Here is a 50,302-nt window from a genome sequence, read left to right as displayed (position 1 = left end):
CAAGCGGCAGGGGGCTTTTTTTTGTATATAAAGGTAAACGCCGCCGCAATTGTGTGTACAGGATGGAAGGAGGAGCGGGTACAATTTGCCTTCTAAAGCCTGCAGCCTTGACTTTTAGATAAAGGCGTCATACAATATTGAAAGACTAACTAACGTTCGTTAGGTAAAAAGAATGATTGCCGAAAGGTGAATGAGGCTATGAAAAAGGACACCATACAAGTGCCAGCATCAAAAGCAACGGCAGAGCGTCTTAAGCATGCCGCCTTGACGATCTTTACCGAATTTGGCTACGAAGGAACGTCGATGTCCGATATCGCCAAGGCGGTTCAGATTAAGACGCCATCTATCTATGCTCATTTTAAGTCGAAGGAGCAGCTTTTTTTAGAGCTTTGCGCGGATGTTATTGCCGAAGAGGGCATGAAATTTGAGGAGCTTATGCAGCAATCGCAAGGCAGGCCTGTTTTAGAGCGGCTGCGCGAGGTGTACGATTTTTTCACGGACTTTCCGCATTTGACGGTCGGCCAATGGTTTCTGAAACGGATGATGCTAATGCCGCCCAAGCATTTGCAGCAGCAGTTCCGCGTCGATTTTTTGGAGCATGAGCAGCGGGTGGACGCTATTGTGGGCGCATTATTTTTGGAGGGGCAGCAGGCAGGCATTTTTCCTCAGCGGGATGTGGAGAATATGATTGCGGTGTTTTATACGCTGCTGGATGGTTTGCTCGTGGCAAATCAGATTTATGAACAGTCGGTATTCAGCTCGCGCAAGCAGACCGTATGGGAAATGCTAGAGAAAGACTGGACGACAGCTTAGTCATCTTGGCTTCATTGCAAGTTAACAGGGGGAGATTAATATGAAAGCTTGGCTTTATGTCATACTCGGTGGCATATTTGAAGTATTCTGGACCTTCGGTCTTAAATATTCGAAAGGATTTACAGACCCGCTAATAAGCGTCATTACAGTCATTTTAATTATTATTAGCTTTGTGCTGTTCGCCCGTTCCATGCAATTGTTGGAAATTGGCACGGCTTATGCGGTATTTACCGGAATTGGTACGGCGGGTACGGTCGTGTTCGGCATTTTGGTATTAGGCGAGTCCGCGGATATTAAACGCCTGCTGTTGGTCGGCACGCTGATCATCGGCATTATCGGACTTAAGCTCGTATCCAGCGAAAAGCCGAAGCAGGAGCAGGCATCTGATGGATCGGCGCCGGAAGCGCTGAAATCAGCACCGCTCGTGCAGGGAAGGGGCGGAAAATAAAATGGCATGGATTTTTCTTATTATTTCCGGCCTTGGCGAGGTCGGCGGCGTCACATTCATGAAGCTGTCGGATGGCTTTAAACGGTGGAGAGGGACGGTTGGAGCGATTATTTTCGGCTTCATCAGCTTCTACTTCCTGTCGCGGTCGCTTCAGGACATTCCGATCAGTACCGCATACGGTATTTGGACGGGAATCGGCTCGGTCGGCAGCGTCATTCTGGGGATGATTTTTTTCGGAGAATCACGCGATTGGCGTAAAATCTTCTTCGTCCTCATGATTATTGGCAGCGTCATTGGCCTCAAGCTGGTAGGTTAATATTTGCGATATGGATAATAGTAGACCATAAACCTAAAGAAGGAGAGCGATCCTATGTCGCTCTTCTTTTCTTTTCGCCGTTTCCGATTTAAAATAATAGAATAGAGTATAGACATGGTGAGAGAGGCAGGCACAAGGTATGGAAGAGAAACGGCTGGAGAAATGGATTGAGATGACCGAACGGACGCTGCTTGCAGGCGTGAAGCTCCAAAGCATTAACCATGGCGAGCCCGTTCAAGTGAATGTATTGCCGGAAGGCTGGGAGCTGCTTGGGGCGGGAAATTATGCTGGTGTATTCGTTCATCGGGATGCGCAGGATATAGCCGTGAAGGTGTATGCGCCGCGCAGGGAAGGCTGGGAAGCGGAAAGGGAAGTTTATCGCCGTTTGGGCAATCATCCTGCATATTCCACCTGCTACCATGCATCCAAAAGCAATGATCTGGAATATTTAATGCTGCGCAGGCTTGAAGGGAAAACGTTATACAAGTGTGTGCTTGAGGGTGTGATCATAGAGGACCGCATTATTGCGGAAATTGATGCAGCTTTGGATTACGCTCGTGAGCAGGGACTGTTTCCACATGATGTTCATGGCAAAAATGTAATGGTATCGAGCGATGACCGTGGCCTTGTCGTGGATGTATCCGATTTTCTTAAAGAAGAGCCTTGCATGATGTGGGATGACTTGAAAAAAGCGTACAACCGGATTTACATGCCGTTTCTATCCAAACATTCCATGCCTGTGCCTGAGTGGGTCATGAATGGTGTCCGCAAAGGCTATCGCTGGGTGCGTTCTTCATCCAGATAGCTCTGCGCGGCCGGGCAGCCGCATCCATCGATGCGTGCCCGGCCCGCGCCTGTGCTTAAGGTTCGGCGTCGAAAGCGTCCAGCTGGTGCTGAGCGGCTTCAACGTCCTTTTTAAGCACGTGAAGCCGTTTTAAATTGCCTTCAAGAGTAACTTTTGCCTTAATGCCGCTTGCCTTCAAATGAGCCTCCAATCGGTCAATGATATCCGCCCTAGAACCGCTTTCGGTTCTGATGGCAACCCACCGCCGCCACAGCAGCCCCATCCTATGCACCTCCGAGTTCTGCACAGATTATCCGTTCAAGCTATATATATTCCGGGTCCTCCCGCTGCCATGACAGATTTATTCAAAGGGCTGAAGGATAAGCTTGCATTTGCCAGAAGCGGCATTATAAGCTTTCCAGAAATGACATGACATAGTATACTAGGTGGATATGTATAATTACGACATCGTCCCAGTACGACCAAATAGATGCTGAAGGTGAATGTATAATGGAAGGCATGAACGCTTTAAAGCCTAGATATGAACAAATGTATCTGATGCTGCGCGAAAAGATTCAAATCGGAGATTATACGGTCGGTGACCGCATCCCTTCGGAGAAGGAGCTGATGGAGGAATTTTCAGTCAGCCGGATTACCTCCAAGAAAGCACTGGATATGCTCGTTCAGGACGGCTATATTATGCGTCAGCCGGGCCGCGGCTCTTTCGTTATCGAGCATGCCATTCAGGAACAGGTGGAAGCTCCTCCTGCTCAAGATCCAGTGGCTGCTGCTGCTCGTACACAGCAAGTTGTATTAGGGCTCATTATGGAGGATTTTAGCGACAGCTATGGCAAGGAAATGCTGTCGGAGATGGAACGGACGGCACAGGCGCTCGGCGTTTATTTGATGCTGCGCATCTCTTTTTCCCAGCCCGATGTGGAGGAGAAAGCGATTCAGATGCTTCGCCAATACGGGGTAGATGGCCTGATTATTTATCCGACGCGCGGGCAAAACTTCAGCCCGGAAATTTTGAAGCTGGTCATTGATAAATTCCCGCATGTGCTGGTTGACCGTTATTTGAAATGGACGGACACAACGGCAATCAGCTCAGACAATGTGGAAGCGACGAAAATGGGTGTACAGCATTTGTTTAATCACGGGCATCGCCATATTGGGCTGCTTGCTTCGCGGGTGACGGATAATGTAGCGATTGAGGAACGAATTGAGGGGTTTGTGCAGGCGCATGCCGAAGGCGGTATTTTGCTGGACCGCTCGTCCTGGCTGACCGATATGAACTGGACGTCCAATGACAATTCCAGCAGCCACCTCATCGATAAATATGTGAAAATCATTCAGCAGATGCTGCGCGAGCATCCGAGGATTACCGCATTGTTTGCGATGGAATATGAGCTGGCGCTCATCGCGAAGGAAGCGGTAGAAAAGATGGGCCTGCAAATTCCACAGCAAATTTCGATTATTTGCTTTGATAGCCCGCAGAGCACGTCGGCGCTGTATCCGTTCACGCACTTGGAGCAGAATGAGAAGGAAATTGGCCGCCTCGCCGTCAATAATGTTCTGGAACTCATTCAAGGCGCCACGCTCCCAAGCAAAATATCGCTGCAAGTAAAGCTTGTCCCTGGCAAATCGACAGGGCCAGCACCCCAATAGAAAAACGGGCTGCTGGGCAGGTTGTATATGCTTTGCATATTTTCTGGCTTATTAGAGAAACTAAATACCAGCATATAGATGGACAAAGCCCTTCTGTCAACCGAGACAGCAAGGGTTTTCTGCTATATATCGTTATGCCTTATGGGCTCAAATTGGAGCTGCGTCTAGCAGAATGATTAGTATGCTATTTGTTTATAAATAATATAACATAGTATATTGACATACCATGAAATATAGATTAATATCGGTACATAAACCTCTTGAAAGCGCTTAATAGAAAGGGATGTATGAAATGACTGAAGTAATGGAAACGCTGCCGACATCGGTGCAGTCGTTAATCCAGGAAGTAGAAGGAAAGCTGGGTTCCCGTACGAAGCTGGCCCGCATGTTTGCAAATTGTTTCTCCAATACGTTAACAACGACGCTGAAGCCTCAGCCTGACGGTGCTATTTTCGTCATTACGGGTGATATTCCAGCGATGTGGCTCCGGGATTCCGCGGCGCAGGTTCGTCCGTACTTAATTTTAGCGAATGAAGATGCCGAGATGGCCCGTTTAATTGAAGGCGTTGTCAAACGGCAAATTCAACATATATTGCAGGACCCTTATGCGAATGCGTTTAATGAGCACGCCAACAGCAAGGGGCATCAGAAGGATCTAACGGAAATGTCTCCTTGGCTATGGGAGCGCAAATATGAAATTGATTCGCTCTGCTATCCGATTCAGCTTGCTTATCTTCTTTGGAAGACGACTGGAACTACCGCGCATTTGGACGAGGCATTTAAAGAAGCCTGCTCCAGCATTTTGCGGGTGTGGAGAACAGAGCAGAACCATGATCAGCAATCGAGCTACCGTTTCCAAAGAACGGATTGCCCGCCGTCGGACACGCTGCTTAATGATGGCAAAGGCACGCCAAGCGCAGTAACGGGAATGACCTGGTCGGGCTTCCGACCAAGCGACGATGCTTGTGACTACGGCTACCTCATTCCTTCGAACATGTTTGCAGTCGTAGTGCTGGATTATATGGCGGAAATGGCGGTTGAAGTGCTTGGCAATCAAGTGCTGGCGAAGCAGGCGGTTGCTCTCCGTCAGGAAATTCAATCCGGTATCGAAGAGTATGCAACGGTCGAGCATGAGCAGTTCGGGAAAATTTTCGCTTACGAAACAGATGGTCTTGGCGGCTACAATCTGATGGATGATGCGAATGTGCCAAGCTTGCTGTCCCTGCCTTACCTCGGCTGCTGCAAGCTGGATGATCCGATATACTTGAATACAAGACGCTTCGTGCTGAGCGAGGATAATCCTTATTATTTCAAAGGTACGGCGGCGCAAGGAATTGGCAGCCCTCATACCCCGGAAAACTATATATGGCACATTTCGCTGGCTATGCAAGCGCTGACTTCACAAGATGAGGCAGAGGTTGAACGGCTGCTGAACGTGCTGGAAAGCACGGATGCTGGAACTGATTTTCTGCATGAAGGCTTTCATAAAGATGATCCAAGCGAGTATACGCGCGAATGGTTCTCTTGGGCCAATGCCTTGTTTAGCGAATTGATTTTGACGTATTGCGGCTTTAAGGTTCCATCGAGCATGAATGCTCGTTCAATATAGGAACAAATAATAAGCGTAACAGACGGACAATAAGGGGAGCGATCAAGATGGCAGGTAAAAAAACAATTCTGGCAGGTACGGTTGCAGCTTTAACTGTATTCACTGCAGCATGTTCAGGAAATGCAGGTACAAATAGCACGGAGGGCGCAGAAGCAACTTCCGCAGCCGGAGCAACAAAGACGGTTAAAGTTGCTTATGGCAAATGGAATGAGACGGATAACTGGGGCAAGTGGCTGACTAGCGTGAAGGCTGATTTTGAAAAAGCGAACCCTGGCGTTACCGTTGAGCTGCAGCCGATTGAAGGCTCGCAATATGCAACGAAAATTCCACTGCTCATGATGGATGGAAAAACGGCGCCTGAGGTGCTTGCTGAAGATTCCTTCATGATTAATGCCGACAGCGAAGCCGGCTACCTTGAGCCGCTTGCTGTGGATGCATGGGAAGATTGGAGCAAATTCAACGAAGGTATTAAAGCGGCTGTAACAGGCACGGACAGCAAAATTTATGGTGTGCCTTTCTCTACTGACGTTCGCGGCTTGTACTACAACAAAGAGCTGTTCAAGCAAGCAGGTCTGCCTGTGCCTTGGGAGCCTAAGAGCTGGGATGAAGTGCTGAGCGCTTCCCGCACCATTAAATCCAAGCTGCCAGACATTATTCCTTTCTGGATGAACTCTGGTAAAGCAGGCCAAGAAGCAACAACGATGCAAACGTTCGAAATGCTGCTTTACGGAACAGACGATACACTTTATGAAGATGGTAAATGGGTTACACAAAGCCCAGGCATTTTGAGCTCGCTGAACTTCATTCACTCCATCTACTCCGAGGGCATGGGTCCAAAAATGTCGCAAGTACTGACTGCACAAGCAGGTCAAGTATTGGAGACAGATCTGATGCCGAATCAAAAGGTAGCAATCGTCCTGAACGGTAACTGGCTGACAGGCAACTGGTCGGCAAGCGGCGGCAAGCCTTGGCCAGAAGCGCTTGATGTATATGACTTCGTGAAAATGCCGACAGAAAAAGGCCAAGAACCTGGCTTCACATCGATGTCTGGCGGCTGGACGCTTAGCGTTGGCGCGAAATCCGCTGAGAAAGAGCTGGGCTTCGAATTTATTAAAATGGCAACTAATGAACAGCACAACAAAGAGTTCGCTATGCTGGACGGCGCTTTAACGCCTCGTACCGACGTTGCGGCTGACACAGAATACACGGGCCAGCCTGGCACGCTGTATGGCGTAGCTGCTGAATTTATTACGTACACGCACGTTCGTCCTACTAATGCGAATTATCCAGCAGTATCGACTTCCATTCAAGAAATGGTTGAAAAAGTGGCATCGGGCTCACTTGCTCCTGAAGCCGCCATGCAAGAATATGCAAAAAGCGTAGAAAGAACAGTCGGCGCTGATAAAGTAGCGGCGAAGTAGCACACAGCTGGGAAGCCGATTGTTGCTTAACAACAATCGGCTTGTCTTTTTCAAATTCAGTCAGGAGGATACCAGATGGAAGCGATAAACTCGCGATTTCCCAAAGCGAAAAGGAAAGGGAACAGCGGTGAAAAGTGGAGGGCGGCGCTATTCTTATCGCCTAGCTGGCTGCTGCTTTTACTCTTTTTCTTCGTGCCGGCAGTTTTAACTTTTTATTTCGCATTTACAAATATGGCTTTGACCGGAGCGGCAGCAGCGAATACGCAGTTTGTTGGATTCCAAAACTTCACGAATATGTTTCAGGATGCGACATTCCGCACTTCTGTAGGCAACACCATCCTATTCCTCATTTTCTCGGCCGTTATTGGCCAGCAAGTTATGGGCTTTCTTATTGCGTTTCTAATGAATGGCAGAAACCGCGTATTCCGCAGTGTTGTCGGCTCCATCGTTATTTCTGGCTGGGTAGCGCCGGAAGTGGTATGCGCATTTGTTTGGTTCGCTTTTCTGAATGATACGGGAACGGCTAATGCATTCATTCAAGGCATCGGCTTTGAACCTATAGCTTGGCTGTACACATTCCCGATGGTATCCGTTATTATTGCAAACGTATGGCATGGAACAGCCTTCTCGATGATGGTATTCCAGGCTGCACTGGGCGACGTGCCTAAAGAGGTTGAGGAAGCGGCAATGATTGATGGCGCTTCGGCTTGGCAAAGACTTATCCGCATTACCATTCCAATGATCAGCGGTTCTGTTGTAACGAATATGGTACTCGTAACGCTTCAAACATTAGGCTCCTTCACGCTTATTTATGCGTTGACAGGTGGCGGTCCGGGAAATGCAACGGAGACGCTGCCAATCTATATGTATCATCAGGCCTTCGTCAACTATCAGCTTGGCTACGGCACAGCTATTTCGCTTGTTCTGCTGTTGATCGGTATTGTTGCCAGTCTGTTGTATATGAAGCTTCTAAAAGTGAAGCTGTAAGCCATGCGCAAAGCTTGGATAATGGTTTATTAAAAGGAGGACGCGAGAATGAGCAGCAACGTACGCAAGCGCCCCAGAATGAATCGGTTTATGGTCGGCCGGGTGCTTCCTTATATTATTTTGAGTTTTATCGCTTTATTGTTCCTGCTTCCTATGTTGTGGCTCGTATTGGCTTCATTCGATGGAGCCGCAACCCTTGCTTTGAAGGTGCCTGATGAGGTAACGCTAAGCAATTATACGTCTACGCTAGCGAGCTCTGATAATCAGCGCTCCTTCGGCAATGGCTTACTGCTGGCGCTTGGACAAGCACTGCTTGTCGTCACTGCGGCGGGGCTTGCTTCCTATCCGCTGTCACGTTATCAGCTGAGGTATAAACGCCCGTTTATGTATGTAATCCTGTTCGCAACAGGCTTGCCGATTACGGCGGTTATGGTTCCGGTGTATCAGTTTTTCCTGTTTATGGAAATTCAGGATTCCTTGTTTTTCACCATTTTGTTCTTGGCCGCATCCGCACTGCCATATTCCATCTGGATGATGAAAAACTTCATGGATTCCGTGCCGTTGGAGCTGGAGGAGGCTGCTTGGGTGGATGGCGCGTCCATCTGGACGACGCTTCGCCTAGTCGTTGCGCCACTGATGCTGCCAGGTATTTTCACAGTAGGCATTTTCGCTTTTGCTGGCAGCTGGGGGAACTTCCTCGTTCCGTTTATTTTGCTGCAAAGCCCACAGAAGCTTCCTGCTGCCGTGACCATTTACCAGTATTTTGGGCAAAATGGCATCGTGCAATACGGAAAGCTGGCCGCCTTCTCGATCATTTACACGATCCCTGCGGTCGCGCTTTATGTGTTCGGCCAACGCTTTATGTCCCAAGGCTTTAGCTTTGGCGGGGCGAATAAAGGTTAAGCTGAAAGAGAATTGTAACATTTGAGAAAAGAATAGCAGATAGAGAACGATCATGTTTGCAGCATATGCTGTAAACATGATCGTTTTTTATATAAGCGTTTATACGTATCACAATTATAATTGGCGGATATTTCAATTAGAAACGGTATCTGAATTGTTTAATGGCATAGCTGATATCCACGAAATATTGGACGTATATATAACTGTTTGTTAGTATATGCTTATTAGGTGTAAAAAAATTACGGGAGTGAGTGGAATGCTGAAAAAGTTTACTGTTTCAGATTATAGAATCTTTGGCGATCCAATAACTATAGATTTCTCAAATGTTCGTGACTATAAGTTTAATGAAGAATGCATTAGTAATAATTTGATTACTAAAGCTATTTTATATGGTAAAAATGCAACTGGGAAAACGAACCTAGGGTATGCATTGCTAGATATTCGATCTATGGTACTTGCAAATAATTATCCAATGGGTGATGATGCAGGATACATAAACGCCATTTCCCATGAAAGTATAGCAAAATTCATGTATTGTTTTGTGATACAGGGTAAAGAAATTATTTATAAATATGAGAAATCTTCAGCGAAAATAATTAAATATGAAGAACTTATTATAGAAGGCAAATCGTTGTATAGTTACGATTTTTCAGAAGAGAAGGGCGATTTTACTCATTTAATTGAGTATGAGGAATTGAAGCATTTGAATCTAAGTGAATGGGATAATGAAATGCCCGTATATAGATACATTATTACAAATGCAAAACTAAACAAGCTACGAATACTCAAGGAGTTAAGTGCTTTTGTAGAAGGCATGTCCTACATGAGACCATTAGAACATACAATGCGCTTCTATGGCCCCAAAATTGTTAATGATGGTTTGGTAAGCTCTATTATCGAGAACGATTTAATTGATGATTTTACTTCCTTCCTTTATCAAGCGGGAATCCGCGTTAAACTGAAAAAAGATGTGAATCCAGATGGTAAAGTTATATTGTATTTTGATTTTGGAAAACCTATCAAATTTGTTGATAATATGTCTAGTGGTACAAAGGCGTTAACAGCACTATACGTCATCATGAAAAATTTGGATAAAATAACATTTTTGTTTATAGATGAATTAGATGCAAATTTACATTTCTCGCTATCAGAAAGTATTGTGGAGAACCTTAAAAAGAAGGGGAACAGCCAGATACTCATAACTACGCATAACACCGATTTAATGAGCAACAAAATCATGAGGCCGGATTGTTATCTCATTTTGACACAAAACAAGATCGTTTCTCTTACGGATGCGACTACAAGGGAGTTACGGGAAGGTCACAATCTTGAAAAACTTTACCAAAGTGGAGAGTTTGACGAGGTGGTGAGTAACTAATATGTCGAATAAGCAAGTATTGATGTTGGTTGAAGGGGAGAAAATAGAACCACGGCTATTTGAACATTTTTATCAATTATATCAGAAAAGCAATGTGAAAATCGTTCCGTATAAGACTAACTTATATGCATTATTTCATAAACTAAAGAACGCCTATGCTGATAGTTCAGGTAATATAGACTTTGAATCCATTGATCTGCCATTGTTTTTGAACGATTATTTTGGATTTAAAGATGAGGAAAGACTGTACAAAAATGATTTTCAGGATATTTTGTTAATTTTTGATTTCGATCCTCAGGACCCTAGATTTTCCCGTGATAAATTAATGGAATTGCTGAACGGCTTCTCCGACTCTACGGAAATCGGAAAATTATATATTAATTACCCGATGGTCGAATCTTTTAAGGATATAACTAGTTTTGTGGATGGAAGCTTTATGGATTCAACGGTTGCCTGGTCGGAAATTCAAACAAACAATGGCAGTAACATGTATAAGAGTATTGTTCATCGGAGAACTTGCATCCCTCAATTAGCGCATATAGATAGAGCAATGGGAAAGAAGATAATAGACCTGCATCATAAAAAGGTAGAAAGCAAACTTCCAGTTGAAACGATACCGGAACAAAAATATAAAAAGTTATGTGAGATGCAATGTGACAAATTAGGATCAGAGCAACAAGTATGGATTATTAATACCAGCTTAATTTATCTTTTTGAGGAATATGGAGCAATAGAATGAAACAAATAGGAACAGCAATAGGTTGACCCACCCGCTTTTTGTTGTTACTATTTTGTGGAAAATAGTTTTAAAGCTATCGTTCATCACTTTTCTCAAGGTGAAAAGGCTGTCGCCGTCCTTTGGCGGCGCGTTTCATTCCGAGAAATATAAGCCTAATGATAAGTGTGAAACTTATACAAGCTTATATTTTAAAAAAGAACAGGAGGAACAAAAATGACTAAGGCTGCAATTAGCACGGAAGTAACAACGCTGCATAATGGGGTGCAAATGCCGCGGCTGGGGCTTGGCGTATACTTGTCAAAAGAAGGCGATGAGGTAGAGCACGCTGTGCGTTACGCCATAGAGGCAGGGTATCGCAGTATTGATACGGCAAGCGCTTACAACAATGAAACGGGTGTGGGGCGTGCAATTGCCGATAGTGGTATTGCAAGGGACGAGCTGTTCATTACGACAAAAGTATGGAACCGGGACCAAGGCTATGAAACGACACTGCAAGCATTCGAAGCAAGCCGTAAGCGTCTAGGCCTGGATGTGATAGATTTGTATTTAGTTCATTGGCCAGTAGCCGGAAAATTTACGGAAACGTATCGCGCGCTGGAAAAGCTCTATAAGGATGGCTACGTTCGGGCAATTGGCGTGAGCAATTTTCTGCTGCCGCATTTCGACGAGCTGCTGCCAGGCTGCGAAATTAAGCCGATGGTCAATCAGGTGGAATTCCATCCGCTGCTGACACAACCCGAGCTGCAGAGCTTCTGCCGCGAGCAAGGCATCCAGCTTGAGGCTTGGAGCCCGCTCATGCAAGGAAATTTAGATGTGCCGCTGCTTCAGGAGCTGGCTGGCAAATACGGCAAAAGCCCGGCGCAGGTTGTCATTCGCTGGGATCTGCAGAAGGGCGTCATTACGATTCCTAAATCCGTTCGAAAAGAGCGCATTATCGAAAATGGCGACGTTTTTGATTTTGAGCTGACGGAAGCAGAGATTGCGGCCATTGATGGGTTGAACGAAGGCCGCCGTTATGGCTCCAACCCGATGACTTTTAATTTTTAAAGCCGGCATAAACGGCCAATGCATAATAGATCGAGCGTCATCGCATCCTAATCATGAATTTTAGCGGAACGGACTATTGACAGTTTGAACTGTAATTGATAAAATTACAGTACTAAACAGGGAGGCCGTTCACATTGAACAGCGAATTTACAATTGCCGTACACAGTCTTGTATATTTAGCTCATTTGCCGGAAAACATGGCAAGCAGCGAAATGATTGCCGTCAACGTTGGGACTCATTCGGCCCGCGTTCGCAAGGTGATGAGCGGCTTGCGCCGCAGCGGCTATGTGGATACGCGCGAAGGATCGGGCGGCGGCTATCGGCTGACGATTGATCCGAGTGTAGTAACGCTTGCCGATGTTTACCGAGTGATGGCGCAAGGTTCGCTTATTCCAAGCTGGTGCTCGGGCGATCCGGGCATGGAGTGCGTCGTTGGCTCCAATATGAACCAAGTGATGTTCCGGATTTTTTGTGAGGCGGAGAAGCAGCTTGAAGCGCATTTCAGTCACACGACCATTCAGGATGTGCTAGGCCAGATTCATGCATGTGAATAGGCAACTGATTATAAAGACGGTGTGAGGGGTATTCCCTTATCATACAACACAGCTGGAGAGGATGATTGAAATGGCAGTAGCATTAACGAAAGACAACTTTTCATCTAACGTAGAGAGCGGCGTATCTCTAGTAGATTTCTGGGCACCTTGGTGCGGACCTTGCAAAATGCAGCTTCCAATCGTTGAAGAATTGGCAACTGAGCTTGCAGGCCAAGCTACAATTGCAAAAATCAATGTCGATGAAGAGCCTGAACTGGCTTCGCAATTCGGCGTAATGAGCATTCCAACGCTTATTTTGTTCAAAGACGGACAGCCCGTTGACAAAATGGTAGGTCTGCAAAGCAAAGATGCGTTGAAAACAAAAATCAACAATCAACTGTAAGACCTTTGGTCGGACATGGATTAAATGAAGGGAAGCTGCATTGCCGGTGATTCATCGGTGTGCGGCTTCTTTTTTTGTATAAGGAAACTAAAGGATGACAACTCCGTTTACGCTTGGGCAAATTATTCTTCAAAAAGACGCAACTTCCCACAAAGCTCGGGCGTCTATAGGATATTCAGGAATGTATTGGAGGGGGAAGCAGGAGATGGGAAGCAAACAACGGTTGATTGCATTTGTTGCGCTAGTTGCGATAACAAGCAGTGTACCTACCGCCGCTTTTGCAAATGGAGCGAAGGTGACGATTGATCGCCAGACTACTCTGGCAGACAATATTTCCGGGGAGGGTTCGATGGATTCTGCGGCGAATGTATCGGTTTCGAAGGATAAGGCAGAGAAGCTGGCGCGCGAGCTTGTGAGCATTCCGAAGGAATACACGCTGCAGGGCGCTTCTTTGGCGGTCAGCGTGCTGGCACAGGGCAAACGTAATGTTTGGGGTCTTGATTTCGTCAAGAAAGTAAGCGGCAAGCATAAGGGCAGCATTTATGTTCAAATTGATGCTGACGGCGGCCAGTTGCTGTCCTTTAATTCCTATATAGACAATCCTAGCTCCAAGCCGACGTATCCGCTCAAGGTAGAGCGTGCGGCTGCCCAGGATATTGCTGCTTCCTTCATGAAGCAAATTGCAGCAGATTACGTAGGACAGGTGCGCTACAATCCCGAATACGGGGCGCAGGTGCTTCCCCCGCTGACAGGCGAGGTTGTTCATAATATTCGTTATGACCGAATGGTTAACGACATTCCTTATGTAGACAACTATATTGAACTCGATGTGGACAGTGAAGGCCATATTACCAATTATAAATTGCAATGGGACGATACGCTGCAGTTCCCAAAAGCAGACTCGCGCATTACGCTAGCGCAGGCAAATGCGAAGCTTCGCGAGCTTGCCCAGCCAGAGCTGCAATATATTGTGCCTTATAGTCCAGAAGGCCAGCACACCCCTCTGCTTAGCTACGAGATGGGCGGCTTGGCGGTAAATGCACTAGACGGCTCGCTTATTAAGAAGCTATATGATCAGACAAGCAGCGTATCTGCAACGCCAATTGCCCCAGCAGCACTCGGCGAAGCGCCAAAAGCGGGCAATTTGACCGATAAACAAGCGGTTGCACTCGTAGAGTCGACTTTCAAGCTGCCAACAGGCGCTGTGCTGTCAAATACGAGCTACAATGAGTACAGCGACGATACAACAGGCCATAACGAATCGTATTGGAACCTCAATTGGACGACGAAAAGCGGAGCCAGAGAGACGGGCTCTGTATCGGCCACCGTAGATAGCAAGACGGGGATTATTCGCAGCTATTACGCCTATGCCTATGATGGCGGGGATACGTCGGTGAAGCCTTCCCTGTCCTACGAGCAGGCGGAGAAAATCGCAATAGATACGGTTAAAAAGCAGCTTCCATGGGCGGCAGCCCAGCTGTACGTTGTAAAGCCTGATCGGGCGAAGTACAGCGAGGCGCCTGCCGGAACGATTACTTCCTACTACATTTCTTTTGTTCGTAAAATTCAGGGAGCGACGGTGTCCTATGATCGGGTCAATGTTAATGTGGATGCCCGGACGAACGAAGTGACGATGTATGATGCTCAGTTCGCTTCCTTCGACTACCCGGCGCAAGCGCCAAAGGTCATCGAGAAAACGGAAGCGATTGAAAAGTGGCTCACCTACTATCGCACAGAACTGACGTATTATGTAGAGCGGGAATATTCCCTGCAAGGCCAGCCGATCCCTATCGAAAAATACAACCTGATGCTGGCTGCCGGTGAACTAGATTCCGAACAGGTGGAAAGCAAGACAGATGTAAAGCTTGTTTACCGCCTTGTGCCCGCTGCCATTGATGAATCCGTATTTTTGGATGCCCAAAGCGGGCAATGGCGGAATCGCGAAAGTGGAGAGGTTACGGCGCTCGAGAAGCCTAAGGCGCTTGATGTGGAGGGCCACTGGGCGCAGCGCCAGCTTGAGCTAATGGTTGCTTACAAGGCGCTGGATGTGAAGGATGGCAAGGTCCGTCCAAATGCAATTGTGACACGCGGCGAATTGATTAAAATGCTCGTGCTTGCCATGAACAGCGGCCGCGGCCCGATTGTAATGGCGAACGCGGAGGCGGGCAGTGTGGCGTTTAACGATGTGGCGAAAGGATCAGGCTATTATGTGTATGTTCAAAGCGCTCTTGAGCAAAACCTGATTGATATTGGCGATGGCACCTTTAATCCGGCGGGTGAGGTAGACCGTGAGGAAATGGCCGAGCTGATCGTGCGGGCATTGGGCTACAATACGCTGGCGAATTATGACCAGCTGTTTAATATTAATTTTAAGGATGCGGACAAAACAGAGAAAAAAGGCCAGGCGGCAATCGTGGTCGGCCTGAATATTATGTCGCTGTCGGACGGGAGCTTCCTTCCGGAGCGTAAAGTGACGCGAGCAGAGGCAGCAACGGCATTTTTCCGTTACCTGCAAACGCGAGCGGATTTGAAGGAAGCGCCGATTCGGAATTAACCTGCAGCTAAGCTGCACAAAGGCGCAGCATTTATTAGAAACGGTCTTAAAAACGGAAGAGCTTAGGGGCAGACGAGGAAGTGTCTGACCGCTCTTCCGTTTTCTTTTTTTACTGGATGCGTGGAACGTTAATCCGTTTTTTGCTTTTTGTCGGAGAAGTTGGAGACGGATTTCGTGTCTTTGATATTGTCGTTTACGAAGGCCATATCCTGATTTTTTGCGTGTGTTTTGGTCGTGCCTTTGTAGTTGCCTTTATGGGTGTTGTTTTCCATTGTGCCGCACCTCCTTTGTGGGTCTATCCCTGCATTAGTATGACCGATGCGTCTGGAAGCATGCGCTGAAATCGGCAGAGCGCCTTCCGCCTATACTGATCGCCTGCTGCGCACATATGCTGAAGGAATGAGCAAAAGGCTATTGAGTATATGAAGGAGAGGGATCAGTGGAGGGGCAGACGAAGGAAATAACGAGCATTATTTTGGTTACCCGCAACCAGTTGGATTATACAAAACAATGTGTGGACAGCATACGCAAGCATACGGAAGCAGGAAGCTATGAAATACTGTTAATCGATAATGGCTCCGACGATGGAACGGTTCAATGGGCGTTGGATCAGCCTGATATGCGAGTGACCACCAATGCGGAAAATGAAGGCTTTCCAAGGGGCTGCAATCAGGGGCTGGAGCAAGCGATAGGGAGCCATCTGCTGCTGCTTAACAACGACACCGTTGTGACGCCCGGCTGGCTCGAAGGGTTGAGGCAGGCGCTGCTTAGCGATAGCAAAGTCGGTGCAGTAGGTCCAGTTACGAATTCGGCCTCCTATTGGAGCGAGGTTTCGGCGGAGTATGCGTCCTTGGAGGAGCTGGATGCTTTCGCCCAATTGCGGCGGAACGATCACGGACCACATAGATGGGAGGAGCGTGCCAAGCTGGTAGGCTTCTGCCTGTTATTGCGCCGCTCGGCGTATGAGGCAGCTGGTAGGCTGGATGAAAGCTTTGGTATCGGAAATTTTGAGGATGACGATTATTCGCTGCGGCTGCGGCTCGCTGGCTATAAGCTCCTGCTCTGCGACGATACGTTCATCCATCATCGGGGAGGCGCGAGCTTCAAGGCGGAGCCTGCCTTGTATCAAGCGGCCTATGAAAGCAACCGCAGACGTTTTGTGGAAAAATGGGGCTTTCAGCCGACGGAGGCGCTCGTCATTCGCTCGGATATGGTGTCGCTGATTGAGCCCCAGCTCGAGCCTTATGAAGGGGCGGCGCCCGCGAGGCTGCTGGAGATTGGCTGTGGCTGCGGGGCAACCCTGCTGCGCTTGAAGAAACGGCTGCCGCGGGCAGAGCTGCTCGGGGTGGAGAAAAACCCTGGTGCCGCAAAGGTTGCTGCCGCCATCGGAGTGAAAGTGTATGATACGGAGCGGCCGGAGGATTGGGGCCTCGAGGCAGACAGTATGGATGGCATTATTGTTGGCGATGCCCATCAATATGGAAATTTGGAGCAGTTGAAGCAGCTCGCGGCTCTTCTAAAGCCGGGAGGTTGGCTGATCGGATCGTTTGCTAATCGCCACTATTACCGCTATATACGTCATTATTTGTCACCAAGCAATCACGGTGCGCAGCAGCAGGCAGCCTGCCTATATGGCGCAGAGCAGCTGGGGGAATTGTATGGGCAGGCTGGATTAGTTCGGACAGCGATTGCGCTTGTGCAGGACGGTCAAGAGCTGGCTGAGCAGGAGCGTCGTGTGGTGGAGGGGCTGGAGCAGGTAATTGCGCTGACTAATGAGGAGTTGAAAGGCAGGCTGACAGCGAGCGAGCTGCTTGCTTTCGGCCGCCGCGCCAAGCCAATTACAGCGCCAAACGGCTGGGCTGTGCAGGATAGGCCGTCGATTGAGCCGACTGCGAGTTATGTAAGCGATGAAGCTGCGATAGAGGAACTAGAGGAGCTATCAACGGTGAGTACAGTTTCGGAAGCGGCGCAAGAGGACGAAGCGCCGTTGGCAGAGGGAGCTGAAGAGATAGGTGGAGCTGGCGCGGGGAATGCCCAACTAAATGAACAGGGCATTCGCGAGCAAAATGATGTTGTTTTCAGTGGGGAAAGGCTTGTAATAAATCGCGAGGTTAAACAGCAATATCAGGATGTATACGAGGAGCATCTTGCCCGTTATAACTTGGCATCACATTTTGTAGACGGACTGCGGGTGCTGGATGCCGCTTGCGGGGCAGGCTATGGAGCTGCACTGCTTAAACGTTCAGGGGCGAGCGAGGTTGTTGGCATCGACATCGACGAACAGTCGGTGAAGCTGGCGAAGCGGGATTATGGCGGAGAAGATGTATCTTTTGCGGTAGGCGATGTACTGCAATTGCCATTTGACGGGCAGGTATTTGATGCAGTGGTGTCTTTCGAAACGATAGAGCATGTTGCAGATGGGGCGGCTTGGATCAAGGAATCAGCGCGCGTATTAAAGGCTGGGGGATTATTCATCGTGTCTACACCGAATCGGGCGGTGACGAATCCGGCGCTTTATTTTGAGGAGCGGCCATTCAATCCCTATCATCAATTTGAGTATAGGACAGCAGAGCTGGCAGGCGAGCTGCTGCTTCATTACGATATTGTGGAGCTGTATGGACAAAATCCCATCGACGATTCCCGTATGGCAGCGATGAATGGGCTGCGGCGAATGTTCCAGCTGGAGCAGGGGCGGAAGCCGGAGCGGGTGCTGCAGTCGGAAGGACATGAGCTGATTCCGCTCAGCCGCTTCAAAAGCTGCGAGCCGATGTACGTCGTGGCAGTGTGCCGCAAGAAATAAGAATCAGCGGTATTGCACTGGAATGAAAGGTGGTTTGCCCGTCTGATGGAGACGGGCAAACGGACGGTGGCAGTTGCGCGCTTTTTGGCAATGGCAGCTTTTTTTATTCAAATCTTACAATGTACATATAACAATTTCGATGTCCGTCTCGGCAAAAACATCTTTAATTATTTCTCTTACCTGGCCCCATTGGAGCTTATCGAGTCCGCAGCCGATTTGCGGCATGGCCAGCTTGGTAATGCCTTCTTGCAAGCAGATGTCCCTCATGGATACAATGGCTAGGGTAAGCGTTTGGCATCCCGAATTAAAAACGGGTGGGGATCAACCGGCCGAAATCAAACAAAAGCTCTGGGAAGAAATAAACAGCAAATATGAATTTGAATATGGATTCTAACTTGAAAATTCTGTCCGTGAGTTGGCTGGAACGGGTTGTTGCAACATCGCAGCAGGAGCATTTTGCTAAGCGCGTCAGCGAACTCGCCCTTTTATTGTTTATACGCATCGGGTATAATGACGAGAGCTTGTTACTTCGGAAAATGGGGTGTCTTTACGCATGGCTTTAAAAGCTGGTATCGTGGGCTTGCCGAATGTCGGCAAATCGACTTTGTTTAATGCAATTACGCAAGCGGGTGCTGAATCCGCTAACTATCCTTTTTGTACAATTGATCCTAACGTTGGTGTTGTAGAGGTACCGGACCCGCGTATGAATAGGCTCGTTGAGCTCGTAGTGCCGAAAAGCATCGTGCCTACAGCGTTTGAGTTTGTTGATATTGCCGGTCTGGTAGCAGGCGCGAGCAAGGGCGAAGGACTTGGCAATAAGTTTTTGGCGCATATCCGTGAAGTCGATGCGATTGTTCATGTCGTTCGCTGCTTCCAAGACGAGAATATTACGCATGTAGCGGGCAAAATCGACCCGATCGACGATATTCAGACCATTAATCTGGAGCTGATTTTGGCGGATATTGATTCCGTGGATAAAAAGATCGAGCGCTCCCGCAAAAATCTCAAGGGCGGCGACAAAAAAGTCGTGCAAGAGGTGGAAGTGCTTGAGCGTGTAAAAGAAGCGCTCTACAATGATATGCCAGCGCGCAGCCTGGAGCTGTCCGATGACGAGAAGCTGCTTATTCGCGATCTTCATTTGCTGACAATGAAGCCTGTGCTTTATGCTGCCAATGTTAGCGAAGCTGAGGTTGCCGATACGGACAATAATGAATTCGTTAATAAAGTACGTGAGTTTGCAGCTGCTGAAAATGCAGAAGTGGTGCCCATTTCCGCTCGCGTTGAGGAAGAGATTGCTGAGCTGGAAGGCGAAGACAAGGCAATGTTCCTTGAGGAGCTTGGTCTTGCGGAGTCGGGACTTAACCGTCTAATTCGTGCGGCTTACAAGCTGCTTGGCCTTTATACGTATTTTACGGCAGGCGTGCAGGAAGTCCGCGCTTGGACGATCCGCAGCGGAACGAAAGCGCCGCAGGCAGCTGGCGTTATTCATACGGATTTTGAGCGTGGCTTTATTCGCGCCGAGATCGTATCGTTTGACGATTTGTCTGCTGCCGGTTCGATGAACGTGGCGAAAGAGCGTGGTCAGGTTCGCCTGGAAGGTAAGGACTATGTCGTAAAAGACGGCGATGTTATACATTTCCGCTTCAACGTTTAGATTTTTGAGGCAAGAAGGAGCTTTCGGTCTGCTTTGTGAGCGGATTCGGAGGCTCTTTCGTCTAAGTAGACGAGGATAGCAAGCGGAGAAGTAGAAAACTGGGCGCGGCGGCAGTAATTCGCTTGTCGATAGAATGCTGCGCATATGTTATAATGGAGTATCAAAGTGTGATAACAGAGGTGAATGATGGTGTTGGACCGTTTACAAGCACTAGCTGATCGTTACGAGAAGCTGAGTGAATTGCTGTGTGATCCAGATGTAGCAAGTGATCCGAAGCGTCTGCGGGAATATTCCAAGGAGCAGTCCGATCTGCAACAATCTTATGAAGCTTTTACTGAATATAAACAAGTGTCGGAGCAACTGGACGATGCGAAGGTTATGCAGGGCGAGAAGCTGGATGACGAAATGCGCGAGATGGTCAAGATGGAGATTGATGAGCTGTCTGACCGCAAGGAAGAGCTGGAAGAAAAAATTAAAATTTTGCTTCTGCCGAAAGATCCGAACGATGACAAAAACGTTATCGTGGAAATTCGCGGCGCAGCTGGCGGCGACGAAGCAGCTTTATTCGCTTATGAGCTGTACCGTATGTACACGAAGTTTGCGGATACGCAAGGCTGGCGTGTAGAGCTGATGGATTTTAATGAAAATGACTTGGGCGGCTTTAAAGAGGTTATTTTCATGATTACGGGCAAAGGCGCCTACAGCAAGCTGAAATTCGAGAGCGGCGCTCATCGGGTACAGCGTATTCCGGTAACGGAATCTGGCGGCCGTATTCATACGTCTACTTCTACTGTTTCGGTTATGCCGGAGGTTGAGGAAGTGGAAGTCGAGATTTTCGACAAGGATATTCGGGTGGATACGTTCTGTTCCAGCGGCGCAGGCGGCCAGTCGGTTAATACGACAAAATCCGCTGTCCGGGTACTTCACGTACCGACGGGCATTATGGCGACTTGCCAAGACGGCAAATCGCAAAATGAAAACAAAGCTAAAGCGCTGCAAGTATTGCGTGCGCGTATTGTTGATGTACAGCGTCAAGAGGAAGAAGCGAAATATGCCGGCGAGCGTAAAAGCAAAGTCGGAACGGGCGACCGCAGTGAGCGGATTCGCACGTATAATTTCCCACAGAGCCGCGTGACGGATCACCGTATTGGACTTACGCTGCATAAGCTGGATTCCGTAATGAACGGCGATATGGCTGAAATCATTTCGTCGCTGACGATTGCCGAGCAAGCGGACATTATGGAGAGAGAACTGAACTAACTTAAGTACTTTCCAAAGTAAAGTAAGCTGCCGAATAAGGCATGCTGCATGAAGAGGCAGGGTTTTCGAGCATTAGTGCTTGGAGAGCCTGCCTTTTATGCGGCTGTGCGTTTTATTGCTGAGTGTACAGGGAAGTAAAGAAAGGGACGTTGGATACATGGGCGACAATAACAAGGGGTGGAGCGTTTTGCTGCCTTGTACCATTAGAGAAGCCTGCTTGCAGGCTTCTTCGTTTTTGGCGGGGCAGGGCGTCGAGGAGCCGCGCAATAATGCGGAGCTGCTGCTCCTGCATCTGCTGGGCATCGGACGTATGGAATTGCTGCGCGACGGGGGCGACCCTTTTCCGAGTGAGCTGGCTCCAGCATGGGACGAGCTCACCCAGCGAAAAGGGAATGGCGAGCCGGTGCAATATATCATCGGCGAGCAGTGGTTTTACAGCAGGCCGTTTGCGGTTACGCCGGACGTGCTAATTCCGCGGCCCGAGACGGAGCTGCTCGTCGAGGCTGTGCTTGAGGCGGCGGATCGCCTGTGGCCGGAATCGGCACAGGCGGAAGCAGAGGACGCGCCAGTGGAAGGTGCGACTGAGGTGGGGCTTGCTGCCGCTGAGAGCAATAGCGGTAGCGAGCATGCGGAGCCAGAGGGCGCGTCAGTTATAGCGGAGGACGCTACGAAGGGCTGGGCTGCGCGGCCGACGGTGCTTGATGTCGGCACGGGCAGCGGCGCCATCGGCGTGACGCTGGCTGCGCTGCGTCCGCTCTGGCGCGTGTGCGCGTCCGATCTTTCGCCGGACGCGCTCGCTGTCGCCCGCACGAATGCGGCCCGCCATGGAGCGGCAGGCCGCATGGCGTTCGTGCAGGGCGACCTGCTGGCGCCGTTCCTCGGAACGGGCGGCGCCGCCGCAGACCAAGCACTCGGCGCGGCAGACCTCCGCGTCGATGTGCTGGTGTCCAATCCGCCGTATATACCGGCGGATGACCTCCCGGGCTTGCAGCGCGAGGTGCGGGATTACGAGCCGCACCTCGCGCTGGATGGCGGAGCGGACGGGCTGGACCCGTACCGCCGCATGGTAGAGCAGCTGCCACTGCTAAGGCAAATGCCGCGCATCGTCGCCTTCGAGCTGGGCATGGGTCAAGCGGAGGCGGTGGCGAAGCTTCTAAGGGAAGCGGGAGCATGGGACGAGGTGCGGACGATTACGGATTATGGCGGCATTGACCGCCATGTTATCGCGGTTCGCACTAACGGCTAGGCAGGATGAACAATCTCACTTGTAGGCTACTGTTCTGCTAATTCTCTGACTGAAACGCGCCGTGCCCTCACAGGACGGCGTCAGTTGTTTACGCTTGAAATATAAGCATGTATAAGTACCACACTTGTAATAGGCTTATATTTAATCGCGAAACGGTAGCTTTGCATTACAGGCTGGCGGCATCCGTTTAAACTTGTCTATTAAAATTTAATAGTTTCGAGGTTTATAGAACGGGAATCGCGGACATACTTACGGATAGATACGTTCCGGAACGCAAGCAGAGGTACCGACGGGTGCCATCGAGAGGAGCTTGTGTATGTCCCGCAATTATTCCCGTATTTCTTATCGTAGATCCGTTGTTCTTATTATGGTGGTGCTTGCTGTACTAGTGATGAGCTGGGAGCTGCAAAAGGTAGATGCCGCTGTAGCTGGCAGCCATATTCCGGAGGAGTCGATCAGGCTCCGCATATTGTCTAATTCCGACGCCCCTGCCGATCAGGCAGTTAAACGCGTCGTTCGTGATGCTGTGGTCGAGGCGATGAACAGCTGGGTGACTGGACCGCAGACAATAGAGGAAGCTCGTGCAACGATGCGTCAGCATATGGGCGAGATGGAGCTTTTGGTTGGCAAAGTATTGAGCAGCCGGGGTTTTGATTATGCGTTTCACATTGAGCTTGGCCAGGTTCCTTTCCCTACTAAAATGTACGGAAGTGAAGTATATCCCGCAGGCAGCTACGAAGCGCTGCTCATTACGTTAGGCGAAGGCAAAGGACAAAACTGGTGGTGCGTGCTGTTTCCGCCGCTTTGCTTCATCGACTCAGCTTCCGGAGAAGCGGTAGCCGCCGATGGCGAGGTGGAGGCAGCAAACGCAGCAAGCAAGGCAGAATCGAAAGAAGTGAAAGCATCTGTAGAAAAGGCGTCCGTACAAAAAGAAAATGCCGGCGAAGTTGTCCATGCCAAGCAGGATTCTGCTCCTAACAAAGCGGAAGGCGAAGCGCCGGAAGCAAAGTTTTTCCTTTGGGAAATGCTGCAAAAGCTGATTGCTTGGGTGCAAAGCTTGTTTGCTTAGGGCTTGTATGCAGACTTAAGTAAGCCAGATTCAGATCGAATGTAGTGTCAAACGTAATGCCTCTCCTACTAGGAAAGTCATACCTCATAAAGGTGAACATATTTTTGAAAGTTAGCATCATATTCATCGTTTCAGGTGGTTACACCCTGCGCAAAGATAGAATTGGCGGACAGAGAAGCCGCTATATCAACAAGATCACCGGAAAGGCACAGGTGGCGGACTCAGGAGCCGCTAATGCGCTGCCTTTAGCCAATTTGCCGGGATGATGAGCACAATAACGGATTTCCTGTCCGCTTATGGTCAGAAATCGAGTCAAAAGCGAGAATAGCGGATTCTCAGTCCTCCAAAAAGGAGGGATCGTCTGGAGCTGCACGGTCTTGGCAATTCCGCTTAGCCACATTGGCTCAGCAATCGCGGTCTTTGCAACAATCACATGCTTCGGTTCTCAGGCATCAAATCGCCAGATGAGATTGGCCACGATTAAGCTCTGAGCAAGGAATGGCAGGGCTACTTCGGTTTACATACACACCTTAGCAGCCAACAGCTAATAGCCAGGTTTGAGCCAGTGAGCATCCGTGGGCTGCGGTTATGCTGCTGGCTCCGTTTTTATCCAAGCGTATGGTATACTAACGGGAGTATACGAACTAGAAGGATGACTATAACAGAGCAAGGATTGAAGGATAGAGATGACTACAACGAAGGTATGGCGCATGACGGACCAATACGCGGAGGCTTCTATCGCGGAAGCAGCGGAGCTGCTTCGCCGTGGAGAGCTCGTGGCTTTCCCGACGGAGACGGTGTATGGTCTTGGGGCCGATGCTCGCAGCTCGGAGGCCGTGGCGCAGATTTTTCAGGCCAAGGGCCGCCCCTCCGATAATCCGCTTATTGTTCACATCGCAAATATTGCGCAGCTCGATGAACTTGTGCTGCCTTATTCGTTGCTTGCGAAGCAACTGATGGAGCAGCTGTGGCCGGGGCCGCTCACGCTTGTGCTTCCCGTTCAGCCGGGAGCGGTGTCGCCGCTTGTGACGGCGGGCTTGTCCACGGTCGGCGTGCGGATGCCTTCCCATCCGGTAGCGCTGCGCCTCCTAGCAGCCGCTGGCTGTCCAGTTGCCGCGCCGAGCGCTAATCGCTCAGGTAGGCCCAGCCCAACGCTCGCCGAGCATGTGGCTGAAGACCTTAGTGGCCGTATCGGCGGCATTGTCGATGGCGGCGCTACAGGCATCGGCCTTGAATCGACCGTCATTGAACTGACGGGCGAGCAGGCGCTTCGTATTTTGCGCCCCGGAGGCGTAACGGTGGAGCAGCTGCGCCAAGCGGCGCCGCAAGCGGAGATTGATGCGCCTGCGGATGCCGAATCGGCAGCGGAGGAGCTTGCCGCCCCGCGCTCCCCGGGTATGAAATACACGCATTATGCGCCTAAGGGCGAGCTTAGCATCGTGGAAGGAAGCTCAGCCGCGAGGCGTGTTGCTTATATGCAGGAGCAGGTGTCGCAGGCTGCAAACGCTGGACTGAAAGCAGGCGTGCTCGTGTTCAATGAGCAGGCCGCTGCTATGGAAGGCGGCTCCGCCCTCGTGCTCACTTATGGGAGCGGGCAGCAGCTGGAGCAGGCTGCGCATCGTCTATATGCGGCATTGCGCCAGTTTGATGCTGCTGGCGTGCAGCGAATTTGGGCAGAAGGCTGCGTGCCGGAAGGTATTGGAGCTGCGCTTATGAATCGGCTGCTCAAGGCAGCTGGCCATCGCATTAATCAGGTTTAAGGGTGAAACAAGCTTAAGCCAGTGCCCTATTTTTCACTAGGATAGTTGAAGCCTGTGCCTGTCGTGCCGATTATGCAGTTATGTGAATCAAGCTTTGGAGTTTGCCTAACATGATACAAGGGTAAGAATATCTCCAGGATCGATTAAACAAGCTATAGTATGTTTGTCCCCATGCCCGCATATGTTGGAGTATTAATGTTTGCGGACGTGGGGGGAGATCGTTTTGTGGGGTAGCCATATGCTTGGAGGGCAATTTGTTACACTGCTGCTTATGGCGGTTGCGCTTGGCATGGATGCTTTTTCACTAGGAATTGGAATTGGGCTGCGCGGCATTCGCTGGCTCCATATGATAAGATTAAGTGCCATTATCGGTATATTTCATATTATTATGCCGCTCGGGGGCATGTACGCTGGGGGATTCGTCAGCGGCATGCTCGGTCATGTAGCAACGGCTGCTGCTGGTGTGCTGCTGGTGCTGCTCGGCGGGCATATGATTTATAGCTCCTTGCGGGGAGAAGATGCACAAACCTTTGATCACCGCACGATTTGGGGAACGATGCTGTTCGCGCTTGGCGTCAGCGCTGATTCTTTTTCCGTTGGCGTAACGCTCGGCATGTTTGCAGCCGATTTGCTGTTGACGGTGCTGCTGTTTGGTTTTTTTGGCAGTATGATGTCGATCATAGGGCTGCTGCTGGGACAAAGGGTCAGTCATAAGCTGGGCGGCTACGGCGAAGCATGCGGCGGCGCGGTGCTGCTCGTGTTTGGTTTAATATTTATTTTCTGAAAATATAATGATTTATAAGTTGGACATCTATAAATACGCTTATATTTCTCGGACTGAAACGAGCTGCACCGCCAGAGGACGGCGACAGCCGTTTCACCTTGGTACACATAGAAAGGGGCATGCGGCGTGAAGCGCATTTTGTTCATTTGTACGGGAAATACCTGTCGTTCTCCGATGGCGGAGGCGATGCTGAAAAATATGGCGGGTCAGCAGGATGTAGCGATTGAAGTACGTTCGGCAGGCATTTCGACGATCGATGGTTTGGCCGTTTCCGGCCATGCGACAGAGGTGCTGCGCGGTTATGGCATTGAACATCAGAGCTCTTCGTGCGCGCTGACTGGAGAAGCGGTGAAATGGGCTGACCTCGTGCTGACGATGACCGCCAGCCACAAAAGAGGACTGCTCCAATGGTTTCCTGAAGCCGTCGACAAAGCACATACGCTCAAAGAGTATGTTAATCAGGATACAGGTGTACTGGCAGACATTAGGGAGCTGGAGCAGCTGTACACGGAGCTGCATATGAAGCAGACGCTGGGACAGCAGTTGAGCGATGGCGAACGCAATCGTCTGCTAGCGCTGGAGCGCCGCATACCGAGCTTTGATATTATAGACCCGTTTGGCGGAACACTTGGGAATTACAAAAGCTGCGCCGAGGAAATTCGCAGCTGCTTGCAGCTGCTGCTCTTGCGTTTAAAGCAGGAATAAGCGGATAGCTGCGGCGACGCAAAAGGGAAAGCGCGAATTTAGGTGCAGGAACGATTGATTTTTCAAAATAATTCGGCTATGATGGGTACAGATATACGGTTTCCGATGTGACTGGCGACGGAAGTGGGTAACCACGGTGGAGCATCGGAACATACGGCCGGTCGCCTGGGCAAAGAGCAGCATGCTGAAGAGCATGTCATGCTCTTTTTTCGTCTTTTGGGACAAATTTAGGTATAATAAAAGCGTCGAATTGCGGAAGCGGAGTTCATGTGCCGAGCACCGCAAGTATCAATGCAAGTGCAGCATCGTCATACTTTGGAGGAGGTTTATACGTGAAAATTGCCATTGGGGCCGATCATGCCGGCTATCGGCTGAAGGACGAAATTGTACCATTTCTGCTATCGCTTGGACACGAAATTGAAGATTTCGGTTGTGACTGCAATCAATCGGTTGATTACCCGGACTATGCACTGCCTGTAGCTGAAAAGGTGGCAAGCGGGGAAGTGGACCGCGGCATTCTCATTTGTGGAACAGGCATTGGCATGTCGATTGCCGCTAATAAGGTTAAAGGCATCCGCTGTGCGCTGGTGCACGATTTATTTTCCGCCAAAGCGACGCGCGAGCATAATGATACGAATGTAATTGCACTGGGTGAGCGTGTCATTGGCCCAGGTGTTGCACAGGAAATTCTTCGCATTTGGCTGGACACGCCATTCTCCGGCGGCGAACGCCATGCGGGACGCATTCATAAAGTAGGCCAAATCGAGCAAAAATATAACGCTTAAGCTAAATGAGCGCGGAAGAAGGCGTTGTTCCATGCTTGCATGGAAACGGTTAGTCAGACAAGGAGGCTGCCTGCGATGGGAGCAAACGAGGAAACGATAGCGATAGCAAGTGCAGTAGAGACGATCGTTCGCGAGCTTGCGGCAGCGGGCAGCCTGCGGGCTGGACAGCTTCTCGTCATCGGCACGAGCACGAGCGAGGTGCTGGGCCGGCGCATTGGAACGTCGGGCACGCTCCAAGCTGCTGCGGAAATTTTCGCTGGAGTGGAGGCTGTGCGCCGCGACATTGGCTTTTATCCCGTGTATCAATGCTGCGAGCATTTAAACCGTGCGCTCGTTATCGAGCGTGATGCCGCTGAACGCTATGGGCTTGAACAGGTCGCGGCGATTCCCGTTCCGAAGGCAGGAGGCTCCATGGCGGCTTACGCATATCGGCACATCAGCGATGCTTGCCTCGTCGAGACGGTAGCCGCTCATGCTGGAATCGATATCGGCGATACTTTCATCGGTATGCATTTGCGCAGAGTAGCGGTTCCGGTGCGGCCTTCTATCCGCAGCATTGGCGAGGCGCATGTCACGATGGCGGTTACGCGGCCAAAGCTGATTGGCGGTGTGCGTGCGGTGTACGAGCTTGGTGGCGTGGCAGACAGCCGTGATGCTGTTGTGTTGACTCCGGAGCAGTCGGCCGGGACTTGCGATTAATCATTAGTATTTCATAAGCGTTTAATATTGGCGGATCGAGCGTATATCCCGTAGAACATATATCTGACGAGCATATCCTGCTTAATCCTTATTTATATAACAAGTACACACTACTGAGGAGGCAATTATAATGGAAAATCTACGTAAACAAGATCCAGAGGTTTTGAAAGCAATGGGACTGGAATTACAGCGTCAACGCGATAACATCGAGCTAATCGCATCAGAAAATATCGTAAGCGAAGCTGTTCTGGAAGCTTTGGGTTCTGCTTTGACGAACAAATATGCGGAAGGCTACCCAGGCAAACGTTTCTATGGCGGCTGTGAGCATGTGGACATCGTTGAAGATATCGCACGCGATCGTGCAAAAGAGCTGTTTGGCGCAGACCATGCGAACGTACAGCCGCATTCCGGCGCACAAGCGAACATGGCTGTTTATTTGGCGGCGCTTAAGCCTGGCGACACGGTACTGGGCATGAATTTGGCACATGGCGGCCACTTGACGCACGGCAGCCCGGTTAATGCTTCCGGCTTGCTTTACAACTTTGTAGCATACGGCGTAAATGAAGAATCCTTCACGATTGATTATGAAGAAGTTCGCAAAGCGGCATTCAAGCACCGCCCTCGCATGATCGTAGCTGGTGCATCTGCATACCCGCGTATTATTGATTTCGAAAAAATGGCTAAAATCGCCAACGATGTAGGCGCGCTATTTTTTGTAGATATGGCTCATATTGCAGGTCTTGTGGCTGCTGGTCTTCATCCTAACCCAGTGCCGCATGCACATTTCGTTACAACAACAACGCACAAAACGCTTCGCGGTCCTCGCGGCGGCTTGATCTTGTGCCGCAAAGAGTGGGCAGCTGCGATCGACAAAGCGGTATTCCCAGGTACACAAGGCGGCCCTCTGATGCACGTTATTGCGGCTAAAGCAGTAGCGCTCGGCGAAGCTTTGCAGCCATCGTTCAAAACATACGCGCAAAACGTTGTGAAAAATGCTGCGGTTCTGTCCGATACGCTCGTTGCTGAAGGCATTAACATCGTATCCGGCGGCACAGACAACCACCTGATGCTGATCGACACGCGTACCCTGAACATCACAGGCAAGGAAGCCGAGCACGTGCTGGATTCAATCGGTATTACAGCTAACAAAAACGCGATTCCTTTCGATCCAACGAGCCCGTTCATCACTAGCGGTATCCGTCTTGGAACGCCAGCTGCCACTTCGCGCGGCATGGATGAGAAAGCGATGAAAGTAATCGGCGAAGTGATCGCTGTTACGCTGAAAAATCCGAAGGATGAGGCAACGCTTGAAAAATCCCGCCAAATCGTTCGCGATCTGACATCGCAATATCCGCTTTATCCAGAACTGAAATACTAATCTTAAACTTTTGAAAAATGCCGCATAGGGCTTCGGCCTATATGCGGCATTTTTGCGTATAAACAAGCGTATGAAGGCTTTCGTTTCATTATTAAAAGGGATTTTTATTCATTTTTGGTAGATATATTATGCAGCAAAACCATTCGGCATGCTACAATAGTACAGACAAAGCTAAATGGAAGGTGATGGTACAGCCATGAGCAATACGATTTTTCTCGTTCTGATTTACGTTGTAATTATCGTACTTGTAATTGTAATCGTAACCCGAGCCAATCGTTCGCGAAAAAGAAATGATAATGGCCATTCGCTGGGCAAGCGAAGCTTGTCGTTAGCCTCTTGGCCGTCTGAGGAGCCGCCGCTTGCGCTGGGAGTTCCTTACCAGCATCCTGCCCGTCCGGCTGCCGAACGTCTTGAGGCTGCCCTTACGAATGATTTTGAAAGCCGGATCAAGGATCGCGTGCTCAAGCAGCTGCCTAGCTTGTCCGATAAGGAATGGAAATGGACCTTTTTTGAGCTGAAACGATTTTTTCTAATGTGCGGACTGCTTCGGGGAGTTCCGATGTACAGCGGCCGTGCGGATCTCATCTGGCATGAAATGCTGATGTTTACGCGGGAGTATGAGCAGTTTTGCACATCCTTCTGTGGCGGGCTGATTCATCATGCCCCGCACGCTGAAAATGAACGTCCAAATGTCGATGGCCGGGCCTGGTTTGACTGGGTATACGCAGAGCTGTTCCAGCAAACGCCGGCAAGCGGGCGGGTGTGGGGCGCCTTTTTCAAGACGCCGCTTCCTCGCGAGTGGACGGATGAGTTTGCAGAGCAATCGGAGCAGGTGCTGACGGAAAAATGGTTTAATGCTAAAGCAGCGGCAGCATACCCCGATATGCAGAAGACGATAGATTATTTGCAGTGGCGCTTGAAATCGCAGCTACATAATAGCGATGAGCAGGTTAAGCCTTATCCGGTGGGCGCCTCTTCCTCCTGGAAGGGCGGCTATGATCCGGTAGTTGGAGCGACAGGCATGCTGTCCGGCATGCTCATTTTTCATTCCATATCCGCTTCTTCGCCTAATGACTTTGCCGAGCAAATGAATGCAGCGCAGACAAAAGCCCAAAGAGATGCAAATGGCAGCGGGTCGTCGACATACGGCTGCGACGGATTGGGCTCCTCTCATGACCGTGATGATTCCAGCGGCGGCCATGACAGCGGCAGCGACTCATCCAGCTCCTGCGGAGGCAGTAGCGGGGGAGACAGCGGTGGCGGCTGTGGCGGCGGCTGCAGCAGCTAAAAACGGACGATTTTTCAAAGTGAAAAATCACAGGATGCATCAGGCCTTTTACAATGCTATAATATACGGGATTGTGTCTACAGATACAGAAATACGTTATCACACAGGAGGAATAACGCTCCATGAGCAAATTGGTCATCTGCGACCATCCGTTAATCCAGCATAAGCTGACCTTTATTCGGAATAAAGATACGAATACGAAAGATTTTCGGGAACTGGTTGATGAAGTAGCAACATTAATGGCATATGAAATTACAAGGGACATCCCGCTTGAAACGATTACCGTACAGACGCCGGTTGCGCAGACGCCATCGAAGGTCGTATCGGGACGCATGCTGGGTCTTGTTCCGATTTTGCGCGCCGGCCTTGGCATGGTAGAGGGTATTTTGAAGCTTATTCCTGCTGCAAAGGTTGGTCATATCGGCTTGTTCCGCGATCATGAAACGCTACAGCCAACGGAATATTATATCAACCTGCCGACGGATGCTCCGAATCGCCTGCTCGTTGTTGTGGATCCGATGCTGGCTACTGGCGGCTCCGCAATCGCGGCTATTACTGCGCTCAAAAAACGCGACTGCGAGCATATTAAGCTGATGTGTCTAATTGCTGCGCCTGAAGGCGTGAAGGCCGTACAGGAAGCGCACCCGGACATCGATATTTATATTGCCGCGCTGGATGAGTGTCTGAACGAGAAGGGCTATATTGTTCCAGGTCTTGGAGACGCGGGTGACCGCATGTTCGGCACTAATTAGCGCCTGCCTGGCGCAAGCAGATTATAGGAGTGAATTGTTTTGTCCAAATTAAAAGTAATGACTATTTTCGGTACGCGCCCGGAAGCAGTTAAAATGGCGCCGCTTGTTCTTGAGTTGAACAAGCACTCGGACGATATTGAATCTATCGTCTGCGTAACTGCGCAGCACCGTCATATGCTGGATCAGGTGCTTGATTTTTTTGAAATCCAGCCGAACTATGATTTGAATGTGATGAAGGACCGCCAGACGCTAACGGAAACGACCGTACGCGTTTTGGAGGGCCTTGATCCGATTTTGGCGGAAGCAAAGCCGGATATCGTGCTGGTGCACGGTGACACACAGACGACGTTTCTTGCCAGCTACGCTGCTTTCCTGAAGCAAATCCAGGTGGGTCATGTGGAAGCGGGCCTTCGGACTTGGAACAAGCTGTCCCCGTACCCGGAAGAGATGAACCGCCAGCTTGCAGGCGTGTTGTCTGATGTGCATTTTGCTCCGACTTCTTGGTCGGCTAGCAATTTGCTCAAGGAGAACAAGTCGGAAAAGACGGTTTATGTGACGGGAAATACGGCAACGGACGTATTCCAATACACGGTGGATCCTTCCTTTGCTCACCCGGTTATCGACTGGGCGAAGGGCAAACGGATGATTTTGATGACGGCGCATCGCCGCGAGTCGCTGGGCGAGCCGCATCGCAATATTTTCCGTGCGGTAAAACGCATTGCCGATGAGCATGAGGATGTTGCCATTGTCTATGCCGTTCACCCGAACCCAGCCGTCAAAGAACCGGCAACGGAAATTCTCGGCGGCCATCCGCGTATTCAGCTTATCGATCCGCTGGATGTGTTTGAATTCCATAATTTTTATCCACATGCCTATATGATTTTGACCGATTCCGGCGGCCTTCAGGAGGAAGCTCCTTCGTTTGGAGTGCCAACGCTGGTGCTTCGCAATACAACAGAGCGTCCTGAAGGTATTGAGGCGGGTACACTTGAGCTTGTGGGTACGGATGAAGAGGTTGTTTACAGCCGGGCAAGCGCCTTGCTTAACGATGCTTCCTTGTATGAAAAGATGAGCCATGCGGCAAATCCATACGGTGATGGACAAGCTTCGACACGTATCGTGCAAGCTTTGCTGCATCATTTTGGAAGAAATTCTGAGCGTCCCGATCCGTTCACACAACGTTCATAGTTTACACATGGTCTTATAAATAGCGGCGCAATGCACAGCATACAGTTGTACTGTATGGTTTTGTCGGCTCTGAGGGCTTGATTTGACTGGCTTTTGGGCAATCTGTACAGTAAAACTATACAGGATTATCAATTGACAAACCTTGCGCCGCTTGGATAAAATAAATGAGGATTGACAGGGGTATGGGCCATGGATAAAAAGAACAGAAGAGACAATCCGCTGTTTGCCGCAGGTCTTGTCGGCGGGCTCGGACTGCAAGTCGCTATTTGTATCTTTTTAGGGTACTTTCTCGGATCGTCGCTCGGTGAACGCTTTGGCGGAGGTTCGGGTTGGACGGTTGGAGGCATACTGGTCGGTCTGGCTGTCGGTCTTCTCTCAGGCATTCTGCTTGTGAAGAAGGTAATGGAGGATGCCGATGGATAAAATAATGAACACTGCAGTAAGGTCGCTACTCTTCATGATGGGTGTGTGTCTGATTGTCTGGGCGTTTATGCCGAACTGGCGAACAGTTGCACTTGGTCTTCTACTGGGTCTTGCAGCGAGTTTCATGAATGCGTTTTTACTGAGGCGCAGAGTGGAAATGATTACGCTTAAAGCAGCAGGAGGAAGCTCTCGCAGAATGGGTATGGGGCTTGGAAGCCGCATCGCTATGGTGCTGCTGGTTGCCATGGTTGCTTATCGCTTTCCGGAAGACTTCAGCATGCCAGCCGCATTAATTGGCTGTATGGTTATGCCTTTTATTCTTCTGGTAGCAGCTTATATTCATAATAGAAATAAACTTTAGTGGAAAGGGGTGAGAATTTTACATGCATGAATTTCCGGTGTGGCAGCTCGGATCGCTGCAGATCGACATTTCAACGTTCATTGCGATAACGGTTTCCGCCATCATCACCTTTGTTGTGGCGAGACTTGCTGTGCGCAATTTATCGGTGGACAACCCTTCCAAGATGCAAAACTTTTTGGAATGGGCCGTCGAATTTGTTCACAATCTGATTGCCAGCGCAATGCCGCTTAATCGCGTCAAGCCTTTCATTTCCTTGGGTATGACGTTGATTATGTTTATTTTCATCTCCAACCTGCTAGGTTTGCCTTTCGGTATCGTGACAGAAGTCCATCACGCTTATCCGGCACTAGGCATTACAGAGGAGCTGTTGCAGGAGAAGGGCGGACATCTGGAGCTAGCCTGGTGGAAATCACCTACGGCTGACATTAATGTTACCGCAGGGCTAGCGCTGATCGTATTCATACTCGTGCATTATTTGGGCGTGAGATTGAACAGCAAGCATTACGTGAAACACTATTTCCATCCGTTTCCAATTTTTCTGCCGATCAACTTGATCGAGACAATCTCGAAGCCAGTAACTTTGGCGCTACGGCTATTCGCCAACATCTATGCGGGCGAAGTGCTGATCTCGACCATTTTGATGCTGGGGGTTATCGGTACTCCGTTCCTCGCGGCTTGGCAAGCGTTCAGTATCTTTGTCGGCGCAATTCAGGCCTTCTTGTTCACTATGCTTACGATGGTGTACATTTCACAGGCCGCAATTCACGAGGAAGACCATTAAGTTAAGCTTGATGCCTAGGATTTAATTACCCCCTAGGTTAGCAATACAAAACCAAAACGAGATATTATTGAGGAGGATTTTTAAAATGGAAGTATTGGCAGCAGCATTGGCAGTTGGTTTGGCCGCAATTGGCGCAGGTGTAGGTAACGGTATGATCGTCAGCAAAACAGTTGAAGGTATCGCTCGTCAGCCTGAGCTTCAAGGTAAATTGCAAACAACAATGTTTATCGGTGTAGGTATCGTCGAAGTTGTGCCGATCATCGGCGTAGTTATTGGCTTCCTTGCTTTCTTTAAATAAGTTAAACACGTATCTGGCGGGGAAGGCCTAGCCCTCTTCGCCTTCGTTGTGATTGTGACAATTTTGTGGTAAGAAAGGAGTGGCTTTAATGGCATTGCATTGGGAATCGACAGTATATGCGATAGTAGCTTTTTTAGTATTGTACTGGTTGCTGAACAAGTACGCATTCGGTCCGCTGCTCGGCGTTATGGAGAAACGGAGACAGCTCGTGCTTGAACAGATGAATACAGCTGAATCCAGCCGTAAGCAAGCTGAGCAGCAAATGGTTGAGCAGAAAGCGGCTCTTGAGCAGGCTCGTAAAGAGGCTTACGAAATTATTGAGCAATCGAGAGTTACAAGCAGCAAGCAAGCTGATGAGATCGTGAACACTGCTAAGACAGAGGCGTCGCGCTTGAAAGATGATGCTCTTAAAGACATCGAAAGCGAGAAAAACAAGGCAATTGCAGCACTTCGTTCTGAAGTTGGCGGCATCTCCGTTCAAATCGCTTCGAAAATCATTGAGAAGCAAGTCGATGAGAAATCACAAGAGCAGCTTGTTAATCAATACCTGAAAGAAGTAAGCGGCAAATGAGCCGGGACGCAGCGGTAGCGAAGCGCTACGCCAAAGCGTTGTTCGAGCTTGCACAGCAAGGCGGCATTATTTCTGAGGTAGAGCAGCAGCTGCAAGCTATTGCACAATCGCTTGGAGAAGATTTGGAAATCCAAAAGTTTCTAAGCTATCCGAATATTGATGCTTCGAAGAAGCTGGCCGTTCTTAAAGCCGCTTTCGGTGGAAGCATTTCCGAATTGCTGCTGAATACGCTGGAGCTGGTTTTTGTGCGCGGGCGTCAGGAGCTAATTGTGGAAATCTACGAAGCATTTACAAAAATCGCAGGCGATGAGCTTAAGCAAGCGCATGCGACGGTATATACAGCTCGTCTTTTGAATGACGCAGAACTGGCAGAGGTTGCAGTTCAGTTTGGCGGATTGACGGGCAAAACCATTATTGCTGAGCAAGTCGTAGAGCCTGCCCTTCTGGGTGGAGTGAAGGTCCGCATTGGCGACCGCCTTTACGATGGCAGCTTGTCCGGCAAGCTTGAACGGTTAGAAAAACAGTTAAAATCTAAAGCACTGTAGATAGGGGTGAGCGAATTGAGTATCAGACCTGATGAAATCAGCACGCTGATTAAGCAGCAGATCGAACAATATAAATCCGAAATTCAAGTCGTGGATGTTGGCACCGTTATTAGCATCGGTGACGGTATCGCTCGCGTTCACGGTTTGGAAAATGCGATGCAAGGCGAATTGCTCGAATTCTCCAACGGTGTTGTCGGCATGGCATTGAACCTTGAAGAAAGCAACGTCGGTGTCGTTATTCTCGGTCCTTACAAGGACATTCGTGAAGGCGATCAAGTAAAACGTACAGGCCGTATCATGGAAGTTCCAGTTGGCGAAGAGCTGCTGGGCCGCGTTGTGAACCCGCTTGGACAGCCGCTTGACGGCAAAGGTCCAATCAACACGAAGCATTCCCGTCCGGTTGAATCTCCAGCTCCAGGCGTTATCGACCGTAAATCGGTTCATGAGCCTATGCAAACAGGTATTAAAGCGATCGACGCAATGGTTCCAGTTGGCCGTGGTCAACGTGAGCTTATTATCGGCGACCGTCAAACAGGTAAAACAGCGATCGCGATTGATGCGATCATCAACCAAAAAGGCAACGGCGTAAAATGTATTTATGTCGCTGTCGGCCAAAAGCAATCCACTGTTGCTAACGTTGTAGAAACCCTTCGCCGTCACGGCGCTTTGGAATATACAATCGTTGTAACTGCAGGCGCTTCCGAGCCAGCTCCACTCTTGTTCCTGGCTCCTTATGCAGGCTGCTCAATGGGCGAATACTTCATGTACAAAGGCGAGCATGTACTCGTTATTTACGATGATTTGTCGAAACAAGCGGCAGCATACCGTGAGCTTTCCTTGCTGCTTCGCCGTCCACCGGGTCGGGAAGCTTACCCAGGTGACGTTTTCTATCTTCACTCCCGTTTGCTTGAGCGCGCAGCTAAGCTGAGCGATGCAAGAGGCGGCGGTTCCTTGACTGCCCTTCCTTTCATCGAGACACAAGCTTCTGACGTATCGGCTTACATCCCGACGAACGTTATCTCGATCACTGACGGTCAAATCTTCCTGGAAGCGGATCTGTTCTACTCCGGTCAACGTCCAGCGGTTAACGTTGGTATCTCGGTATCCCGTGTCGGTGGTTCCGCACAAATTAAAGCGATGAAAAAGGTTGCCGGTACGCTCCGTCTTGACCTTGCGGCTTACCGTGAGCTTCAAGCGTTCTCGCAATTCGGTTCCGACCTTGATAAATCAACGCTTGCCCGTCTAAACCGTGGTGCTCGCACAATGGAAATCCTGAAACAAGGCGTTAACCAGCCGATGCCGGTTGAGAAGCAAGTAATCTCGATCTACTCTGCGGTTAAAGGTCATCTGGATGAAATTCCGGTTGCTGACATTTTGCGCTTTGAGAAAGAATTCCTGGCGTTCCTCGATTCCAATCACCCGGAAATCGGCAATTCGATCCGCGATACGAAGGATCTGGTTGCTGATAACGAGAAAGCCCTTGTTGATGCGATCAACAAATTTAAGAAAAGCTTTGCCGTATCGGCTTAATTTTGGAGCTTGTGAGGAACGATAGGTTCCTCTAAGTTCTTATATATGCTGCTCGTACCAATCATTAGGCTTCGCAGCCATCCCTTATAGCTTGCGCGGCTCTATATCCGAGCTTGCGTACAGGAAAGCTGCGAGGCAACAAAGGCGGGTGAAACCAAATGGCTAAAGGTATGCGCGATATTAAACGCGAAATCAAGAGTAAACAAAATACGAAGCAGATTACGAAGGCGATGGAAATGGTCGCAGCTTCCAGGCTGAGAAGAGCGCAGGAAGCTGCACAGGCATCCCGCCCGTATTCAGAGAAGCTGAAGGAAGTTGTGGCTAGCATCGCTGCTGGTACGAAAGACGTTAAGCACCCAATGCTGGAAACCCGTCCGATCAAAAAGACAGGTTATCTTGTCATCACGTCTGATCGTGGTCTGGCAGGCGGCTACAACGCCAACGTGCTTCGTAAGGTAACGGACACGATTCGCAGCAAGCATAAGTCGAACGATGATTTCGTATTGTTCGTCATCGGCAAGAAGGGCCGGGATTATTTCCGCCGCCGCAATATGCCGATCGTAGAAGAAGTAACCGGTCTTCCGGATGCTCCTACGTTTGCAGATATCAAGATCGTAGCTTCGACAGCAGTTCAGAAATTTGCCGACGGCACTTTTGACGAGCTGTACGTGTATTACAATAAATTCGTTAATGCTATTACCCAAATTCCTACGGAAATGCGCCTGCTGCCGCTTGATTCGGTAGATGGAAGCGCAGCTTCTACAGCAGCGTACGAATACGAGCCATCGCCGGAAGGCGTGCTAGAGGCATTGCTGCCTAAATATGCGGAGACGCTTATTTACAGCGCATTGCTGGACGGCAAGGCAAGTGAGTTCGGTGCTAGGATGACGGCTATGGGCAGTGCGACGAAAAATGCGACGAAGATGATCAGCGGTTTGACGCTTACGTACAACCGTGCTCGTCAAGCGGCAATCACACAGGAAATTTCCGAGATCGTTGCAGGAGCGAATGCTGCTCAATCTTAGGTAACACGCTACGCAAGCAGAAGCCCTGAGAGAGGCTGCTCTGCTTGCTAGTAACAAGAAGGAACCAGGAGGGAATACCATGAAAAAAGGACGCGTTGTATCCGTCATGGGTCCGGTCGTCGATCTAGAGTTCGAACGCGGCAACCTGCCGGAAATTTTGAACGCTGTCAAAATCGAGAAGAAGGGCGAAAATGGCGGTGTAGATATTAATCTAACGCTTGAAGTCGCTGTTCACCTCGGTGACAATAAAGTCCGTGCTGTAGCGATGAGCACAACAGACGGTCTTGTACGCGGTACTGAAGCCATTGATACTGGCGCTCCAATCACGATTCCGGTTGGCGCTCCAACACTCGGCCGTGTATTTAACGTACTGGGACAACCGATCGATGAAGCTGGCGATGCTACTTCTTCAATCAATCTTCCTATTCACCGTGAAGCTCCTGCTTTCGACGAATTGTCGACACAATCGGAAATTCTCGAAACAGGAATTAAAGTTATCGACTTGCTGGCACCATACGCAAAAGGCGGTAAAATCGGCCTCTTCGGCGGCGCGGGCGTAGGTAAAACGGTAACGATTCAAGAGCTGATCAACAACATCGCACAAGAGCACGGCGGTATTTCCGTATTCGCGGGTGTTGGTGAGCGTACGCGTGAGGGTAATGACTTGTACCACGAGATGAAAGACTCCGGCGTACTTAGCAAAACAGCAATGGTATTCGGACAAATGAATGAGCCGCCAGGCGCACGTCAGCGTGTAGCTCTAACGGGTCTGACAATGGCTGAATATTTCCGTGATGAGGAAGGCAAAGACGTACTTCTGTTCGTCGATAACATCTTCCGTTTCACACAAGCAGGTTCCGAGGTTTCGGCCCTTCTAGGCCGTATGCCTTCCGCGGTAGGTTACCAGCCAACACTGGCAACTGAAATGGGTCAACTGCAAGAGCGTATTACTTCAACGAAAAAAGGTTCGGTTACTTCGATCCAAGCGATCTATGTACCTGCCGATGACTATACGGATCCAGCTCCAGCAACGACGTTTGCCCACTTGGATGCAACGACTAACCTTGAGCGTAAAATTTCCGAAATGGGTATTTTCCCTGCGGTAGATCCACTTGCTTCATCTTCCCGTATCCTTAGTCCGGATATTCTTGGCGAAGAGCATTACAATGTAGCTCAAGGCGTTAAGAAAATTCTTCAGCGCTATAAAGAGCTTCAAGATATTATCGCGATTCTTGGTATGGACGAGCTGTCCGAGGAAGATAAGTTGACCGTTGCTCGCGCACGTAAAATTCAACTCTTCTTGTCTCAGCCGTTCCACGTTGCCGAGCCTTTCACAGGCATCAAAGGTAAATATGTACCAGTTAAAGAATCCGTGCGCAGCTTCAAAGAAATTCTCGAGGGCAAACATGACAACCTTCCGGAAGAAGCTTTCCGATATGTAGGTGTGATTGAAGAGGCCGTGGAGAAAGCCAAAACGCTGTAGTAGCGAAAGGCGGGAGGAATCCACATGAGTACCTTTTTGGTAGAAGTCGTTACTCCTGAGCGTAAAGTGTACGCGGAGAATGCGAATATGGTTAGTGTAAAAGGCGTTGAAGGCGAGCTTGGCATTTTGCCAAACCACATTCCGCTCGTAACACAGCTTCGTATTGCACCAGTTGTAATCAAGCGCGATGGAAAAGTTGATGTTATTGCTGTAAATGGTGGTTTTATCGAGGTTCGTAAAGATAAAATCGTTATTTTGGCGGAAAGCGCCGAGCTTGCGACCGATATTGATCTTGATCGTGCGAAAGCAGCGAAAGCACGCGCTGAGCAGCTTCTGTCTGCCAAACGCGATGAGATCGATTTCCGCCGTGCGGAGCTTGCTTTGCAGCGTGCAATGAACCGTATTGGCACAGCGAAAAAATAATACTTGATACCCAAACACCGTTAATGTCCTGTAAGAGGCGTTAGCGGTGTTTTTTGTAAATGACAACGCAGGAGAGGAGCCCTCCACTATGATTGATATTCATACACATATTCTTCCCGGTATTGATGATGGTGCGGCCCGCCTGGAAGATTCGGTTGCACTGGCAAGAGCGGCTGCTGCCGAGGGAATCAAAACGATTATTGCGACTCCCCATCACCATAATGGGAGATATGTGAATCCGGCTCAAGTTGTGGAAGAGCTGACTCGTACGCTCAATGAGCTGCTGCAGGAGCTGGATATTCCGCTTGTTGTGCATACCGGACAGGAAGTGCGGCTGCATCAGGAGCTGCTGGACCACTTTCAGCAGGGTAGCTTGCTGACGCTGGCGGGTTCATCCTACATGCTGCTAGAGCTGCCATCCTCCCATATTCCGAAAAATACGGAGCAAACCGTCTATGAGCTTGGATTGCTCGGCATTCATGCGATTATTGCCCATCCGGAGCGGAACGCGGCCATCATTCAGCAGCCGGAGCGGCTCGAAGAGCTTGTGCGGCTTGGTGCATTTGGGCAAGTGACGAGCCATTCCCTGCTGGGCGCTTTCGGCAAGACGGTGGAGCGAGCCTCATGGAAGCTGTGTGAAGCGGGACTTATTCATCTTGTGTCATCTGATGCGCATCATGTGGAGCGCAGAGGATTTAGGCTGAAGGAAGCGTATGACCGAATACAGAAGGTTATGGGCACGGAATGGTCGGATTATTTTCAGCAAAATGCTGCTCTGCTATTAAGGGATGAGGCCCTTGCTGATGCGCCAGATTGGCAGGGCAGTGCTGCGGCAAACCGCTGGAAGGCTTTTAAATCATTTTTCAAGAAGTAATGGATTTTCATTTATATTTATCAAATGAGCCTTTTGAACTAATCATTCAACATAATGAGCAAACCAATCAATTGTACGGAATTCGTGCAGATGATTGGTTTTTTTTCGTTCAAATCTCTGCTAGCTAAACATATTTGGTTAAAAAAGCTAACATTTTTCTATGAAAACGGTGGAAATGTATGTTAATATACTTTACATATAAGAAGATTAAGGAAGGGCATAGGGGGAGTGCGTATGTTTGATTGGCTAGGTACAAGGACGGGGTTTCCACTGTGGGTATCATGGAAGCTCAATTCTGGCATTAAGGAAGATGTCGAGCACATTTTCGAAGGCGTTGCAGATACTCGCAAAGAGCTGCTGCTGCAATGGGCGGATGAGTATTGGGGGCATATGGAGCGCCTGTCGAATCAATTAGCGGATGGCCTATCCGCACTGCAAACCGCTGCGTTCTCAAAAGAACAGCAGAAATGGATAGCTCCTTTGCTCGAACGATCCTATGCGAGGGGTACGGATTTTACGGAGCTGTTCCTCCTAGACAACCACAACCATGTAGCTCACTCCACCTATCCCACACATATCGGCACACATTATGGAGAGGGCAGTCCCCTGTCTCCAGGTATGCAATACACCCAAATAGGCAGCCCAGCGGGCAGACGCTGCTTCTTTGGTCCTTTCGAAGACGTGATGACACTCAAGCTAGGGGCTCGAACGTCCTCTTTTCACGACAAAATGACGATCATGTTCATGCAGCCGCTGCATGTGAACGGCAGCAGAGTCGGAACCTTATGCGGGAGAGTGCCTAACGATGTGCTGGGCGATTTGATTCAGCGTGAGTCAGGGCATGTATATCCGGATTCAGGCGACAATTATTTGTTTATGGCAGAGCCTAGCCTGCAGCGTAATATTGTGCCTGGAACTGCGTTGTCCCGCAGCCGCTTTGAGGATCGTACATTCACACATGGCGAAAATTTAAAGGATGGCGTAACGACAGACTGGGGTACCGTATCAATTAAGGAACATACTGAGCTGGAAATTATTTTTACCGATCCGGCAACGGGCGAGCTGCATCCTGGCGTCGCAGGCACGATTCGCAATGGCAGTAATTTGTTCGCGCAGTTCCCTGGTTATTCGGATTATCGCCACATTGCCGTCATAGGCAAAGGCGTTACCTTCCGAATGCCTCATTGCCCTGACCTATGGGGGATGATGTGCGAGGGCGATCTGGAAGAGGTTTACCGGCTGCGCAGTATTGGCTGGCGGCAGCGCAAGCTGCAAATGTATGCGGCAATGCTGCAAAGCGTACTAACGTTTCTGCTTGCTTCACTGGTAATCGGCTATATGCCGCTATGGGGAGCGGCAGCTGTGCTTGGCGGATTTAATTTGCTGTTCGGCATTTTGTTTGCGATGTCGGTGCAGCGCAAGGAATCACAGCGGGTGACGAGGCACATGGAGCGAATCAACCGTTTTATTCGCATTAATGCCGAGGGGAAAGGCGATTTAACCCAGCGGCTGTCAACGAATGAGTTCGATTGCGACGAGACGCAGGAGCTGGCAAAATGGATCAACAATATGATCGATTCCCTCGAAGGCATTATGCTGCAGGTGAAGCTTACTGCTGCCGAGGTGCTGAGCAGCCAGTCCGTTATGAATGAATCTTCTGCGAATACTGCCTTGTCAACGGAGCGTGTAGGCAGCAAGGTAGGACATATGATTGGCAGCCTGCGCCACCAATTGAAGGATATTGACAAGGCGAAGCATGCGGCTGGCGAAATGCGCGATACGCTATCCGTGCTGGAGACCCAGGCGGCAGAGCAAATCGCAGTCGCGCAAACGGAGGTGGGCCGTATTGGGGAGAAGATGCAGCATATTTCCTCTAAGGTAGGAGATACGAACGGTACAATTCGCAAGTTTATGAAGACGGTGGAAGATATTCGCGATGTGCTGCAGGTAATTGAGGAGATATCTTCGCAAACCAATTTGCTGGCATTAAATGCTTCTATTGAGGCGGCGCGTGTCGGTGAGCAGGGGCGTGGCTTCGCGGTCGTCGCTTCCGAAATCCGTAAGCTGGCGGAATTGACGAAGAAATCGACAGAGGAAGTACATGGGATTACGCAGCAAATTTATTTAGAAGCCGAACAGGCCTATCATTCTATGGACGAAGGTACGAAAGTTGTAGAAGAGGGAACTGAGCTGGTTGCCGCCGCAGCCCGCACGCTGCAATCGGCGCAAGCGGACGATCAACGCAAAACCCAGGTTGTGGAGGAGGTTGTTAAGCTGATGGAGCAAATTGCCGAGGTCAGCCTGCAAAATCGCTCGGTTTCCTCTGATGTGGAAGGACAAGTGCAGGAGCTGATTGTGGAGATGGATAACGTACGCCATACATCAACGAATGTCGAGTCTATTACAATGCTGCTTCAGCAGCTCGTAGGCCAATTCAAATTAACAGAATCTAGAATCAGATAACGGTCACAAGCAGGCAGATAATAGAATAGTAGGGCGGGAAAAGGCTTGCGGATCGCGGTTTTCAGCGGTTTGGCAGGCCTTTTCACTGTGGGCGCATCTAAAACTCCATCATAGACGGTAGTGGGAGCATTTGTTATAATTGTAACTATTATTAGATTGGAAAAAAGCAAAATGCAACCCTTTTTCATCGGATAGTTGAAGGTGACGGCAAAGGGAAGATAGCGCCATGCTAGGCTAGCATGCATGGGCGGAGCAAATCCCTTTTTGCAAGGACCGAAGCTTATGATTAGCTCGGTCCTTTTATGTTAAACTTAGGTGAGGGAGAGTGCGGTTCATTGTTTAATGAATGGTTTACGGCAGAAACAACCGCGTTCTTCCTTTATTCGGCCCTTGTTGTCGCGGGCTCTTTCATTATGATTCACGCCAGGATGCTGCCCAGGCTGGCACTAGGCGTAGTGTTCACGATTATTGGAAATTCAGGGCTGCTCGTCCGACTGGATGCTGGTCTGATTGCGCTTTTTCAGGCACTCTTGTATGTGGGGACAATGGGGATATTACTAGGCTCAGAGATTAGGAGACATTCGGAAATAGGCAGGCATAACCGAGCGATTGCAATCGCTTCTCGGGAAATGGCAGCTGCTGCAGGCATTCCGCTTTTACTCGCTATTCTTTTCTATGTCATTGTAGAGACGCCCTATTCTGGCGCTGAAATGCCGCTGCTTCCTGCCCATTTGATGATAGCGGCGACGCTGATGGCTATTGGTGTGTATGGGGCAATTGTCAAAAGAAATTCATTGGTGGCCTTGCTGTGTGTAAGTATCATTTTATGCGGAGCCCAGTTGAATATTGCTGCTTTAAGCTTATTTAAGCAGGGGATAGCGGAAGGGCTTCGAACTCTCCCTCTGGTGGTTTTTTTCGCTCAGGCTTCAATTGGTGTGGCCGTATTAAATGTATTATACAAACGAGACTCCACCACTAAGGAGCTGCGAGGAAATTAGTACCCGCTTTTGTCAACAAATTAGCGGTTTTTTATTTAAATATAAGATTTTATAAGTTTCACACCTATAAATAGGCTTATATTTCTCGGGCTGAAACGCGCCGCGCCGACAAAGGACGGCGACAGCCGTTTCACCTTGCGTCGCAGTCTCTAATCGTGAACAATAGTTGGACAGGAGGTGATCGTAGCAGATGCAAATGTATGCCGAGGCTGCTTTTCTTATTCCGCTGCTGCCGCTTGCTGCTTTTTTGATCCTGATGGCACTTGGCCGAGGGTCTCATCCTGCAGGTGTCTTTGTTGGAACGGGAGGCGCAGCTGCCTCGCTGCTGTTGTCGCTTCTGGTATGTATCGAGCGGTTCCGCGAGGGGGCGGTCGATTATAATGACAGCTTTAACTGGATTTCTATAGATCGCTTTACACTGCGAATTGGATTTGAAGTTACCAATATGAGCGCGCTGCTGCTGGTAGGTGTCAGCTTGCTGAGCGTTCTTGTTCATGTTTATGCCGCTGGTTACATGAAAAAGGATGAACGCTTGACGGTGTTTTACAGCTATTTATCCTTATGCACCTTCTCACTGCTAGCGCTTACTCTTGCAGATAACTTACTCGCCTTTTATTTGTTTTGGGAGCTGGCCTCCGTCAGCCTATTTCTGTTGTTTGGTTTCTGGTACGCGAAGAGTGCAGCGCGAGCCGCTGCCAATAGAGCTTTTATAATGATGCGTGTAGCTAGTGCGGGGCTGCTGCTTGCGCTGCTGCTGTTCTGGTTCATGCCGGAGCATGCGCTCGATTTTGCTGCTATACATAATGTATTTGAAGGTCAATCCGGTGCGATTGCAAAAAATATAACGCTGCTGATCGCGAGCTTGCTGCTGCTTGGAGCGGCTGGAATGGCTGCGCAGTTTCCGCTTTACGCTTGGTTAATTAGTACGGAACAAGCCCCTGCTCCAGCGAGCGCGCTGCTGCAAGGAGCCGGCATGATGTCCGGAGCGCTGCTTCTGTACAAAACGACAGAAATTTTCCAATCAGCTCCAGCCGTAACGAAGGCAGCGCTCTATATTGGCGTTGTGACAGCGGTCTACGCTGCTGTAAGGGCGCTATTGGAGCGAGATATTAATAAAATAATGATTTATTCGACGATTAGCCAGTTAGGGGTCGTTCAGCTTTCGCTTGCTATCGGGGCAGCTGCGAGCAGTATGCTTTATGTGCTGGTCCATGCGATTGTCAAAACGCTGCTCGTACTGGCAGCAGGCTATTTATTGCGGACCGTTGGAACAACGGATATAAGGGGCATGGGCGGCTTGCGCAAGCATATGCCTCTTGCAGCGTGGACGTTTTTAATTGGCGGCTTGGCTTTAAGCGGAATTCCCCCACTTACGGGCTTCTGGCTGCAGCAGTCTATTTGGGTGGAGGCATCGGAGCGGCATATAGTATGGCTAGCTGCGATCATGCTTGTACTGCTTTTGACAGCAGCTTATATGTCCCGCATGTATTTTCTTATATTTGAAGGCAAGCCGCGCTTGGCTGCAGCAGCAATACTTGATCAAGGGCAAAAGCATTCGCGCCTTATGAGCTTTTCGATTGCTGCACTTGCCATAATCGTTGTCCTTTCAAGCTTCTTTCAATTGGTCTGGGGCAGCTTGCCTGAACGATGGCTCGATGGAGAAGCGGCTGGCAGGCCGGGCAGTATGTCCGTAGTATTGATGCTGGCTGCTGTGGCGATCCTTCTAGGCGGAGCTTGGCTTGGATGGCTGAAAAACAAACGAGAAGCGAGCGAGCTGCTGTCTGAAGAAACGAAGCTTTGGGATGCTTCTGCTGGATGGGCGGCAGGCAAAGCGAGTGCGCTTCAGCGGCCGATTGCCGCCGCTGGAGCGGTATTAGCGGCGATTGAGCAAGCTATGGGCGCGCTGCCCAAGCTGGCGGCTCAGCTATTGTATGCGATGGGGAGGCTGGCTGTGAGCTGGAGCGCTCGCAGTACGATTCGAGGGATGGGACTGGCGATCATACTCGGCCTAGTCATCACGATCATCATCATGGCAGCAAAGGGGGAGTGGTAAAATGGCATTTTTGACAGAGCTGCCGCTTTTGTCTTTGATGTGGCTGACCCCTGCCGCCGGGATGCTGCTTGTACTGCTCGTCCCAGTAGGGCAAGGACGAGCGTTGCAGTCGCTTGCAGTGCTTGCGGCGCTGCTTCCGCTGCTGTTTGCCGCTTTTTTATATGCGACGTTTAATCAGCAGCAGGGAGGCGGCGCTTATGCGGAGCAGCATCCGTGGATTGAAATTCCGCTTCCTTTTGCTATATCAGCAGGACAAGCATATAGCGAAGCAAAATTATCCTTCTCCTATGCGGTTGCGGTAGATGGGCTCTCGCTGCCTTTGCTGCTCGCTGCCGCCCTAGTGACAGGGCTTGCTGTTGTGACAGCTGTTCAGCTTAAAAAGCGGCGCAAAGCGTTTTATTTTTGGCTGCTATGGTTGGAAGCTTCACTGATGGGGCTTTTTATCGCCAGAGATGTTTTGCTGTTTATTGTATTTTTACAGGCTGCGATCGTCGCTCTTTATTTTCTGGTTGGCATTTGGGGCAATCCGGATAGCGAGCGTACGGCGAATCGGCTATTGGCAGGGGCTGGACTCAGTTCCATGCTGCTGCTTGTCGTATTCCTCATTTTGACCTGTACGGCGGGTCTTCGTGTAGAAAAGGTCGGCGAGCAGCTCCAGACGGTATACAGCGGGGGATACGGGGGAATCGCCCATGGACTGCTTGCAGGAGAAATGGCAACGAGCCAAGTGGTACAAGATAGGGTAGCCGCTGAGCCATTGTCCGAAGGTGTGAGGATGGTGCTATTTATTTTGCAGCTTATCGGTTTCGGGCTGCTTATGCCGCTTCTACCTGTTCATAGCTGGCTTATGAAAGCGCAGGCCAGTGCACCAATATCGGTAGCGATGATTATTTCAGGGCTGCTTCCGGCTGCTGGGGCTTATGGACTGCTGCGTTATGGGGTATTTTTGTTTCCAGAGCAAGCGGAGAAAATGGCCCCAGCCATAGCGGCTATCGGCATTATTCAGCTTCTGTATGGGGCTTTGCTGGCGCTGCGCCAAACAGATATGAGGCAGCTGCTTGCTTACGCCTCACTTAGCCAAATGGGATTCATTTGGCTGGGTATCGCCGCCTTTAATGAGATTGGGCTGCAAGGGACGATCTTTCAGCTCATGGCGGTCAGCTTATGCTTTGCCCTGCTATGGCTCGTTGTCGGCAGCTTGCAGGAGAGGGCTAAGACGACGGCGATATCCGAGCTTGGCGGCTTGGCCCGCTCGCTTCCGTTTATTTGCGGCATGCTTATGGCCGCCGTGCTGTCGCTTATCGGCATTCCTGGCTTTGCTGGCTTTCCCGGGATTTTGCTGTCGCTGCTCGGCTTATTCGATACGCTGCCATGGCTCGCAACTGCCGCAATACCAGGAATCGTGCTCACTGCGGTTTACATGCTGAGAGGCCTGCTGAGCGTAATCTTCGGACCGATTGATGAGCGGCATAGCGCTTTCAAGGACGCCCGCTTCATTGAGGCGATGCCGATGATTATATTGCTTGCCTTTATCGTCCTACTGGGCTGCTTCCCGTCATTTTTAACTGATACGGTGCAGCAAAGCATTACAGGGCTTTATAGTCAGCTGCTGTCAGGCAGGATGGAGGGATAGGCTCATGACAAATAGTGAAGCGCTGGGGTCGCAGTTTTGGTTGGGTACGGTGCAGCTTATTCCGGAGCTGCTCCTCCTTTTGCTGCTGGTTATACTGGCTGCTGGTGACCGGTTTCGCTTGTGGAACCGAAAGGGAGCGCCGTCAGGCGGGATGATGCTGCCTTGGCTGGCCATCGTATTTGCGTCCGCTTTATGGCGCATGTTAGCGAATAATGCAGAGGCGGCGATAGCGATTGCAGAAGGCAGACAGCCCGGCGGAGTCGCGGGAATCACGTATCTTGCCTTGAATACGGAAAGCCTAATGTTTCTGCTGGCTATTGCGGGCGCGATCATAGTGGTGCTGCTCAGCCTCGGAGAAGAGCGGGAGCAGCGTATCAACCATTATTTTTATATTCCTGCAGCCCTGCTTGGTATTCGTCTGATGCTGACGCCTTCCAATCTGATTACATTGTATGTTGGACTTGAGCTATTTAGCTTGGCGGCGCTCAGCTTGATTTTTGCCTCGTTAGACAAGCGCTATAAGCAGCTTTCGCGGCCCGGGCGCCCGGCATTGCGCTTCTCGGCTCGTTCCGGTGTCGCTACTGCCCTGCTGCTGTTCGGCATGTCTTATATTTATGGTTTGACTGGAGAGCTGGACTTTTCTGCTATTCGCGCGGGCATTTCTGATTTGAAGCCGTATGCTTCACTTGTCTACATGGCTATTTTGCTGATGGCATGTGGTTTGGGTGTTAAAGTGGCAGCTCTGCCATTTGGCATTTGGGTATCAAACGATGAGAATAAAAGCACAAGCTTCTCTTATACGGCTGGCGCAATATTTCTGACGATAGCAGGCCAAGGGGCAACTGCCGCTGTATTATTTCACTTGCTCCATGAAATGGGAATTGTTGAACTATTGGGTTTCAATAGCGCTTATATCGGCTTGCAGGCAATTGCAGCTAGTCAAATAGCCTGGGGCACGGTCGCCCTGCTGAGGCAAAAGCAGGCTGCTCACATATTGGGCTGGGCGAGCGTCATCAACAGCGGTTATTTGCTTGTTCCGGTTGCGCTTAGTCTTGCACCAGTTCATAGCAGTTCATTGGCACCGCTCGTCTATCAATTCTCTGTGTATATGCTGGCGATGTTTGGGGCCACGGCAGTTTTGGCAGTCATTCAGAAATCGGTGGGGCATGGCAAGCTCAGCGGTCTTGCTGGCTTGTATCATCGGTCGCCTTGGCTCGCCGCGGCTATGGCTGTTTTCGTTCTGTCGCTTGCAGGAATGCCCGTTACAGGGGGCTTTTTTGCTAAAGTGTATATTTGGCTGGGCAGCACCGCAGCAGAGGCCTATTGGCTGCTGGGCGTCATGGCTGTGTGCAGTCTGGCGGCCGCCTATGCTTATTTCGGCTTCATCCGGCAAATGTTCATGAGAACAGGCAGCGACGAGCGAACGCTTCCGCTTGCCGCCTCTGTGGGCATTGCGATTTGCGCCGTTACTCTTGTCGTGCTGGGCTTGTTCCCAGGCTTGCTGATGAGGTAGCTGGGGCTGCTGATTGGAAGGGCCCCAACTGGGTAAGAAGACAGTATGGATTCCTGCAAGCAGGGTCTTTAGTCGTTATCTTAAGCGAGAACAAGGACAAGTCTGCTCGAAGCGCGAAAGTTACATGGGAGAGTTAGCGGATATAACGGTATTAGAATGAGAGAGTTAACGGATATAACGGCAGTAGAATGAGAGAGTTAACGGATATAACGGCAGTAGAATGAGAGAGTTAGCGGATACAACGGCATTAGATAGATGTAAATTGCGGGCAAGAATTAGTGCAAGTGCGGAGCGCAAGTGCGGAGTGCAAGTGCGGAGTGCAAGTGCGGAGTGCAAGTGCGGAGCGCAAGTGCGGAG

General features: G+C 49.9%; 49 protein-coding genes and 1 riboswitch. Of the genes, 47 read left to right on the top strand and 2 right to left on the bottom strand.

Translation table 11 applies throughout. The features are described 5' to 3' along the window. The first annotated feature begins 198 nt into the window (after positions 1-198). The 4 genes from ACSR9A_RS05885 (at position 199) to ACSR9A_RS05870 (ending at position 2,382) form a co-directional block, all read left to right on the top strand. On the top strand, positions 199-813 hold the full coding sequence (locus tag ACSR9A_RS05885; protein ID WP_473756151.1) for a TetR/AcrR family transcriptional regulator: 615 nt from the start codon (positions 199-201) through the stop codon (positions 811-813). A gap of 40 nt (positions 814-853) precedes the next feature. Next, entirely contained in the window at positions 854-1,261 is a 408-nt protein-coding gene (locus tag ACSR9A_RS05880; protein ID WP_473756150.1) for a DMT family transporter, read from the top strand. A gap of 1 nt (position 1,262) precedes the next feature. Next, on the top strand, positions 1,263-1,577 hold the full coding sequence (locus ACSR9A_RS05875; protein ID WP_341279950.1) for a DMT family transporter: 315 nt from the start codon (positions 1,263-1,265) through the stop codon (positions 1,575-1,577). 139 nt (positions 1,578-1,716) lie between these two features. After that, positions 1,717-2,382 (top strand): serine/threonine-protein kinase, encoded by a 666-nt coding sequence (locus tag ACSR9A_RS05870; protein ID WP_473756149.1) that lies wholly within the window; start codon positions 1,717-1,719, stop codon positions 2,380-2,382. 55 nt (positions 2,383-2,437) lie between these two features. Here ACSR9A_RS05870 and ACSR9A_RS05865 read toward each other — a convergent pair whose 3' ends face one another. Beyond that, a complete protein-coding gene (locus ACSR9A_RS05865) occupies positions 2,438-2,644 on the bottom strand; it encodes a hypothetical protein (protein ID WP_341279948.1) in 207 nt (68 codons plus the stop codon). Positions 2,645-2,871: 227 nt separating this feature from the next. On the opposite strand from ACSR9A_RS05865, the gene ACSR9A_RS05860 reads away from it, so the two are divergent. The 11 genes from ACSR9A_RS05860 to ACSR9A_RS05810 all read left to right on the top strand — a co-directional run bounded on the left by ACSR9A_RS05860 (position 2,872) and on the right by ACSR9A_RS05810 (position 15,603). Continuing rightward, a complete protein-coding gene (locus tag ACSR9A_RS05860; RefSeq protein WP_473756148.1) occupies positions 2,872-4,029 on the top strand; it encodes a GntR family transcriptional regulator in 1,158 nt (385 codons plus the stop codon). Positions 4,030-4,321: 292 nt separating this feature from the next. Next, complete coding sequence (locus ACSR9A_RS05855; protein ID WP_473756147.1) at positions 4,322-5,638, top strand: glycoside hydrolase family 125 protein; 1,317 nt, start codon at positions 4,322-4,324, stop codon at positions 5,636-5,638. A 47-nt stretch (positions 5,639-5,685) separates the two neighbouring features. Then, the gene (locus tag ACSR9A_RS05850) at positions 5,686-7,059 is read left to right on the top strand and encodes an extracellular solute-binding protein (protein ID WP_473756146.1); all 1,374 of its coding nucleotides are present in this window, start codon (positions 5,686-5,688) and stop codon (positions 7,057-7,059) included. Between the two features lie 75 nt (positions 7,060-7,134). Next, complete coding sequence (locus ACSR9A_RS05845; protein WP_473756145.1) at positions 7,135-8,046, top strand: carbohydrate ABC transporter permease; 912 nt, start codon at positions 7,135-7,137, stop codon at positions 8,044-8,046. A 48-nt stretch (positions 8,047-8,094) separates the two neighbouring features. Beyond that, positions 8,095-8,949 (top strand): carbohydrate ABC transporter permease, encoded by an 855-nt coding sequence (locus tag ACSR9A_RS05840; protein WP_473756144.1) that lies wholly within the window; start codon positions 8,095-8,097, stop codon positions 8,947-8,949. A gap of 256 nt (positions 8,950-9,205) precedes the next feature. Further along, the gene (locus ACSR9A_RS05835) at positions 9,206-10,327 is read left to right on the top strand and encodes an AAA family ATPase (RefSeq protein ID WP_473756143.1); all 1,122 of its coding nucleotides are present in this window, start codon (positions 9,206-9,208) and stop codon (positions 10,325-10,327) included. Between the two features lies 1 nt (position 10,328). After that, entirely contained in the window at positions 10,329-11,066 is a 738-nt protein-coding gene (locus ACSR9A_RS05830) for a hypothetical protein (RefSeq protein ID WP_473756142.1), read from the top strand. A gap of 213 nt (positions 11,067-11,279) precedes the next feature. Beyond that, on the top strand, positions 11,280-12,113 hold the full coding sequence (locus tag ACSR9A_RS05825) for an aldo/keto reductase (RefSeq protein ID WP_473756141.1): 834 nt from the start codon (positions 11,280-11,282) through the stop codon (positions 12,111-12,113). A 134-nt stretch (positions 12,114-12,247) separates the two neighbouring features. After that, positions 12,248-12,667: an RrF2 family transcriptional regulator gene (locus ACSR9A_RS05820; protein WP_338553454.1), complete on the top strand. Its 420-nt coding sequence runs from the start codon at positions 12,248-12,250 to the stop codon at positions 12,665-12,667. A 70-nt stretch (positions 12,668-12,737) separates the two neighbouring features. Further along, positions 12,738-13,049, top strand: coding sequence for a thioredoxin (trxA, locus tag ACSR9A_RS05815; RefSeq protein ID WP_046231307.1), 312 nt, complete (start codon positions 12,738-12,740; stop codon positions 13,047-13,049). A 205-nt stretch (positions 13,050-13,254) separates the two neighbouring features. Next, complete coding sequence (locus tag ACSR9A_RS05810) at positions 13,255-15,603, top strand: S-layer homology domain-containing protein (RefSeq protein ID WP_473756140.1); 2,349 nt, start codon at positions 13,255-13,257, stop codon at positions 15,601-15,603. A 128-nt stretch (positions 15,604-15,731) separates the two neighbouring features. Here the strand turns inward: ACSR9A_RS05810 and ACSR9A_RS05805 are convergent, their stop codons facing one another. Further along, positions 15,732-15,875 carry a hypothetical protein gene (locus tag ACSR9A_RS05805; protein WP_341279942.1) on the bottom strand — a complete coding sequence of 48 codons (144 nt, stop codon included), beginning with the start codon at positions 15,873-15,875 and terminating at the stop codon, positions 15,732-15,734. A gap of 167 nt (positions 15,876-16,042) precedes the next feature. On the opposite strand from ACSR9A_RS05805, the gene ACSR9A_RS05800 reads away from it, so the two are divergent. The 32 genes from ACSR9A_RS05800 to ACSR9A_RS05645 all read left to right on the top strand — a co-directional run bounded on the left by ACSR9A_RS05800 (position 16,043) and on the right by ACSR9A_RS05645 (position 49,945). Further along, positions 16,043-18,403: a methyltransferase domain-containing protein gene (locus ACSR9A_RS05800; RefSeq protein ID WP_473756139.1), complete on the top strand. Its 2,361-nt coding sequence runs from the start codon at positions 16,043-16,045 to the stop codon at positions 18,401-18,403. A gap of 45 nt (positions 18,404-18,448) precedes the next feature. Beyond that, complete coding sequence (locus ACSR9A_RS05795; RefSeq protein ID WP_473756138.1) at positions 18,449-18,685, top strand: hypothetical protein; 237 nt, start codon at positions 18,449-18,451, stop codon at positions 18,683-18,685. Between the two features lie 271 nt (positions 18,686-18,956). Continuing rightward, positions 18,957-20,057, top strand: a complete 1,101-nt coding sequence (gene ychF / locus ACSR9A_RS05790; protein ID WP_341279938.1) for a redox-regulated ATPase YchF — start codon at positions 18,957-18,959, stop codon at positions 20,055-20,057. A 189-nt stretch (positions 20,058-20,246) separates the two neighbouring features. Then, the gene (prfA, locus tag ACSR9A_RS05785) at positions 20,247-21,317 is read left to right on the top strand and encodes a peptide chain release factor 1 (RefSeq protein ID WP_341283095.1); all 1,071 of its coding nucleotides are present in this window, start codon (positions 20,247-20,249) and stop codon (positions 21,315-21,317) included. A gap of 157 nt (positions 21,318-21,474) precedes the next feature. Continuing rightward, complete coding sequence (locus ACSR9A_RS05780) at positions 21,475-22,563, top strand: N5-glutamine methyltransferase family protein (RefSeq protein ID WP_473756137.1); 1,089 nt, start codon at positions 21,475-21,477, stop codon at positions 22,561-22,563. Positions 22,564-22,879: 316 nt separating this feature from the next. Further along, positions 22,880-23,632: a stage II sporulation protein R gene (gene spoIIR, locus ACSR9A_RS05775; RefSeq protein WP_473756136.1), complete on the top strand. Its 753-nt coding sequence runs from the start codon at positions 22,880-22,882 to the stop codon at positions 23,630-23,632. 104 nt (positions 23,633-23,736) lie between these two features. After that, positions 23,737-23,898, top strand: a complete 162-nt coding sequence (locus ACSR9A_RS05770; RefSeq protein ID WP_473756135.1) for a hypothetical protein — start codon at positions 23,737-23,739, stop codon at positions 23,896-23,898. Between the two features lie 420 nt (positions 23,899-24,318). After that, entirely contained in the window at positions 24,319-25,392 is a 1,074-nt protein-coding gene (locus ACSR9A_RS05765; protein WP_473756134.1) for an L-threonylcarbamoyladenylate synthase, read from the top strand. Between the two features lie 238 nt (positions 25,393-25,630). Beyond that, positions 25,631-26,176: a manganese efflux pump MntP gene (locus ACSR9A_RS05760; RefSeq protein WP_473756152.1), complete on the top strand. Its 546-nt coding sequence runs from the start codon at positions 25,631-25,633 to the stop codon at positions 26,174-26,176. 126 nt (positions 26,177-26,302) lie between these two features. Beyond that, complete coding sequence (locus ACSR9A_RS05755; protein WP_473756133.1) at positions 26,303-26,881, top strand: low molecular weight protein arginine phosphatase; 579 nt, start codon at positions 26,303-26,305, stop codon at positions 26,879-26,881. A 97-nt stretch (positions 26,882-26,978) separates the two neighbouring features. Next, positions 26,979-27,059: riboswitch (ZMP/ZTP riboswitch) on the top strand. Between the two features lie 154 nt (positions 27,060-27,213). Then, complete coding sequence (rpiB, locus tag ACSR9A_RS05750) at positions 27,214-27,666, top strand: ribose 5-phosphate isomerase B (RefSeq protein ID WP_473756132.1); 453 nt, start codon at positions 27,214-27,216, stop codon at positions 27,664-27,666. Between the two features lie 75 nt (positions 27,667-27,741). Beyond that, positions 27,742-28,365, top strand: coding sequence for a TIGR01440 family protein (locus tag ACSR9A_RS05745; protein WP_341279931.1), 624 nt, complete (start codon positions 27,742-27,744; stop codon positions 28,363-28,365). Between the two features lie 130 nt (positions 28,366-28,495). After that, positions 28,496-29,743, top strand: coding sequence for a serine hydroxymethyltransferase (locus ACSR9A_RS05740; RefSeq protein WP_473756131.1), 1,248 nt, complete (start codon positions 28,496-28,498; stop codon positions 29,741-29,743). Positions 29,744-29,939: 196 nt separating this feature from the next. After that, positions 29,940-31,031, top strand: a complete 1,092-nt coding sequence (locus tag ACSR9A_RS05735; RefSeq protein WP_473756130.1) for a glycine-rich domain-containing protein — start codon at positions 29,940-29,942, stop codon at positions 31,029-31,031. 122 nt (positions 31,032-31,153) lie between these two features. Further along, a complete protein-coding gene (gene upp / locus ACSR9A_RS05730; protein WP_341279928.1) occupies positions 31,154-31,783 on the top strand; it encodes a uracil phosphoribosyltransferase in 630 nt (209 codons plus the stop codon). Positions 31,784-31,822: 39 nt separating this feature from the next. After that, on the top strand, positions 31,823-32,971 hold the full coding sequence (gene wecB, locus ACSR9A_RS05725; protein WP_473756129.1) for a non-hydrolyzing UDP-N-acetylglucosamine 2-epimerase: 1,149 nt from the start codon (positions 31,823-31,825) through the stop codon (positions 32,969-32,971). Positions 32,972-33,160: 189 nt separating this feature from the next. Beyond that, the gene (locus ACSR9A_RS05720; RefSeq protein WP_099518189.1) at positions 33,161-33,394 is read left to right on the top strand and encodes an AtpZ/AtpI family protein; all 234 of its coding nucleotides are present in this window, start codon (positions 33,161-33,163) and stop codon (positions 33,392-33,394) included. Then, a complete protein-coding gene (locus ACSR9A_RS05715) occupies positions 33,387-33,755 on the top strand; it encodes an ATP synthase subunit I (protein WP_473756128.1) in 369 nt (122 codons plus the stop codon). The genes ACSR9A_RS05720 and ACSR9A_RS05715 overlap by 8 nt, the downstream gene beginning before the upstream one ends. Positions 33,756-33,777: 22 nt before the next feature. Next, on the top strand, positions 33,778-34,536 hold the full coding sequence (atpB, locus tag ACSR9A_RS05710; RefSeq protein WP_473756127.1) for a F0F1 ATP synthase subunit A: 759 nt from the start codon (positions 33,778-33,780) through the stop codon (positions 34,534-34,536). 85 nt (positions 34,537-34,621) lie between these two features. Next, positions 34,622-34,834, top strand: a complete 213-nt coding sequence (gene atpE, locus ACSR9A_RS05705; RefSeq protein ID WP_056036771.1) for a F0F1 ATP synthase subunit C — start codon at positions 34,622-34,624, stop codon at positions 34,832-34,834. An 88-nt stretch (positions 34,835-34,922) separates the two neighbouring features. After that, a complete protein-coding gene (atpF, locus tag ACSR9A_RS05700) occupies positions 34,923-35,405 on the top strand; it encodes a F0F1 ATP synthase subunit B (protein ID WP_473756126.1) in 483 nt (160 codons plus the stop codon). Next, positions 35,402-35,950: a F0F1 ATP synthase subunit delta gene (locus ACSR9A_RS05695; protein ID WP_473756125.1), complete on the top strand. Its 549-nt coding sequence runs from the start codon at positions 35,402-35,404 to the stop codon at positions 35,948-35,950. The genes atpF and ACSR9A_RS05695 overlap by 4 nt, the downstream gene beginning before the upstream one ends. A gap of 15 nt (positions 35,951-35,965) precedes the next feature. Then, positions 35,966-37,480, top strand: coding sequence for a F0F1 ATP synthase subunit alpha (atpA, locus tag ACSR9A_RS05690; protein WP_056036781.1), 1,515 nt, complete (start codon positions 35,966-35,968; stop codon positions 37,478-37,480). A gap of 158 nt (positions 37,481-37,638) precedes the next feature. Further along, a complete protein-coding gene (gene atpG / locus ACSR9A_RS05685) occupies positions 37,639-38,505 on the top strand; it encodes an ATP synthase F1 subunit gamma (RefSeq protein WP_473756124.1) in 867 nt (288 codons plus the stop codon). Between the two features lie 79 nt (positions 38,506-38,584). Continuing rightward, positions 38,585-39,988, top strand: coding sequence for a F0F1 ATP synthase subunit beta (gene atpD / locus ACSR9A_RS05680; protein WP_341279921.1), 1,404 nt, complete (start codon positions 38,585-38,587; stop codon positions 39,986-39,988). Positions 39,989-40,012: 24 nt separating this feature from the next. Then, positions 40,013-40,411 (top strand): F0F1 ATP synthase subunit epsilon, encoded by a 399-nt coding sequence (locus tag ACSR9A_RS05675; protein ID WP_341279920.1) that lies wholly within the window; start codon positions 40,013-40,015, stop codon positions 40,409-40,411. An 88-nt stretch (positions 40,412-40,499) separates the two neighbouring features. After that, the gene (locus ACSR9A_RS05670) at positions 40,500-41,285 is read left to right on the top strand and encodes a tyrosine-protein phosphatase (RefSeq protein WP_473756123.1); all 786 of its coding nucleotides are present in this window, start codon (positions 40,500-40,502) and stop codon (positions 41,283-41,285) included. A gap of 234 nt (positions 41,286-41,519) precedes the next feature. After that, on the top strand, positions 41,520-43,748 hold the full coding sequence (locus ACSR9A_RS05665) for a methyl-accepting chemotaxis protein (protein ID WP_473756122.1): 2,229 nt from the start codon (positions 41,520-41,522) through the stop codon (positions 43,746-43,748). Between the two features lie 335 nt (positions 43,749-44,083). Further along, on the top strand, positions 44,084-44,746 hold the full coding sequence (locus ACSR9A_RS05660) for an NADH-quinone oxidoreductase subunit K (protein WP_473756121.1): 663 nt from the start codon (positions 44,084-44,086) through the stop codon (positions 44,744-44,746). 190 nt (positions 44,747-44,936) lie between these two features. After that, positions 44,937-46,799 (top strand): NADH-quinone oxidoreductase subunit 5 family protein, encoded by a 1,863-nt coding sequence (locus tag ACSR9A_RS05655; RefSeq protein ID WP_473756120.1) that lies wholly within the window; start codon positions 44,937-44,939, stop codon positions 46,797-46,799. 1 nt (position 46,800) lies between these two features. After that, complete coding sequence (locus ACSR9A_RS05650; RefSeq protein WP_473756119.1) at positions 46,801-48,432, top strand: complex I subunit 4 family protein; 1,632 nt, start codon at positions 46,801-46,803, stop codon at positions 48,430-48,432. 4 nt (positions 48,433-48,436) lie between these two features. Next, positions 48,437-49,945 carry an NADH-quinone oxidoreductase subunit N gene (locus tag ACSR9A_RS05645; protein ID WP_473756118.1) on the top strand — a complete coding sequence of 503 codons (1,509 nt, stop codon included), beginning with the start codon at positions 48,437-48,439 and terminating at the stop codon, positions 49,943-49,945. Positions 49,946-50,302: the final 357 nt, after the last annotated feature.

This window comes from Paenibacillus sp. R-74696, from assembly GCF_055814915.1.
This window is presented reverse-complemented; position numbering and strand designations above follow the sequence as displayed.

Bases quoted from the DNA above. Each gene is read 5' to 3' on its own strand.
- ACSR9A_RS05885 (WP_473756151.1), top strand. From the start codon at position 199: ATGAAAAAGGACACCATACAAGTGCCAGCATCAAAAGCAACGGCAGAG.
- ACSR9A_RS05880 (WP_473756150.1), top strand. From the start codon at position 854: ATGAAAGCTTGGCTTTATGTCATACTCGGTGGCATATTTGAAGTATTC.
- ACSR9A_RS05875 (WP_341279950.1), top strand. From the start codon at position 1,263: ATGGCATGGATTTTTCTTATTATTTCCGGCCTTGGCGAGGTCGGCGGC.
- ACSR9A_RS05870 (WP_473756149.1), top strand. From the start codon at position 1,717: ATGGAAGAGAAACGGCTGGAGAAATGGATTGAGATGACCGAACGGACG.
- ACSR9A_RS05865 (WP_341279948.1), bottom strand. From the start codon at position 2,644: ATGGGGCTGCTGTGGCGGCGGTGGGTTGCCATCAGAACCGAAAGCGGT.
- ACSR9A_RS05860 (WP_473756148.1), top strand. From the start codon at position 2,872: ATGGAAGGCATGAACGCTTTAAAGCCTAGATATGAACAAATGTATCTG.
- ACSR9A_RS05855 (WP_473756147.1), top strand. From the start codon at position 4,322: ATGACTGAAGTAATGGAAACGCTGCCGACATCGGTGCAGTCGTTAATC.
- ACSR9A_RS05850 (WP_473756146.1), top strand. From the start codon at position 5,686: ATGGCAGGTAAAAAAACAATTCTGGCAGGTACGGTTGCAGCTTTAACT.
- ACSR9A_RS05845 (WP_473756145.1), top strand. From the start codon at position 7,135: ATGGAAGCGATAAACTCGCGATTTCCCAAAGCGAAAAGGAAAGGGAAC.
- ACSR9A_RS05840 (WP_473756144.1), top strand. From the start codon at position 8,095: ATGAGCAGCAACGTACGCAAGCGCCCCAGAATGAATCGGTTTATGGTC.
- ACSR9A_RS05835 (WP_473756143.1), top strand. From the start codon at position 9,206: ATGCTGAAAAAGTTTACTGTTTCAGATTATAGAATCTTTGGCGATCCA.
- ACSR9A_RS05830 (WP_473756142.1), top strand. From the start codon at position 10,329: ATGTCGAATAAGCAAGTATTGATGTTGGTTGAAGGGGAGAAAATAGAA.
- ACSR9A_RS05825 (WP_473756141.1), top strand. From the start codon at position 11,280: ATGACTAAGGCTGCAATTAGCACGGAAGTAACAACGCTGCATAATGGG.
- trxA (WP_046231307.1), top strand. From the start codon at position 12,738: ATGGCAGTAGCATTAACGAAAGACAACTTTTCATCTAACGTAGAGAGC.
- ACSR9A_RS05810 (WP_473756140.1), top strand. From the start codon at position 13,255: ATGGGAAGCAAACAACGGTTGATTGCATTTGTTGCGCTAGTTGCGATA.
- ACSR9A_RS05805 (WP_341279942.1), bottom strand. From the start codon at position 15,875: ATGGAAAACAACACCCATAAAGGCAACTACAAAGGCACGACCAAAACA.
- ACSR9A_RS05795 (WP_473756138.1), top strand. From the start codon at position 18,449: ATGGAGACGGGCAAACGGACGGTGGCAGTTGCGCGCTTTTTGGCAATG.
- ychF (WP_341279938.1), top strand. From the start codon at position 18,957: ATGGCTTTAAAAGCTGGTATCGTGGGCTTGCCGAATGTCGGCAAATCG.
- ACSR9A_RS05780 (WP_473756137.1), top strand. From the start codon at position 21,475: ATGGGCGACAATAACAAGGGGTGGAGCGTTTTGCTGCCTTGTACCATT.
- spoIIR (WP_473756136.1), top strand. From the start codon at position 22,880: ATGTCCCGCAATTATTCCCGTATTTCTTATCGTAGATCCGTTGTTCTT.
- ACSR9A_RS05765 (WP_473756134.1), top strand. From the start codon at position 24,319: ATGACTACAACGAAGGTATGGCGCATGACGGACCAATACGCGGAGGCT.
- ACSR9A_RS05760 (WP_473756152.1), top strand. From the start codon at position 25,631: ATGCTTGGAGGGCAATTTGTTACACTGCTGCTTATGGCGGTTGCGCTT.
- ACSR9A_RS05745 (WP_341279931.1), top strand. From the start codon at position 27,742: ATGGGAGCAAACGAGGAAACGATAGCGATAGCAAGTGCAGTAGAGACG.
- ACSR9A_RS05740 (WP_473756131.1), top strand. From the start codon at position 28,496: ATGGAAAATCTACGTAAACAAGATCCAGAGGTTTTGAAAGCAATGGGA.
- ACSR9A_RS05735 (WP_473756130.1), top strand. From the start codon at position 29,940: ATGAGCAATACGATTTTTCTCGTTCTGATTTACGTTGTAATTATCGTA.
- upp (WP_341279928.1), top strand. From the start codon at position 31,154: ATGAGCAAATTGGTCATCTGCGACCATCCGTTAATCCAGCATAAGCTG.
- ACSR9A_RS05720 (WP_099518189.1), top strand. From the start codon at position 33,161: ATGGATAAAAAGAACAGAAGAGACAATCCGCTGTTTGCCGCAGGTCTT.
- ACSR9A_RS05715 (WP_473756128.1), top strand. From the start codon at position 33,387: ATGGATAAAATAATGAACACTGCAGTAAGGTCGCTACTCTTCATGATG.
- atpB (WP_473756127.1), top strand. From the start codon at position 33,778: ATGCATGAATTTCCGGTGTGGCAGCTCGGATCGCTGCAGATCGACATT.
- atpE (WP_056036771.1), top strand. From the start codon at position 34,622: ATGGAAGTATTGGCAGCAGCATTGGCAGTTGGTTTGGCCGCAATTGGC.
- atpF (WP_473756126.1), top strand. From the start codon at position 34,923: ATGGCATTGCATTGGGAATCGACAGTATATGCGATAGTAGCTTTTTTA.
- ACSR9A_RS05695 (WP_473756125.1), top strand. From the start codon at position 35,402: ATGAGCCGGGACGCAGCGGTAGCGAAGCGCTACGCCAAAGCGTTGTTC.
- atpG (WP_473756124.1), top strand. From the start codon at position 37,639: ATGGCTAAAGGTATGCGCGATATTAAACGCGAAATCAAGAGTAAACAA.
- atpD (WP_341279921.1), top strand. From the start codon at position 38,585: ATGAAAAAAGGACGCGTTGTATCCGTCATGGGTCCGGTCGTCGATCTA.
- ACSR9A_RS05675 (WP_341279920.1), top strand. From the start codon at position 40,013: ATGAGTACCTTTTTGGTAGAAGTCGTTACTCCTGAGCGTAAAGTGTAC.
- ACSR9A_RS05670 (WP_473756123.1), top strand. From the start codon at position 40,500: ATGATTGATATTCATACACATATTCTTCCCGGTATTGATGATGGTGCG.
- ACSR9A_RS05665 (WP_473756122.1), top strand. From the start codon at position 41,520: ATGTTTGATTGGCTAGGTACAAGGACGGGGTTTCCACTGTGGGTATCA.
- ACSR9A_RS05655 (WP_473756120.1), top strand. From the start codon at position 44,937: ATGCAAATGTATGCCGAGGCTGCTTTTCTTATTCCGCTGCTGCCGCTT.
- ACSR9A_RS05650 (WP_473756119.1), top strand. From the start codon at position 46,801: ATGGCATTTTTGACAGAGCTGCCGCTTTTGTCTTTGATGTGGCTGACC.
- ACSR9A_RS05645 (WP_473756118.1), top strand. From the start codon at position 48,437: ATGACAAATAGTGAAGCGCTGGGGTCGCAGTTTTGGTTGGGTACGGTG.